59 protein-coding genes (1 of these 59 cut by a window edge) are annotated in these 54505 nt (G+C 64.1%); 30 read left to right on the top strand and 29 right to left on the bottom strand.

The window, feature by feature from the left end; all coding sequences use genetic code 11:
• Both AC1P6P_RS15795 and AC1P6P_RS15790 read right to left on the bottom strand, forming a co-directional pair.
• On the bottom strand, window positions 1-1805 hold the 5' portion of the coding sequence (locus tag AC1P6P_RS15795; RefSeq protein ID WP_481403402.1) for a glycoside hydrolase family 9 protein. The gene continues 76 nt to the left of window position 1, outside the view; 1805 of the gene's 1881 nt are visible here — the first part of the coding sequence; it begins with the start codon at window positions 1803-1805; its stop codon lies beyond the left edge, outside the window.
• 432 nt (window positions 1806-2237) lie between these two features.
• Window positions 2238-3215: an adenosine kinase gene (locus AC1P6P_RS15790; RefSeq protein WP_481403401.1), complete on the bottom strand. Its 978-nt coding sequence runs from the start codon at window positions 3213-3215 to the stop codon at window positions 2238-2240.
• A 132-nt stretch (window positions 3216-3347) separates the two neighbouring features.
• Here AC1P6P_RS15790 and AC1P6P_RS15785 point away from each other — a divergent pair, with 132 nt between their 5' ends.
• Window positions 3348-3713: a hypothetical protein gene (locus AC1P6P_RS15785; RefSeq protein ID WP_481403400.1), complete on the top strand. Its 366-nt coding sequence runs from the start codon at window positions 3348-3350 to the stop codon at window positions 3711-3713.
• Here the strand turns inward: AC1P6P_RS15785 and nth are convergent.
• On the bottom strand, window positions 3673-4377 hold the full coding sequence (nth, locus tag AC1P6P_RS15780) for an endonuclease III (protein ID WP_481403399.1): 705 nt from the start codon (window positions 4375-4377) through the stop codon (window positions 3673-3675). The two genes, AC1P6P_RS15785 and nth, sit on opposite strands and share 41 nt — an antisense overlap.
• Window positions 4378-4478: 101 nt before the next feature.
• On the opposite strand from nth, the gene AC1P6P_RS15775 reads away from it, so the two are divergent.
• Window positions 4479-5363, top strand: coding sequence for a methylated-DNA--[protein]-cysteine S-methyltransferase (locus AC1P6P_RS15775; RefSeq protein WP_481403398.1), 885 nt, complete (start codon window positions 4479-4481; stop codon window positions 5361-5363).
• Here the strand turns inward: AC1P6P_RS15775 and dapB are convergent.
• Genes dapB through hrcA form a run of 3 tightly spaced genes read right to left on the bottom strand, consistent with a single transcriptional unit; the run spans window position 5318 to window position 7766 of the window.
• Window positions 5318-6136 (bottom strand): 4-hydroxy-tetrahydrodipicolinate reductase, encoded by an 819-nt coding sequence (dapB, locus tag AC1P6P_RS15770; protein ID WP_481403397.1) that lies wholly within the window; start codon window positions 6134-6136, stop codon window positions 5318-5320. The two genes, AC1P6P_RS15775 and dapB, sit on opposite strands and share 46 nt — an antisense overlap.
• Before the next feature lies 1 nt (window position 6137).
• Window positions 6138-6698 carry a nucleotide exchange factor GrpE gene (gene grpE / locus AC1P6P_RS15765; RefSeq protein WP_481403396.1) on the bottom strand — a complete coding sequence of 187 codons (561 nt, stop codon included), beginning with the start codon at window positions 6696-6698 and terminating at the stop codon, window positions 6138-6140.
• A gap of 9 nt (window positions 6699-6707) precedes the next feature.
• Entirely contained in the window at window positions 6708-7766 is a 1059-nt protein-coding gene (gene hrcA, locus AC1P6P_RS15760; RefSeq protein WP_481403395.1) for a heat-inducible transcriptional repressor HrcA, read from the bottom strand.
• Window positions 7767-7878: 112 nt separating this feature from the next.
• Between hrcA and rph the strand changes: the two genes are divergently transcribed.
• Genes rph through hemW form a run of 3 tightly spaced genes read left to right on the top strand, consistent with a single transcriptional unit; the run spans window position 7879 to window position 10315 of the window.
• Entirely contained in the window at window positions 7879-8586 is a 708-nt protein-coding gene (gene rph / locus AC1P6P_RS15755) for a ribonuclease PH (RefSeq protein ID WP_481403394.1), read from the top strand.
• Window positions 8583-9176 carry an RdgB/HAM1 family non-canonical purine NTP pyrophosphatase gene (gene rdgB, locus AC1P6P_RS15750; protein WP_481403393.1) on the top strand — a complete coding sequence of 198 codons (594 nt, stop codon included), beginning with the start codon at window positions 8583-8585 and terminating at the stop codon, window positions 9174-9176. Before rph ends, rdgB begins: the two co-directional genes overlap by 4 nt.
• Window positions 9173-10315: a radical SAM family heme chaperone HemW gene (gene hemW / locus AC1P6P_RS15745; RefSeq protein ID WP_481403392.1), complete on the top strand. Its 1143-nt coding sequence runs from the start codon at window positions 9173-9175 to the stop codon at window positions 10313-10315. Before rdgB ends, hemW begins: the two co-directional genes overlap by 4 nt.
• On the opposite strand, the gene AC1P6P_RS15740 is transcribed toward hemW, so the two are convergent.
• Window positions 10312-11547 carry a penicillin-binding protein activator gene (locus AC1P6P_RS15740; RefSeq protein WP_481403391.1) on the bottom strand — a complete coding sequence of 412 codons (1236 nt, stop codon included), beginning with the start codon at window positions 11545-11547 and terminating at the stop codon, window positions 10312-10314. The genes hemW and AC1P6P_RS15740 overlap by 4 nt on opposite strands.
• Between AC1P6P_RS15740 and rsmI the strand changes: the two genes are divergently transcribed.
• From rsmI to gshB, 3 genes are read left to right on the top strand one after another with little or no spacing between them, the layout of a single operon-like run.
• Complete coding sequence (rsmI, locus tag AC1P6P_RS15735) at window positions 11535-12458, top strand: 16S rRNA (cytidine(1402)-2'-O)-methyltransferase (RefSeq protein WP_481403390.1); 924 nt, start codon at window positions 11535-11537, stop codon at window positions 12456-12458. The two genes, AC1P6P_RS15740 and rsmI, sit on opposite strands and share 13 nt — an antisense overlap.
• The gene (locus AC1P6P_RS15730; RefSeq protein ID WP_481403389.1) at window positions 12433-12798 is read left to right on the top strand and encodes a YraN family protein; all 366 of its coding nucleotides are present in this window, start codon (window positions 12433-12435) and stop codon (window positions 12796-12798) included. Before rsmI ends, AC1P6P_RS15730 begins: the two co-directional genes overlap by 26 nt.
• 58 nt (window positions 12799-12856) lie before the next feature.
• Window positions 12857-13804, top strand: a complete 948-nt coding sequence (gshB, locus tag AC1P6P_RS15725; protein ID WP_481403388.1) for a glutathione synthase — start codon at window positions 12857-12859, stop codon at window positions 13802-13804.
• Here gshB and olsB read toward each other — a convergent pair whose 3' ends face one another.
• From olsB to AC1P6P_RS15710, 3 genes are all read right to left on the bottom strand, one after another.
• Window positions 13805-14647: a l-ornithine N(alpha)-acyltransferase gene (gene olsB / locus AC1P6P_RS15720; RefSeq protein ID WP_481403387.1), complete on the bottom strand. Its 843-nt coding sequence runs from the start codon at window positions 14645-14647 to the stop codon at window positions 13805-13807. It abuts the gene before it with no gap.
• 90 nt (window positions 14648-14737) lie between these two features.
• On the bottom strand, window positions 14738-16042 hold the full coding sequence (locus AC1P6P_RS15715; RefSeq protein WP_481403386.1) for an AmpG family muropeptide MFS transporter: 1305 nt from the start codon (window positions 16040-16042) through the stop codon (window positions 14738-14740).
• The gene (locus AC1P6P_RS15710) at window positions 16039-18219 is read right to left on the bottom strand and encodes a PAS domain-containing hybrid sensor histidine kinase/response regulator (protein WP_481403385.1); all 2181 of its coding nucleotides are present in this window, start codon (window positions 18217-18219) and stop codon (window positions 16039-16041) included. Before AC1P6P_RS15710 ends, AC1P6P_RS15715 begins: the two co-directional genes overlap by 4 nt.
• A gap of 304 nt (window positions 18220-18523) precedes the next feature.
• Here AC1P6P_RS15710 and pstC point away from each other — a divergent pair, with 304 nt between their 5' ends.
• The 3 genes from pstC to pstB are packed head-to-tail and all read left to right on the top strand — an operon-like array spanning window position 18524 to window position 21135.
• Window positions 18524-19492, top strand: a complete 969-nt coding sequence (gene pstC / locus AC1P6P_RS15705) for a phosphate ABC transporter permease subunit PstC (protein ID WP_481403384.1) — start codon at window positions 18524-18526, stop codon at window positions 19490-19492.
• Complete coding sequence (gene pstA / locus AC1P6P_RS15700) at window positions 19489-20343, top strand: phosphate ABC transporter permease PstA (RefSeq protein WP_481403383.1); 855 nt, start codon at window positions 19489-19491, stop codon at window positions 20341-20343. Before pstC ends, pstA begins: the two co-directional genes overlap by 4 nt.
• 18 nt (window positions 20344-20361) lie before the next feature.
• Window positions 20362-21135, top strand: a complete 774-nt coding sequence (gene pstB, locus AC1P6P_RS15695) for a phosphate ABC transporter ATP-binding protein PstB (RefSeq protein WP_481403382.1) — start codon at window positions 20362-20364, stop codon at window positions 21133-21135.
• A gap of 4 nt (window positions 21136-21139) precedes the next feature.
• Here the strand turns inward: pstB and mctP are convergent, their stop codons facing one another.
• From mctP to AC1P6P_RS15675, 4 genes are all read right to left on the bottom strand, one after another.
• Window positions 21140-22690 carry a monocarboxylate uptake permease MctP gene (gene mctP / locus AC1P6P_RS15690; RefSeq protein ID WP_481403381.1) on the bottom strand — a complete coding sequence of 517 codons (1551 nt, stop codon included), beginning with the start codon at window positions 22688-22690 and terminating at the stop codon, window positions 21140-21142.
• Entirely contained in the window at window positions 22687-22869 is a 183-nt protein-coding gene (locus AC1P6P_RS15685) for a DUF3311 domain-containing protein (protein ID WP_481403380.1), read from the bottom strand. Before AC1P6P_RS15685 ends, mctP begins: the two co-directional genes overlap by 4 nt.
• Before the next feature lie 90 nt (window positions 22870-22959).
• Window positions 22960-24474 (bottom strand): YifB family Mg chelatase-like AAA ATPase, encoded by a 1515-nt coding sequence (locus AC1P6P_RS15680; RefSeq protein ID WP_481403379.1) that lies wholly within the window; start codon window positions 24472-24474, stop codon window positions 22960-22962.
• The gene (locus AC1P6P_RS15675; RefSeq protein WP_481403378.1) at window positions 24471-24863 is read right to left on the bottom strand and encodes a hypothetical protein; all 393 of its coding nucleotides are present in this window, start codon (window positions 24861-24863) and stop codon (window positions 24471-24473) included. Before AC1P6P_RS15675 ends, AC1P6P_RS15680 begins: the two co-directional genes overlap by 4 nt.
• Window positions 24864-24994: 131 nt before the next feature.
• On the opposite strand from AC1P6P_RS15675, the gene AC1P6P_RS15670 reads away from it, so the two are divergent.
• Window positions 24995-26095 carry a hypothetical protein gene (locus AC1P6P_RS15670; protein WP_481403377.1) on the top strand — a complete coding sequence of 367 codons (1101 nt, stop codon included), beginning with the start codon at window positions 24995-24997 and terminating at the stop codon, window positions 26093-26095.
• Here the strand turns inward: AC1P6P_RS15670 and AC1P6P_RS15665 are convergent, their stop codons facing one another.
• The 4 genes from AC1P6P_RS15665 to AC1P6P_RS15650 form a co-directional block, all read right to left on the bottom strand.
• Window positions 26096-26485, bottom strand: a complete 390-nt coding sequence (locus tag AC1P6P_RS15665; RefSeq protein ID WP_481403376.1) for a type II toxin-antitoxin system death-on-curing family toxin — start codon at window positions 26483-26485, stop codon at window positions 26096-26098. It lies immediately after the preceding gene.
• The gene (locus tag AC1P6P_RS15660; RefSeq protein ID WP_481403375.1) at window positions 26482-26709 is read right to left on the bottom strand and encodes an AbrB/MazE/SpoVT family DNA-binding domain-containing protein; all 228 of its coding nucleotides are present in this window, start codon (window positions 26707-26709) and stop codon (window positions 26482-26484) included. Before AC1P6P_RS15660 ends, AC1P6P_RS15665 begins: the two co-directional genes overlap by 4 nt.
• 116 nt (window positions 26710-26825) lie before the next feature.
• Entirely contained in the window at window positions 26826-27134 is a 309-nt protein-coding gene (locus AC1P6P_RS15655) for a 2Fe-2S iron-sulfur cluster-binding protein (RefSeq protein ID WP_481403374.1), read from the bottom strand.
• 67 nt (window positions 27135-27201) lie between these two features.
• Window positions 27202-28233, bottom strand: coding sequence for an NAD(P)/FAD-dependent oxidoreductase (locus tag AC1P6P_RS15650; protein WP_481403373.1), 1032 nt, complete (start codon window positions 28231-28233; stop codon window positions 27202-27204).
• Window positions 28234-28300: 67 nt separating this feature from the next.
• Between AC1P6P_RS15650 and AC1P6P_RS15645 the strand changes: the two genes are divergently transcribed.
• Window positions 28301-28732 (top strand): chorismate mutase, encoded by a 432-nt coding sequence (locus tag AC1P6P_RS15645; protein WP_481403372.1) that lies wholly within the window; start codon window positions 28301-28303, stop codon window positions 28730-28732.
• Here AC1P6P_RS15645 and AC1P6P_RS15640 read toward each other — a convergent pair.
• Complete coding sequence (locus AC1P6P_RS15640; RefSeq protein WP_481403371.1) at window positions 28717-29058, bottom strand: Hpt domain-containing protein; 342 nt, start codon at window positions 29056-29058, stop codon at window positions 28717-28719. The genes AC1P6P_RS15645 and AC1P6P_RS15640 overlap by 16 nt on opposite strands.
• Before the next feature lie 45 nt (window positions 29059-29103).
• Window positions 29104-29811 (bottom strand): NnrU family protein, encoded by a 708-nt coding sequence (locus tag AC1P6P_RS15635; RefSeq protein ID WP_481403370.1) that lies wholly within the window; start codon window positions 29809-29811, stop codon window positions 29104-29106.
• A gap of 112 nt (window positions 29812-29923) precedes the next feature.
• On the opposite strand from AC1P6P_RS15635, the gene AC1P6P_RS15630 reads away from it, so the two are divergent.
• Window positions 29924-31942: a hypothetical protein gene (locus AC1P6P_RS15630; RefSeq protein WP_481403369.1), complete on the top strand. Its 2019-nt coding sequence runs from the start codon at window positions 29924-29926 to the stop codon at window positions 31940-31942.
• Between the two features lie 7 nt (window positions 31943-31949).
• Here AC1P6P_RS15630 and AC1P6P_RS15625 read toward each other — a convergent pair whose 3' ends face one another.
• Both AC1P6P_RS15625 and htpX read right to left on the bottom strand, forming a co-directional pair.
• Complete coding sequence (locus AC1P6P_RS15625; protein WP_481403368.1) at window positions 31950-33233, bottom strand: RsmB/NOP family class I SAM-dependent RNA methyltransferase; 1284 nt, start codon at window positions 33231-33233, stop codon at window positions 31950-31952.
• Window positions 33230-34162 (bottom strand): zinc metalloprotease HtpX, encoded by a 933-nt coding sequence (gene htpX, locus AC1P6P_RS15620; protein ID WP_481403367.1) that lies wholly within the window; start codon window positions 34160-34162, stop codon window positions 33230-33232. Before htpX ends, AC1P6P_RS15625 begins: the two co-directional genes overlap by 4 nt.
• Window positions 34163-34232: 70 nt before the next feature.
• Between htpX and AC1P6P_RS15615 the strand changes: the two genes are divergently transcribed.
• The 13 genes from AC1P6P_RS15615 (at window position 34233) to AC1P6P_RS15555 (ending at window position 43801) form a co-directional block, all read left to right on the top strand.
• Window positions 34233-34439 carry a DUF1674 domain-containing protein gene (locus AC1P6P_RS15615; protein ID WP_481403366.1) on the top strand — a complete coding sequence of 69 codons (207 nt, stop codon included), beginning with the start codon at window positions 34233-34235 and terminating at the stop codon, window positions 34437-34439.
• 68 nt (window positions 34440-34507) lie between these two features.
• A complete protein-coding gene (locus AC1P6P_RS15610; RefSeq protein WP_481403365.1) occupies window positions 34508-35062 on the top strand; it encodes a NifU family protein in 555 nt (184 codons plus the stop codon).
• A gap of 32 nt (window positions 35063-35094) precedes the next feature.
• A complete protein-coding gene (locus AC1P6P_RS15605; protein ID WP_481403364.1) occupies window positions 35095-35667 on the top strand; it encodes a malonic semialdehyde reductase in 573 nt (190 codons plus the stop codon).
• Window positions 35660-36298, top strand: a complete 639-nt coding sequence (gene tsaB, locus AC1P6P_RS15600) for a tRNA (adenosine(37)-N6)-threonylcarbamoyltransferase complex dimerization subunit type 1 TsaB (protein ID WP_481403363.1) — start codon at window positions 35660-35662, stop codon at window positions 36296-36298. Before AC1P6P_RS15605 ends, tsaB begins: the two co-directional genes overlap by 8 nt.
• Window positions 36295-36768, top strand: a complete 474-nt coding sequence (locus AC1P6P_RS15595) for a GNAT family N-acetyltransferase (RefSeq protein WP_481403362.1) — start codon at window positions 36295-36297, stop codon at window positions 36766-36768. The genes tsaB and AC1P6P_RS15595 overlap by 4 nt, the downstream gene beginning before the upstream one ends.
• Window positions 36769-36800: 32 nt before the next feature.
• A complete protein-coding gene (locus AC1P6P_RS15590) occupies window positions 36801-37211 on the top strand; it encodes a Fur family transcriptional regulator (RefSeq protein WP_481403361.1) in 411 nt (136 codons plus the stop codon).
• 2 nt (window positions 37212-37213) lie between these two features.
• The gene (locus AC1P6P_RS15585; protein ID WP_481403360.1) at window positions 37214-38035 is read left to right on the top strand and encodes a lysophospholipid acyltransferase family protein; all 822 of its coding nucleotides are present in this window, start codon (window positions 37214-37216) and stop codon (window positions 38033-38035) included.
• Between the two features lie 42 nt (window positions 38036-38077).
• On the top strand, window positions 38078-39433 hold the full coding sequence (gene miaB, locus AC1P6P_RS15580; RefSeq protein WP_481403359.1) for a tRNA (N6-isopentenyl adenosine(37)-C2)-methylthiotransferase MiaB: 1356 nt from the start codon (window positions 38078-38080) through the stop codon (window positions 39431-39433).
• On the top strand, window positions 39430-40407 hold the full coding sequence (locus AC1P6P_RS15575; RefSeq protein WP_481403358.1) for a PhoH family protein: 978 nt from the start codon (window positions 39430-39432) through the stop codon (window positions 40405-40407). The genes miaB and AC1P6P_RS15575 overlap by 4 nt, the downstream gene beginning before the upstream one ends.
• Window positions 40404-40850, top strand: a complete 447-nt coding sequence (gene ybeY / locus AC1P6P_RS15570; RefSeq protein ID WP_481403357.1) for an rRNA maturation RNase YbeY — start codon at window positions 40404-40406, stop codon at window positions 40848-40850. Before AC1P6P_RS15575 ends, ybeY begins: the two co-directional genes overlap by 4 nt.
• Window positions 40847-41746 carry a hemolysin family protein gene (locus AC1P6P_RS15565; RefSeq protein ID WP_481403356.1) on the top strand — a complete coding sequence of 300 codons (900 nt, stop codon included), beginning with the start codon at window positions 40847-40849 and terminating at the stop codon, window positions 41744-41746. The genes ybeY and AC1P6P_RS15565 overlap by 4 nt, the downstream gene beginning before the upstream one ends.
• Entirely contained in the window at window positions 41739-43322 is a 1584-nt protein-coding gene (lnt, locus tag AC1P6P_RS15560) for an apolipoprotein N-acyltransferase (RefSeq protein ID WP_481403355.1), read from the top strand. Before AC1P6P_RS15565 ends, lnt begins: the two co-directional genes overlap by 8 nt.
• A gap of 65 nt (window positions 43323-43387) precedes the next feature.
• Complete coding sequence (locus AC1P6P_RS15555) at window positions 43388-43801, top strand: helix-turn-helix domain-containing protein (protein ID WP_481403354.1); 414 nt, start codon at window positions 43388-43390, stop codon at window positions 43799-43801.
• A gap of 15 nt (window positions 43802-43816) precedes the next feature.
• Here AC1P6P_RS15555 and hemC read toward each other — a convergent pair whose 3' ends face one another.
• Complete coding sequence (gene hemC, locus AC1P6P_RS15550; RefSeq protein WP_481403353.1) at window positions 43817-44740, bottom strand: hydroxymethylbilane synthase; 924 nt, start codon at window positions 44738-44740, stop codon at window positions 43817-43819.
• A gap of 109 nt (window positions 44741-44849) precedes the next feature.
• On the opposite strand from hemC, the gene tsaD reads away from it, so the two are divergent.
• From tsaD to AC1P6P_RS15535, 3 genes are read left to right on the top strand one after another with little or no spacing between them, the layout of a single operon-like run.
• On the top strand, window positions 44850-45872 hold the full coding sequence (gene tsaD, locus AC1P6P_RS15545; protein ID WP_481403415.1) for a tRNA (adenosine(37)-N6)-threonylcarbamoyltransferase complex transferase subunit TsaD: 1023 nt from the start codon (window positions 44850-44852) through the stop codon (window positions 45870-45872).
• 7 nt (window positions 45873-45879) lie between these two features.
• The gene (xth, locus tag AC1P6P_RS15540; RefSeq protein WP_481403352.1) at window positions 45880-46674 is read left to right on the top strand and encodes an exodeoxyribonuclease III; all 795 of its coding nucleotides are present in this window, start codon (window positions 45880-45882) and stop codon (window positions 46672-46674) included.
• Window positions 46674-47273, top strand: coding sequence for a histidine phosphatase family protein (locus AC1P6P_RS15535; RefSeq protein ID WP_481403351.1), 600 nt, complete (start codon window positions 46674-46676; stop codon window positions 47271-47273). The genes xth and AC1P6P_RS15535 overlap by 1 nt, the downstream gene beginning before the upstream one ends.
• Here AC1P6P_RS15535 and AC1P6P_RS15530 read toward each other — a convergent pair.
• The 6 genes from AC1P6P_RS15530 to leuS all read right to left on the bottom strand — a co-directional run.
• Window positions 47267-47578, bottom strand: a complete 312-nt coding sequence (locus AC1P6P_RS15530; RefSeq protein WP_481403350.1) for an energy transducer TonB family protein — start codon at window positions 47576-47578, stop codon at window positions 47267-47269. The two genes, AC1P6P_RS15535 and AC1P6P_RS15530, sit on opposite strands and share 7 nt — an antisense overlap.
• A gap of 229 nt (window positions 47579-47807) precedes the next feature.
• Complete coding sequence (locus tag AC1P6P_RS15525) at window positions 47808-48725, bottom strand: CHAD domain-containing protein (protein ID WP_481403349.1); 918 nt, start codon at window positions 48723-48725, stop codon at window positions 47808-47810.
• Window positions 48726-48750: 25 nt separating this feature from the next.
• Entirely contained in the window at window positions 48751-49512 is a 762-nt protein-coding gene (gene hisF / locus AC1P6P_RS15520; RefSeq protein ID WP_481403348.1) for an imidazole glycerol phosphate synthase subunit HisF, read from the bottom strand.
• A gap of 1249 nt (window positions 49513-50761) precedes the next feature.
• Window positions 50762-51787: a DNA polymerase III subunit delta gene (gene holA, locus AC1P6P_RS15515; RefSeq protein WP_481403347.1), complete on the bottom strand. Its 1026-nt coding sequence runs from the start codon at window positions 51785-51787 to the stop codon at window positions 50762-50764.
• A 196-nt stretch (window positions 51788-51983) separates the two neighbouring features.
• Entirely contained in the window at window positions 51984-52523 is a 540-nt protein-coding gene (lptE, locus tag AC1P6P_RS15510; protein WP_481403346.1) for an LPS assembly lipoprotein LptE, read from the bottom strand.
• Between the two features lie 3 nt (window positions 52524-52526).
• On the bottom strand, window positions 52527-54505 hold a 1979-nt coding region (gene leuS / locus AC1P6P_RS15505; protein WP_481403345.1), incomplete at its 5' end, for a leucine--tRNA ligase.

Raw genomic sequence — 54505 nt, 5'->3', positions numbered from 1 at the left:
TCCCAGGAATCGATCGGCCAGCCGTCGCCGAAATCGGCATAGGATTTTTGCGCCGGTTGTCCGAACGGCGGCGAAGGCGGGGCCGAACCGCACTTGGGGCTGATAGCGGGACAGGCGGCTGCCCAGTTATAGTGCGGATTGGGACCCCCGACGAGATATCCCGGCGGCGGGCCGTATTGCGAGGTCCTGACGTTCGACCACGGCGAGCCTTTGGCGAACCAGGAATGAAAGAATTCGTCGACCGAATTTTCCGCGCCAAACGCGCCCATATTGGACAGATAAACTTTGGCGAGCGGATTAACGCCGTGCAGATAATGCAGATAATCGGCGGCGTAGGCGGCGGCATCGGGCGGCACCGCCGCCATTTGGCTCGCCGTCAGGAAGAAATAGCCCTGATTGGAAACATCGCGCGTGCTGCCCCAGACCCAGGCCGGCAGATAAGCGCGATAGGGATTTTCCGTTCGTGACTGCGGTCCATAGACATCACGTACGAACCCGGCGGCAAATTTGCTGCGAATGGCCTGGCCGAGCGCGGCATCATGATTGGGCAGCGTCGTGTAATAGAGCATCGGCTCCAGCCATTGGCTCTGGAACACCGAAAGATAATCGTTCTGCATCAGGGGAAGATGCGGCGCCAAGCCGAGGAGGCGCTGGTGATAGGCGTCGTCGCCGGTCAGGGCGAAGAGATAGATCGCCGCCCGCGCCGCTGCCATCGGCCGTTCCTCTGCCGTCAACTCCTGTTCGCCGGCGGCAACCGGGTGTTTGCGGGCCGGCGGATCGTTGTTGAAATAGAGCACATCGGGATGGGTTTCGGCCCAGTGCCAGGCGCGTTCGGCGCGGCTGCGCAGCCCGGCGGCATAGGATTTGAGGGCAGGAATGCCCGCCATCACCTGGGCGCCATAGGCAAACGCGGCGGCGGCCGAATAACTCGCGCTGGTACTGGGGCCGCCATACAGGCTCGGCCGCGTGCTGGCATCGGGCGGACTCGAGCCGTCGCTGCCGACGACCGCAAGCACCGAGCCGTCCGGTTGCTGCATGCGGATCAACCAGTCCATGCCGAATTTCACTTCGTCGATGAGATCGGGAATGCCGTTGCCGGATTCAGGGATGTTGAAATCGTCGGTGAAGATCGCGGGGTTTTCGGTATAGGTCTGCAGCAGGCTGATCAGATAGCGGCTGTGCCAATTGGTGTAGCGGTTGAAATCGCCGGCATCCCACCAGCCGCCGTGCAGGTCGCGCGCGCTCGCCGCATCATCGGGTGTCAGATAAAAGCGGGCCGCCTGATCCTGACCGGGGCCGAGATGATCGGCCTTGCTGGCCCAGGCGGCCGGCGTGTACGGCGGTACCTTCGCGAAATTGGCGCGCTGGTAATAGAAAAAACGCACCGCCTGGACCAGCACCTGGCGATAGGGATTGGGCGCGATCGTGAAGCGCGCCGAGGTCTCGCCGGTATCGGCGTCGCGCACGACATACTCGCCGGGTTTGGCGACGGCGCTGAAATCGAACGTCCAGGTCCGGTCGCCGGAAGAGGCATCTGTCGCGCCGTCGCGCCATTGTGCCAGGGTGCCGGAATAGACGGTTTCGCCAGTACCGGCCTTGACGACGCTATAGCGGCGGCCGGGGTGGAAATGCTTTTGCGCATCGAATCCGATGACCGGATCGCGGACGATCGCCAGTTTCCGCATTTGCGGCGTGTAGCCGAACTGATCGACCACAATATAGGGGCTGAACGCGGCCGGCGCGGCCGCGACGGTTGGCCCAACCATCAGGATCGCCAACGCGACGCCTGCCGTGCTGATGTTCATGCCTGACCCCGCTTTGCAACGGGGCGATGCTACAAGATCTCCGGCTCCAGCCGAGGCGCGCTGGCGTCGCGCCGGATTTTCATGAAGTTCCGGATCGGCAGCGCGGCCTGACATCGTTATCGAGCCCAGCAAGGCGGCGACTTACGAGACCGTCGCCACCGTGCTCGCGATTTTCCGCGATGGACCTCATCTCGGGTTTGTCGGGCTGTCCGGGGCTTGAAAGCCGCGAGCAGGGTTCCCACATCTTCAGGGTTGTTTGATCTCGTGGGAAATGAACTGCGACGCAGTCGCGCGTGGACGACCTCACAGCTTAGAACGATTCGAATTCGATTCCGGAAGTTTGAAAAGATGGGGGGTGCCCCCCAACCATTTTTGCAATAACAATTATCGTGCCGAATGCGCGCTGACACGACAACTTCTGCATAGCTAAACTCAAGCCAAACCGGCCAGCTCGGCCAGTTTCACCTCCGGCCGGGCGCCGAAATGGCTGATCACTTCGGCGGCTGCCAGGGCGCCAAGCCGGCCGCTGTCGGCGAGGCCGTGGCCGGTGGAAAGGCCATAGAGGAAGCCGGCGGCGAACTGGTCGCCGGCTCCGGTGGTGTCGAGCACCGCCGCCGGCGGGACGGCATCCACCACATGCACCTCGCCGCCGCCGACCGCGACGCAGCCTTTGGCGCCACGGGTCAGGGCCGCAATCCCGTTCCAGGCCCGGAAGCGTTGCAGCACTTCATCGAAGCTCTCCACTTCGAACAGCGATTTGGCTTCCTCCTCGTTGGCGAAGACGATGTCGGCGGTATTGAGGAAATCGAGGAAGACCTCGCGATAGCGCCCGACGCAGAACGAATCCGACAGCGTCACGGCGATCTTGGTGCCGGTCTGTTTGGCGATCGCGGCGGCCTTGTGCGCGGCTTCGAGCGAAATCTCGGAATCGCAGAGATAGCCTTCAATGTAGACGATGCTGGAGGCCGCCACGTCGTCCGGCTTGATGTCGTCGGGCCCGAGCCAGCGGCTGGCGCCGAGATAGGTGTTCATGGCGCGCTGCGCGTCGGGCGGCACCGCGATCAGGCAGCAAGCGGTGGCCGGGCCTTCGGTCGCTGGCGTGGTGTCGAAATCGGTGCCGCCGGCGATCAGGCTGTCGGCAAAAGCGGCGCCAAGAGCATCGGCCTTGACCTTGCCGACGAACTTGCCGCGGCCGCCGAACGAGGCCAGGCCCGCCATCGAATTGGCGACCGAGCCGCCGGCGGATTCCACCTTGTCGCCGAATGCCTTGTAGAGCTGTTCGGCGCGGAATTCATCGATCAGGATCATGGCGTTCTTGACCACCTGATGGGTCAGGATGAAGTCGTCATCGACCGCGGCCAGCACATCGACAATGGCATTGCCCAGACCCAACACGTCGTACTTGGCCATAATTTGCTCCCGGCTCAAACCGGGCTCGCATAAAGGGGCGAAGGTGAGCGCGCAACCCCAAAGATTGCGCCGTGTTCACCTCCGCAAGCCGGCAGCGATGGTGTAAGACAACGCCAAAAGGAGCTGATCCCCATGAAAAGGCTGGCTGTTGCCCTGGTTTTGCTGCTCGGTGCCTGCACCAGCGCGCCGCGGGAACGCTTGCCTGGGAACCAACCCCTGCCGGCACCGCCACCGGCGGGCGAGCCTGCCGATCTGGTCGGGTTGAGCGGTCCGCAACTGCAGGCGAAGTTCGGGCAGGCGTCTTTCGCGCGTCGCGAAAACGGCTCCGAACTGTGGCGTTACGACAATTCGCAGTGCCGGGTGTTCTTCTTCCTTTACGTCGAAGGCGGCGCCATGAAAGTGCGCCATGTCGAAACCGTGCCGCGCGGGCACACCATGGCCGCCGATCCGGCCTGCCTCAGCGTTTTGCGCGCGAAACCAGCTTCCCCGGTGTCCTGACCGGCTTCGGCGGCGGCTCAACCGTCTTATCCTCGAAGCGGCAGAGCTCGCGCACGACACAGGTCGGGCATAGAGGCTTCTTGGCGACGCAGGTATAGCGCCCGTGCAGGATCAGCCAGTGGTGGGCGCCGAGGAGATATTTGTCGGGCACCACCGCCATCAGCCCGTCTTCCACCTCGCGAACGTCTTTTCCCGGCGCCAGCTTGGTGCGGTTGGAAACCCGGAATATGTGGGTATCGACGGCGATCACTTTCTCGCCGAAGGCGACGTTAAGAACGACATTGGCGCTCTTGCGGCCGACACCCGGCAAGGCTTCCAGCGCTTCGCGTTTCCGCGGCACTACGCCGCCGTGCTGTTCCACGAGCAGTTTCGACAAGGCGATGACGTTCTTGGCCTTGCCCTTATAGAGCCCGATCGTTTTCACGTAGGGGATGAGGCCCTCTTCGCCCAGTGCCGCCATTTTTTTCGGCGTGTCGGCGACCTTGAACAGCGCATCGGTCGCCTTGTTGACACCCTTGTCGGTCGCCTGGGCGCTCAACACCACCGCCACCAGCAGCGTGAACGGGTTGGTGTGGTTGAGCTCGGTCTGGGGCTCGGGGTTGGTCTTCTTGAGGGCGGCGAAGAACGCCTCCACTTCGGCTTTCGAGAACGCGGATTGGGGCATGGCGGATCGGGCGTGATTTGCGGGGCCGATTAACCCCCAACCGGTGGGCTGCCGCAAGAACCGGGTCGTCGCCGCCGGGCCGGTTGCGTCACACTGCTGGCATGACCACAATCGTCGCGATGACCCGTTTCGATGACATGCAGCGGATGGCGGAAGCGATTGCTTTCCTCACCGCGCGCTATCAGCGTCAACCAAGCCTGGAAGCGGCGGCGGCGGCGGTTGGGCTGTCGCCATTTCATTTCCAGCGCCTGTTCACCCGCCATGTTGGGGTCAGTCCCAAGGCTTTCGTCGGTCATCTCACCCTTGCCCACGCCAAGCGCGAGCTGTCGCAAGGGGCCAGCGTCTTGGCGGCGGCGCTGGAGGCCGGCTTGTCAGGCCCCTCCCGGCTGCACGATCTCTGCCTGAAATTGGAGGCGATGACCCCCGGCGAGTATGCCAAAGCGGGAGCGGGCCTTACCGTCACCTATGGCTTTTCGCCCACCCCCTTCGGGCTTGGCATTGTTGCGGCGACCGACAAAGGCGTTTGCGGCCTCGGCTTTGGCGATGATGAAACCGCGATGCTGGCCGACATCCGCGCCCGCTGGCCCAAGGCGGAGTACCGTCACAGCGATGCGCGCGCGGCCGCCCTGATCGCGAACATCTTTGCCGCCGACCGCGACAAGATGGTGCCGCTGCATTTGATGGGCACGCCGTTCCAGATCAAGGTCTGGCAAGCCCTGCTCGCGATTCCGAGCGGCACCTTTTCCAGTTATGGCGCCATCGCCGAAAGCTTGCGCAATCCCAAAGCCTGCCGGGCGGTCGGCGCCGCGGTGGGCAAAAATCCGATCTCGTGGCTGATCCCCTGCCACCGCGTGCTCGGATCAAGCGGCGCACTCACCGGCTATCATTGGGGCGTCGAACGCAAGCGCGCCATGCTGGCGGTGGAAGCGGCGAAACGCGATCAGGACAATCCCAGCACGTCGGCCATCACTTCGGCCATGCTGTAAAGCCCTTCCTTCTTGCCGTGGCCCCACAGGCAGGCCTGCACCGCACCTTGGGCGAAGATGGAGCGGTCTTCGGCGATGTGACCGAGCACGACGCGCTCGTGTTCGCCGGCCAGGATCACCTGGTGCTCGCCGACCACGGTGCCGCCGCGCAATGCGGCAAAACCGATGCTGCCGGGCTGGCGCGCTCCGGTGACGCCATCGCGCGCCCGGACCGCATTGTCGGCCAGCGAAATCCCGCGCCCCGCCGCCGCCGCTTCGCCGAGCAACAGCGCCGTGCCCGACGGCGCATCGACCTTTTTGTTGTGGTGCATTTCGACAATCTCGACGTCAAACCCGGGCAGCGACTTGGCGGCCTGCTTCACCAGGGCCGCGAGCAGATTGACGCCGCGGCTCATATTGCCGGATTTGACGATCACTGCGTGGCGCGCGGCGGCGGCGATCCTGGCATCGTCTTCGGCGGAAAATCCGGTCGAGCCGATGACGTCGACGATCCGGGCCTGGGCCGCGAGGCCGGCCAGTTCCACCGACGATTTGGCGCCGGTGAAATCGACCAGCGCGTCCGCTTTGGCGATCACCGCCAAGGCATCGTCGGTCAGCGCAACCCCCAGCTCACCGACAGCGGCCAGTGTCCCCACATCCTGGCCGATCAGCGGATGGCCCGGCCGCTCGAAGCCGCCCGCCACCACGCAGCCATCCGTTTCGGTGATGATGCGGGTAAGAGTGCGGCCCATGCGGCCGGCAGCGCCGGCGACCACGATGCGGATGTCGCTCATATCAAGCCTGCGTATCGATCTTGGGGGCGTCTTCTTTGCGCGCCACGGTGACCATGGCAGGACGCAGGAGACGGCCGTTGAGGGTGAAACCGGTCTGGATCACATGCACGATGGCGCCCGCCGGCTTGCCCTCGCCCGGCACTTCGGCGACCGCCTGGTGCAGATTGGGATCGAACTTGGCGTCGGTGGTGTCGATCACCTTGACACCGTGCTGTTCGAGGGTGGTGAGCAACTGGCGCTCGGTGACTTCCACGCCCTCGATCACGCCTTTCACTTGCGGATCGGCGGCATCGCGCAGCTCTTTCGGACAGGCGGCCAGGGCGCGTGAGAAATTGTCGGCGACCGTCAGCATGTCGCGGGCAAAACGCGTCACCGCGAATTGGCTGGCGTCCTGCTTTTCGCGCTCGGCGCGGCGCCGGGTGTTTTCGAGTTCGGCGAGGGCCCGCAGCCGCTGGTCTTTCAGCTCGGCGTTCTCGGCATTGAGCGCCTGCACCACGGCGAGCAGCTGTTCCAGCTCATCGGGCGCTGGGCCCTCGTTCGGCAATTCGGTATCGTCAGCCATATCAAAATCCTATCCCAATAATCGTCCGATGACGCGGGCCGTATGGTCCACGATCGGGATGATGCGTGCATAATTGAGGCGCGTCGGGCCCAGAACCCCGATCACGCCGACGACCTTGCCTTTGCTGTTCACGTAAGGCGCCGCCACAATGGACGAGCCCGACAGGCTGAACAGGCGATTTTCCGAACCGATGAAAATCCGAACCCCGTCACCTTCGCGCGCCAGTTCGAGCAGCCGGATGAGTTCATTCTTGCGTTCGATGTCGTCGAACAGGGTGCGGATGCGTTCAAGATCGTCCTGCGCTTCCAGCGATTCCAAGAGATGCGACTGGCCGCGGACGATGAGCACTTTCTCGTCGCCGTCGGCCGGTGTCGACAGCGTCGCCAAGCCCTCGGCGACGATCTTCGCGGTCAAGGCGTCGAGTTCGGCGCGCTCGCCTTCGAGTTCGCTGAGAATGCCGGTGCGGGCGTTGTCGAGGGTATGACCGGCCAGCCGCGCCGAAAGATAATTGGAGGCTTCGGCCAGCGCCGATACCGGCAGGCCCGGTGGGGTGTTGATCAGGCGGTTTTCCACCTGGCCGTCTTCCGACACCATGATGACGAGCGCCTTGCCTGGCGCTAGGGCGACGAACTCGACGTGCTTCAAGGGCGCGTCCTGTTTGGCGCTCACCACCAGCCCGGCGCAGCGCGACAGGCCCGACAGCATGGTCGTCGCCTGGGTCAAGAGGTCCTCCACCCCCCGGTCCGACCCCGCCAGCTTGGCCTCGATATCGTCGCGCTCGGTGGCGGCCATGTCGCCGACCTGCAACAGCCCATCGACGAACAGGCGAAGGCCGCGCTCGGTCGGCACCCGCCCAGCCGACGTGTGGGGCGCATACAGCAGGCCCATAGTCTCGAGATCGGCCATGACGTTGCGGATGGAGGCTGGGGAAAGGTTGATCGGCAGGATCTGCGACAGCGTGCGCGAACCCACCGGTTCGCCGGTGTTAAGGAAGGATTCCACCAGATGGCGAAAGACCTCGCGCTGGCGGTCAGCCAGAAGGATGGCGCTCATCATCGGCGAAGCCATTGGTTAAGTCCTTGAATCGCCTGCAAATCGCCGCAGTGACCCGGCGCGGATTGCACTTTACCGCTGCAAGTCGCTAGGTAACGGCCTGCAAGTCAAGTTTCAAGGTGTGAGCATGCGCGAACGGGCCCCCGATCAATTGCGAGACGTTACCCTGGTTCCAGGGTTTGCCAAACACGCCGAGGGGTCTTGTCTGGTCAAATGCGGCGACACCCACGTCCTGGTGACCGCCTCGCTGGAGGAGACGACGCCCTCCTTCCTGCGCGGTTCGGGCAAGGGCTGGGTCACGGCCGAATACGGCATGCTGCCGCGGGCCACCGGCACCCGCATGCGCCGCGAGGCGGCGACCGGCAAGCAATCCGGCCGCACCCAGGAAATCCAGCGCCTGATCGGCCGCTCCTTGCGGGCGGTGGTTGACCTCGCCGCTCTCGGTGAACGCCAGATCATCCTCGACTGCGACGTGCTGCAGGCCGACGGCGGCACCCGCACTGCATCGATCACCGGCGGCTATGTCGCCCTCGCCCAGTGCCTCAAATTCATGAAGGCGACCGGGGCGGTGACCAAACCGGTCTTGAAGGACCATGTCGCGGCGGTGTCATGCGGGATCGTCGCCGGCCAGCCGGTGCTCGATCTTGATTATTCCGAGGATTCGACGGCGCAGACCGACGCCAATTTTGTCATCACCGGCTCCGGCGGTCTGGTCGAAATCCAGGGCACGGCGGAAGGGGCGCCGTTCTCGGACGACGAGCTCGCCAAGCTGTTGGGCCTTGCCCGCAAAGGCATCGGTGAACTGATCGAATTGCAGAAGCAGGCATTGGCATGAAGCTGCCGCAGGGCTCCACGCTCGTCGTTGCCAGCCACAACAAGGGCAAGGTGCGCGAGATCTTCGACCTGTTGGCGCCGTTCGGGATCGCGGTGAAAGGCGCCGGCGAGCTCGGCCTGCCCGAGCCGGAAGAGACTGGCTCGACCTACGCCGCGAATGCCATCCTGAAAGCGCGCGCGGCCGCCCTCACCGCCAAGGCCTATGCTTTGGCCGATGATTCCGGACTCAGCGTGAACGCCTTGAACGGCGATCCCGGCATTTATTCAGCCCGCTGGGCCGGTGAAAGCCGCAATTTCGGCTTGGCGATGAAACGCGTGGAAGCGCTTCTTGCCGGCAAGAGCGATCGCTCGGCGAAATTCGTCTGCACTTTGGCGCTGGCCGATCCGCTCGGCTTCACCGAGGTGTTCGAAGGCGACGTGCACGGCCATCTCGAATTCCCGCCGCGGGGAACCAACGGCTTCGGCTACGATCCGATCTTCGTCGCCGACGGCATGCACGAGACCTTCGGCGAAATCGATCCGGCCTTGAAGCACGCCATCAGCCACCGCGCCAACGCCTTCAAGACGTTCGCCGCGGCCGTGCTGGCATGACGGGCTTCGGCCTCTACTTCCATTGGCCGTTCTGCGCGGCCAAGTGCCCCTATTGCGATTTCAATTCCCACGTTCGCCCGCGGATCGACGAATCCGGCTGGTGCGACGCCATTGCCGTTGAAATGGCACACGTCGCCGCGCTGCAAGGCGATTGCCGTCCGGTGGTGGAGACGATTTTCTTCGGCGGCGGCACGCCGTCGTTGATGAGTGGCTCCAGCGTCGGGCGCATCCTCAATGAAGCGCGCCGGCTGTGGCCGTGGGCGAACGATGTCGAAATCACCCTGGAAGCCAATCCGGCCAGCGCCGATGCCTCGCGCTTTGCCGACTACCACGCCGCCGGCATCAATCGCGTATCGCTCGGCGTGCAGGCGCTGAATGATGCCGATCTGAAAATGCTCGGCCGCTTGCACGATCTGGCGGAGGCCAAGGCGGCGCTGGCGTTGGCACAGAAGACGTTCGAACGTGTTTCGCTCGATCTCATTTATGCCCGCCCGGGCCAAAATGTGGCGGCGTGGGAAGCCGAGCTTGGCGAAGCGCTGGCGTTCGGCGCCTCGCATCTGTCGCTCTACCAACTCACCATCGAGCCCGCGACACGCTTCGCCACGCTTCATCGCCAGGGCAAGATCGTGACGCCCGACGACGACAAGGCGGCTGCACTGTACGAAGTTACGCAGGACATCACCGCGGCGGCGGGCGTTCCGGCCTACGAAGTCTCCAATCACGCCCGTCCGGGCGAAGAGGTGCGGCACAATCTGCTTTACTGGCGCTATGGCGATTACGCCGGCTTCGGCCCCGGCGCCCATGGCCGGTTGCAACTCGCCGCCAAACGCTTCGCCACGTCATGCGAACCGGTGCCTGAGCGCTGGATGGAGCGGGTTCGCGCGCATGGCCATGGCTTTGCCGCCTGGGACGAAATCGCTGCCGCCGACGCCGCGCGCGAACATCTTCTCATGAACCTGCGCTTGGTGGAGGGGCTCGATCTGACCGTCTACCAGGAGCGCTGGGGCACAACGCCGTCGCCCGCCCGCATCGCCGATCTGCAGGCGAACGGCCTGGTTGCGCGCGACAGTGCCCGGCTGCGCGTCACGCCCTCTGGCATGCTGGTGCTGAACGCGGTGATCGCAGCGCTGGCCGATTAGCTGCGCGGGCCGCCCTGGAACGTCGACGGTGCCGGATTGACCAGCGTGAAGCCGGTCGGTTCGACGCCGAGCACGGCGAGGCCGCGTTCGATCGAGCCGTCGGACTGGAAGCGGAAAATGCCGCTGACGCCGGCAAAGCCATTGGGATCGGTGATCGCGCGCGGGGTGAAGCGGTGATAGGGCGAGCCATTGGCGAGCAACGCCACCAGCGACACCGCATCATATGCCAGCGAGGCCAGTTGCGGCGGCTCGCTGCCGAAGGTGGCGCGGTATTTGGCGTTGAAGGTGTCGTCCAACGAGGGTTGCGGCGCGGCGAACCAAGCTCCCGACAGCAAACCTTCCTTTTGACTGGAGGGCTCATACCACAGCCCGGTGCCGAGCAGCTTCACCTTGGCCGGATCGACATTGGAATAGGCGAGCGTCTGGGCGAGCCCCTTCAACAACGAACCGCCTTGCGGCAATAGAATGGCATCGCAACCGGCCTTGGCCACGGCCGCTGCCGGATCGGTCAGAGCCCCGGCGCTGGGCGAAAACCGCGCCACCGCACAAACCGTGACATGATTTTCCTGTGCCGCGTCGCGAAACGCCTGTTCCACCACGTCGCCATAGGCGTTCTGCGGAATCAGGGCACCGATATGGGTGCGGCCCTGGGCGACAGCATAGGAAACGATCCGTTTGACCTCGTTCTGCGGCTGAAAGCTGAGGAGATAAACGCCGTCGCCCGCCACCTTGCGGTCCGTGGAAAACGCCAGCACCGGCACGCCACGGTCGCGCGCGATCGGCGCCACCGCTTCGACCGAGCCCGAGAACAACGGCCCGACGATCACCTCGGCGCCTTCGTTGAGGAGTTTGTTGGCTGCCGCTGCTGCATCGGCCGGGGTGCCGGTATCTTCGGCGGTCATCAGCACAATGTTGTGGTTGCCGGACTCATAGAGGGCCAGTTCGGCCGCCCGCATCATCGATTTGGCCAGCGCCCTGACGCTGGCGCTCGCGTTCTCGAACGGCAGGATGACACCCACCCTGACCGGGGTGACGCTGGGGGCCAGATTGGGCAGTTTGAGGAAATCCGGGGCTTCGGTCGTCAGCTGATGCGGCGCCGGAGGTGGTTCGGGGACAACCGGCGCAACCATTTTGGTCGGCTGGGTGGCGCAGGCACCTATCGTCAGGCACGCAGCAATGGCAAAAAGGCGCTTCAGCACCTTGGGCAAGGAATTCAGCGATGGCGAAGACATGGAGGGCTCCTCAACGGGGCGAGCCTAAGCATTCCGAGGCCCCCAAACAACCTGAACCGTCGCTGGCGCCCGGGCTTTACGTCGTCGCGACACCGATCGGCAACGCGCGCGATGTCACTTTGCGGGCGCTGGATGTGCTCGAAGGGGTCGATCTGATCGCCGCCGAAGACACCCGCGTCACCTCCAAGCTGCTCACCATCTTCGCGATTTCGCGCCCGCTCACCGCCTATAACGACCACAACGGCCCGCACGAACGCCCGCGCCTGCTCGCCAAATTGCGGCAAGGCGCCCGCATTGCGCTCGTCAGCGACGCCGGCACGCCGCTGGTGTCCGATCCCGGTTACAAACTGGTTCGCGAAGCGCTCGCAGAAGGCATTCCCGTTCACGCCATTCCTGGTGCCTCGGCGCCGCTGACCGGACTGGCGCTGGCGGGCCTGCCGACCGACCGCTTTTTGTTCGCCGGCTTTCTGCCGCCCAAAAGCGCCGAGCGTCGCAGCGTCATTGCCGAGCTCAAAGGCTTGCGCGCGACCCTGATCTTCTTCGAGTCGCCGCAGCGGCTGGCGCCATCGCTGGTCGATCTGGCAGCGGTTCTGGGAGACCGCCCGGCGGCGGTGACGCGCGAACTGACCAAGCTGCATGAAGAAGTACGCCGCGGTTCGCTGCAGGAATTGGCCTCCGCGTATGCGGACGAGGATCTGCCCAAAGGCGAGATCACGCTGCTGATCGGCCCTGCAGCAGAGATCGCCACCGATTTTGCGGTGGTGGAAACCGCGCTGGAAAAGGCCCTCGCCTTCATGCCGGTGCGGGCGGCGGTCGATCTGGTGTCGGACATGCTGGAGGCGCCGCGCCGCGCCGTCTACGAGCGCGCCTTGGCGATGAAGAAAGATGAACAACCGGACGATCATCCGTAAAGCCGCGGAAAAGCGTGGACGAACGGCGGAGCGGATCGCGCTGATGCTGCTGGTCTGCAAGGGCTATCGCATTCTCGGGCGCCGAGTGAAAACGCGCGTCGGCGAGATTGATCTGATCGCTCGCTCGCCGTTCGGCATCATCTGCTTTATCGAAGTGAAGGCGCGGTCCGCGGAAAGCCTCGCCACCGATGCGGTGGGCGCCCGTCAGCGCGAGCGGATTGCACGCGCGGCCTTCGTCTGGCTGGCGGGAAAGCCGGGTGAAGCGCGGTTCGACGTCATCACTGTCACTCCGGGCCGGTTGCCGCGCCATTTCAAGGACGCCTGGCGCCCCGACGATTAGCTTGTTCCCAACCGGGAGAGCCCCCATCTATACAGGACCATTGCCAAAGGACCTCGCCATGCCGCTGACCGTTGCCATCCAGATGGACCCGATCGAAACCGTGAAAATCACGGCGGATTCGACCTTCGCCCTGGCTCTGGAAGCGCAGGTCCGAGGCCAAACGCTCTACTATTACGGCCCCAAGCAGCTCACGTTCCGCGATGGGGTGGTGTCGGCGGTGGTGCGCCCGCTATCCGTGCGCCCGATCCCCGGCGATCACTTCACGCTTGGCGAGCCGCGCCGCTACGATCTTGCCGAGGCCGATGTCGTCCTGATGCGGCAGGATCCGCCGTTCGACATGGCCTATATCACCACCACCCATCTGTTGGAGCGCATCCATCCCAAGACCTTGGTCGTCAACGATCCGCGCGAGGTTCGCAACGTCCCGGAAAAGCTGTTCGTCACCACCTTCAAGGATGTGATGCCGCCGACACTGATCACCTCGGACCCGGCGGAAATCCGCGCCTTCCGCGCCGAGCATGCCGACATCATCCTGAAGCCGCTTTACGGCAACGGCGGCGCCGGCGTCTTCCGCGTCAAGCCCGACGACGAAAACCTCGGCTCGCTGTTGGAAATGTTCACCGCCTTCTATCGCGAGCCGATCATGGTGCAGCGCTACCAGCCGGAAGTGCGTCAGGGCGACAAGCGCATCATCCTGGTCGACGGCGAATTCGCCGGTGCCATCAATCGCGTGCCGGCGCAAGGCGAAGCGCGCTCCAACATGCATGTCGGCGGCCGTCCCGATCCGGTCGAGCCGACAGCGCGCGATCTCGAAATCTGCCGTATTATCGGCCCCGAATTGAAAGCGCGCGGGCTGATCTTCACCGGCATCGACGTGATCGGCGACTATCTCACCGAGATCAACGTCACCTCGCCGACCGGCATCCAGGAGATCAAGCGTTTCGGCGGCCCCGATGGCGCGGCCCTGATCTGGGATGCGATCGAATTGAGGAAAGCCGCCCGCTGATTACTGCTTCAGTTCGAACTTCGAACGATAGCGGTCGTCGATGCGCGACACCGGGAAGAAGATGAAAACGTCCGTGGTGCCGAACTGGCGGTCGACCACGGCGCCGTCGCCGATGGTGGCACCGGCCCTGACATAGCCCTTCAAGAGCGGCGGCAAGGCGCGCAATGCTTCCTTGGGATCAATTGCCTCTTTGGGCATCAAATTCATGTCGACATAGAGCGACGGGTTGGCCCGCACGCGGATTTCCGGCGGCGACAGATGGAAGTGATAGAGATAGGACAGCGGCAACGCCAAGGCGGCCGGATCGGTGGTGCCGAACGAGGCGCATCCGAACATGGCATCGACCGAGAAGCGGGCGAGGTAGACCATCACGCCGCGCCACAACAGTTGCATGGCGCCCGGGCGCGAGCGGTATTCCTTCAGCACGCAACTGCGGCCGAGCTCGAGCAGGCTGGAGCCGCGCGGCATGCCGCCCAGCAACCCGGTGATGTCGTATTCGCTGGCGGTATAGAACCCGCCGGCGCGCGCCGCATCGACATCGCGCATCAGCCGGTAGGTGCCGACCACGGTCGGCTGGCCGTCGTCGTCGATCACCGAGCGGTCGACCACCAGAAGATGGTCACAGACGTCGTCGAAATGGTCGAAATCGCGGCCCGTGGCGATCATCTGGGGCGAGGGGAGCGCCGACATTTCCTGGTAGAAGACGCGGTAGCGCAGCCGCTGCGCGGCTTCCACTTCGATGTCGGTTTCGGCCAAGCGCACTTCCAGCACCCCGGCGGCTGCCAGGACCGGCCAATGCGCGATGCGCCCTTCAAGCGGGCCGGGCTCGTAGACGTTCACCATGACGTGCGCTTCCTTGGAGGCGTCGACCCTGAAAATCGGATTTTACTTCAGGGCAGTGGCCAAGACAAACCGGGTAACTGCCTACTTGGTTTACGCCGGCCGCCGGCGGCGCTGTGACGCAAGCAGCACGAACAGCAACAAGGCCGGAATGCCTATCAAACCGGCGCCGATGAAGAACAAGGCATAGGCCTCCATCAGCCCCACATGCGCCGCGAGGCTCTCCACAACGGTTCCCGAGAACCCCTTCAAGAGCTTGCCGAATACCGTGTAGGCGGAACTTAAGAGGGCGTACTGCGTCGCGGTATAACCAATAGTAGTCAGGCTTGACATATAGGTGACAAGGGTCACCCCCGCCATGGCGATCCCAAAATTGTCCGCGGCCATGACCGTCGCAAATACCACCGGGTCGTGCGTATAGGGCAGGATCGCGTACGCGATGGTGCCAAGGATCTGGGCTGAGCCTCCGACCAGGAGTGCGCCGATCCGTCCCAGCTTGAGCACCAGGAACCCTCCGGCGGCGACTCCGGCGAACACCGCCACCAGGCCGAATGTTCCGCGCACCGCTCCGACGGTGTCCTTGCTCAGGCCGATGTCGTGATAGAGCGGATTGGTCATTGGGCCCATCACGAAATTGGGCAGCTGGAACAGGCTGATCGCCAGCAGCATCAGGGCCGCGCTGGCGCCGTGCGTCTGGAAGAAGGTGACGAACGGATTGACGATGGAATCGAGCAGCCCATTGAGCGAGCCCTTCACCAGCACCGGTGCCGACGGTTTGCCTTTTGCGACCGGCTCCGCTGCCATCAGGCAGCCGGCCAGTCCAACCGCCATCAGTGCGCCGTAGATGACATAGGACGCGTTCCAGCCGAGGCGGCTTGCCACCAGAAGGATGATCGCCTCGCTTGCCAGAAGGGCGGCGCGATAGCCGAAGGTGTAGGACGAGGTCATCACCCCGAGTTCTTCGGGATTGCGGGCGGTCTCGATCCGCCAGGCATCGATGGTGACGTCCTGGGTTGCCGATGAGAATGCCACCACCAGCGCCAATATGCCGAGGGTCACGAGACCATGGCTGAGCCCGACCGTGCCCATCGCCGCAAGGCCCAGCGCGACGACGATCTGCATCAGGATCATCCAGGACCGCCGCCGTCCCAGCCATGCCAAGACCGGAACGCTGGTGCGATCGATGATCGGCGCCCAGAGGAATTTGAAGGTGTAGGCGAACCCGACCCAGGTGATGAAGCCGATCGCCTTCAGGGACGTGCCCTCATCGCGCAGCCAATACCCGAGCGTATTGGCCACCAGCATGAACGGCAGGCCGCTCGAAAAGCCAAGGGTGAGCATGACGAGGTTCTGCCGTTCGAGATAAACGGCAAACGGTCGGCGCGGAGCTGTGCTCATGCCACCGAGCGTCCGGGGAAGCGGTCGGGGAAAAAGGCTGCGAACATGTCATCAAGCTGCGTTGGTTCGACGGGTTTGGTGAGAAAACCATCCATACCCGCCTCACGGCAAGCCCGACGTCCGGTTTCGAGCACATCGGCGGTCAGCGCGATCACCGGCGTCCGCGCCCGTCCCTCCTTGGTCTCGAAGGCGCGCACCGCCTTGGTCGCCTCGATGCCGTCCATGCCCGGCATATGAATGTCGGTGAGGACGAGGTCGAATTGCTCTTCGCGCATCGCCTGGACCACGCCCTCGCCGCTGGTGACATGGGTGAAGCTGTGGCCGCGGCGCTTGAGCAATTCCTTGGTGAGCAAGGCGTTGATCGGGTTATCTTCGGCGAGCAGGACATGGCAGCCGCTGCCGGCCAGCTCCGGCCGCGAGATGGTGGTGTTGAGGGCCGGGCGGCTGGGCGCCATCGCGATGTCGCCAACCCGCGCGATCAGGGTGATCTGGCGCACCGGTTTAACCAGGAAGCCGTCAAACCCGCGCATGCGATCCTCGGCCGAGGCGGCATGGGCGGCCGGCGACAGCATCAGATAGCTGCGGACCGACGGCATCGGCGGCGACATCGGCATCGGCTCCGGCTCGCAGCCGCCGTCGATCAACAGCACGTCGGCAATGCGCAGGCCATTTTCGGTCAGGGATACCGGCGTGGCGCCGGCCGCCTCGAGCTGGGCAATCAGACCCTCGCGCAGGATTGGATTGCGCGACAGGACGGCGACACTCTTGCCGGCCAGCGCTTGGCCGAACTGGGGCGCTGCCAGCGCGCCCACTGCCGGAATCGTGAACCAGAAGATGCTGCCGCCGGCCGGCCCGGGATCAAGCCCGATCTCGCCGCCCATCGCCGCCACCAACCGCTTGGAAATGGCCAGCCCAAGCCCGGTGCCTTCGAATTTGCGCCCATGGCTGGAATCGGCCTGGACGAATTCCTCGAAGATCTCCTTGCGCTTATGTTCCGGCACTCCGATGCCGGTATCGCGGACCTCAAATCGCAGAAAGACGCGGTCCGCCTTCTCGATGGCCGACACCCGGATGCTGACGCCGCCGCACTCGGTGAATTTGACCGCATTGCCGACCAGATTGATCAGCACCTGCCGGAGGCGCATGCGATCGGAGCGGATGGCAATCGGCACATCGGGCGCCGCTGCGGCGACGAGTTCGATGCCTTTGGCGTGACCGCGCGGCGCCAGCAGCTCTGCCACCCCTTCGATCAGGGGGCGGATCTCGGTGTCTTCCTCTTCCAGGCTGAGATTGCCGGATTCGATCTTGGAGAAATCCAGGATGTCGCCGATCAGGGTGAGGAGAGTTTCGCCCGACTGCTTGATCGCTTCGGCATAGGTGCGCTGTTCCGGCTTCAGCTCGGTTTCCAGCAGCAGCCGCGCCATGCCGAGTACGCCATTCATAGGCGTGCGGATTTCATGGCTCATGGTGGCGAGAAAGCCGGATTTGGCGCGCGAGGCCGCTTCCGCCTTGTCGCGGGCCTCAGTCAGGGCCTCTTCCAACGCCTTGCGCTCGCTGATGTCGCGCCCGACGCTTTGCACTTCCACCAGCCGTCCGAGGCTGTCGCGGATGGCATAATCCTCCCACGCCAGCCAGCGCCAGCCATAGGCGGTGCGCACATGCTGGTCATAGCGGGCGCGGGCGTGGCCGGTCTCGAGACCGCCGAAGCTGCCGAAAAACGGCGCCCGGCTCTCGGGGTGGAGTTCGGGGGCAAAGGGCTTGCCGATGGCGGTCTGGGGGTTGAGCCCGAATAGCCGGAAGAAGGCGTCGTTGCCGTAGGTCAGGGTCGAATCAGGCGCCCGGCGGAAAATGGCATCACCCTGGGCGTCGACCAGCCCCTTGTAGCGGATTTCGCTCTGGTTCAGCTGGGCATTGGCGGCGGCCGCGGTCTGCAGCGATTTGTGCAGGCGTTGGGCGTTAGCGAGAAGCTGCTGGGCCTGGCGGTCAGCGGTCTCGTTCTGGGCCCGCATCGCCGCGAAACTGTTCAGGACGTAGGCGATCAGGACCGTGATCAGAGCGGCCAGCGCCCACGGCTGGAACCATTGCGGACGGCCGTGCATGATCAAGTCGCAAAGCGATGCGACCAGCAGGGCCAGTGCGGCCAAGCCGAAGACGGTCCGGACGATGCGCAGGGCCATAAACCACTCCCCCGGAAACTAAGCCGCAGGTCCGGTTGCGAAAGCCTTAAGACCGTTCGCATCAAGCGAATTTTGAACGGCGTTCAAGGACTTGAGACCCATTTCGAGGCGACCTTCCGTAGCCGTAGCCGTTCATTTCCGCTCCTGTCACAAAAGCTTCGCAGAACTGTGATGCTGGTTGCACCAAGGCCGGACGTGATGCCTTGGGGCAGGTGAGGGGGTCGGGACCAGGGCGACCGGTCTTCGCGCGCCGCTGCTGCCAAGGACGCGCACGATGGCTGATGTCGCTTGTGAATCGAATCCAATGACCGTCTCCCAATCCAAGATTGCCGCCGTCAAACGCAGTGGCGCGGGCGATTTCCGTTTTCATCTCCTGACGTTTTCCGCCGCCGCTCTCGTAGTGGTGGTCTTCCTCGGCATGATGGTAGCCTTGACCGACGGCGCCTGGCTGTCGATCCGCACCTTTGGCTGGGGCTTTCTCACGTCCCAGAAATGGAACCCAGTGACCGAGCAGTTCGGCGCCCTGGCGTCGATTTACGGTACGGTGGTGACCTCGGTGCTGGCGATGCTGCTGGCGGTCCCGGTCGGTGTCGGTATCGCCATTTTCCTCACCGAGATCTGCCCGCGGGCGCTGCGTCGCCCGATCGGCATTGCCATCGAGCTGCTCGCCGGTATTCCCTCGATCGTCTACGGCATCTGGGGCTTGTTCGTGTTTGCCCCGTTCTTCCAGGAGCACATCCAGCCGTGGATCGTCGACGCCGTGGTCGACATTCCCATCCTGCAGACGATCTTCGAAGGCCCGCCTTATGGCATCGGTGTCGCCACCGCCGCGTTCATTCTCTCGATCATGATCCTGCCGTTCATTTCGGCGGTGACGCGCGACGTGTTCGACACCGTGCCGTCGACACTGAAGGAATCGGCTTACGCCATGGGCTGCACCACCTGGGAGGTGGTGTGGCATGTCGTGCTGCCGTTCTCCCGCGCTGGCGTTGTCGGCGGGGCGATGCTGGCCCTGGGTCGGGCGCTCGGCGAAACCATGGCGGTCACCTTCGTGATCGGCAATTCGCACCGCATCCATGCTTCGCTGTTCGCGCCGGGCACGACGATTTCGGCGACCGTCGCCAACGAGTTCACCGAGGCCGTCGGCGATGTCTATCATTCCGCGCTCATCGAGTCCGGCTTGATCCTGTTCTTCATCAGCTTTGTGGTGCTGGCATCGGCCCAGGTCATGCTGCGCCTCCTGCATAAGCGCGCCGGAGGCGTGACCGGATGACCACCGCGATCAACAAGCGCATCTACAACGGCCGCAAGCGCTCCAACGGCTTCTTCCTGACGCTGTCGGCGCTGGCGGCCGTGTTCGGCCTCATCTGGCTGGCGCTGATCCTTTACGCCCTGATCGTCAACGGCCTGTCGGGCATGAGCCTTGATGTCTTCACCAAGAACACCTCGCCGCCGGGCGAACCGGGAGGGCTTGCCAACGCCATCATCGGCAGCGTGATGATGAGTTCCATCGCGGTTGCCGCCGGCACGCCGATCGGCATTCTCGCCGGCACCTACCTCGCCGAATACGGCCGCTATTCCAAGCTGTCCGATGCGGTCCGCTTCATCAACGATATCCTGTTGTCGGCGCCCTCGATCCTGATCGGCTTGTTCGTCTATGTTTTCGTCGTCGCCCCGTTGCACAGCTTCTCGGGCTGGGCGGGTGCGGCGGCCTTGACCGTGATCGTCATCCCGGTGGTGGTGCGCACGACCGAAAACATGCTGCTGCTGGTTCCCAACGGACTGCGCGAAGCCGCCACCGCGATGGGGGCGCCTCATTCCGCCGTCATCCGGATGGTGACCTGGCGCGCGGCGCGGGCCGGCATCGTCACCGGTGTGCTGCTGGCGATCGCGCGCATCTCTGGCGAGACGGCGCCGCTGCTGCTCACCGTGCTGTCCAACCAGTTTCCCAGCTACGACCTTTCCCATCCGATCGCGAGCCTGCCGGTTATCATCTACAACTACGCGATGAATGCGTATGAGGACTGGCGCAAGCTGGCCTGGGCCGGCGCGCTCCTCATCACCATCGCAGTGCTGACGCTTTCGATCATCGCCCGCATCCTCGAGTCCTCCAGGAAGAATTAGCCCGAGAAAGTTCGCATAATGGACGCCGTCGTCACCGAAAAAGCCAAGCTCGCGGTCAACAACCTGAACTTCTATTACGGCTCCTTCCAGGGCCTGAAGAACGTGACGGTGCCGCTCTACGATCGCAAGGTCACGGCCTTCATCGGCCCGTCGGGCTGCGGAAAGTCGACGCTGCTGCGGGTCTTGAACCGCATCTACATGCTGTACCCCAACCAGCGCGCCGAGGGCGAAGTGCTGCTCGACGACGAAGACATCCTGAAAGGCAAGCAAGACCTCAACCTGTTGCGCGCCCGCGTCGGCATGGTGTTCCAGAAGCCAACCCCGTTTCCGATGACGATCTGGGACAACGTCGCCTTCGGCATCAAGCTCTACGAGCGTCTGCCGCGCTCCGAACTCGAAGGCCGGGTGGAAGATGCACTGCAGCGCGCCGCCCTCTGGGGTGAGGTCAAGGACAAGCTGAAGGAATCCGGCTTGTCGCTGTCGGGCGGCCAACAGCAGCGCCTCTGCATCGCCCGCACTGTGGCGACGCGTCCCGAGGTGATTTTGTTCGACGAACCATGTTCGGCGCTCGATCCAATCTCGACCGCGAAAATCGAAGAACTGATCGACGAACTGGTGAAGGACTACACGATCGTCATCGTCACCCACAACATGCAGCAGGCCTCGCGCACTTCGGACTACACCGCCTTCATGTATCTCGGCGAGATGATCGAGTTCGACAACACCGAAAAGGTTTTCACGGCGCCATCGAACAAGAAGACCGAGCAGTATATTACCGGCCGCTTCGGCTGATCCGTCAGGAATAGTCGTCGGCTGTCGTCCTATCGCGCAGCGGAGTCTCGGCGACCGCGTTCAGCGCCAGGCTGGCGATCACCGCGACCGCGAGATTGATCGTCAGCGCCGCCACTGCCGCATAACAGGGCGCGGTGGTGCCGAACAGGTCGAGCGGATAGACCGCCGATTTGAACCCGGATTGCGCCACCATCCAAGTACCGGTCGCGATTCCTGCCGCCCAGCCGGCGAGCAATGCCGAGGGGCGCAGTCGTCGCGTGTAAAGCCCCAGCATCACCGCCGGCAGCGTCTGGCTGATCCAAACCCCGCCGAGCAGCTGCAGCGTAATGGCGTAGGTCTGCGGCAGCAGGATGATGAAGACGAGGCCGCCGGCCTTGACCACCAGCGAGGCGATCCGCGCGGTGCGGCTTTCCTCGGTGGCACTCATGTTGGGGCGGACATATTCGCGCCAGATGTTGCGGGTGAAGAGATTGGCCGAGGCAATCGACATGATCGCGGCCGGCACCAGCGCGCCGATACCGATGGCGGCAAAGGCGACGCCGATGAGCCAGGACGGGAAGCTGTCAAGGATCAGCGCCGGCACTGCGAAATTTGGTCCGAACGCGGCAAAACCGGCGGCGTATTGCGGCATCGATTTGACGCCCGCCGCGGCCGCCATAACGCCCATCAACGCTATCGCGCCGAGCGCCAGCGAATAGACCGGCATGACGACGGCGTTACGCTTGATGACGTCGCGCCCCGAGGCGGCGAGGATGCCGGTCACCGAATGAGGATAGAGCAGCAACGCCAGCGCCGATCCCAAGGCCAAGGTGGCATACCCGGAAAATGCGCCGAGGCTGGCGTGCGGCGGTGGCGGCAGCACGGCGGTCGTTTTCACGACTGCAAAGATGTGTCCGAAGCCGCCGAGCCTGGCCGGAATGATGAGGAACACCGCAACCACGGTGCCGTAGATGAGGATGTCCTTGACTACTGCGATCATGGCCGGCGCTCGCAGGCCGCTCGAATAGGTGTAGGCGGCCAGTATCGCGAAGGCGATCAGCAGCGGCAGGTCGATCACGAACCCGCCGATATGGGTGCTCAGGTTGAGGCCGAGGGCAGCGATCACCACTTCGATGCCGACGAGCTGCAGCGCGATATAAGGCATGGTGGCGACGATGCCGGTCAGCGCTACGGCCAGCGCCAACGAGCGGTGTCCAAAGCGGGCGCGGACGAAATCGGCGGCGGTGATGAAGCCGTGGCGATGGCAGACCGACCACAGCCGCGGGAACACCGTGAACAACAGCGGCCATACCAGCACGGTGTAGGGCATGGCGAAAAAGCCGGTCGCCCCCGCCCCGAACAGAAGCGCCGGCACTGCGATGAAGGTATAGGCGGTATATAGGTCACCGCCGAGCAGGAACCAGCTGATGACGGTGCCGAACCGCCGCCCGCCAAGGCCCCATTCGTGCAGTTCGTTGAGATTGCCGCGCCGCCAGCCCGCCGCCACGAACCCCAGGACCGTGACCAGCGCGAACAGGGTCACGAATATTGTCACCGCGACCGGATCGGTCGTCATTGCCGGTCTCTCCGGTCGAGCAGATAGACGATCCCGGTCAGTGCGGCAGTGATCCCCACCCAGGCCAACTGGTACCAATAGAAAAACGGAATACCGGCAAGCGTGGGCTCAATACGATTGTAATGGGATACCCACAGCAGCAGGAGCGGCGCCAGCAGCAGCACATAGTACCAACGCATCGCGCACCCCCAAATGATCGGCGCACGGAATGATTAGGGTATTCCCGGCGTCTCGCCAAGCGGGCACGAGGCTTCCGTCGCGGCGGTTGGCTAATGCAGGTGGGTGAGCCGCCGGAAATTCAGCGCTTCGGCGATGTGGACGCGCTTGACGGTATCGTTGCCGGCAAGATCGGCAATGGTGCGGGCAACGCGCAAGACGCGGTGATAGCCGCGCGCGGTCAGCTTCATGACATCGGCGGCCCTGGTCAGGAGTTCCACACCCAGCGGCTCCGGCGTCGCGACGCGGTCCAGCAATTGGCCCTCGGCTTGGGCATTGACCCGCACGTCGCAGCTTTCATAGCGCACCCGCTGGCGGTCACGCGCGGCCGCCACCCGGGCCGCGATTTCCGTACTGCCTTCGGCCGGCGGCGGCAGTGTCAAGTCCGACGCCGAAACGCCCGGTACCTCGACGTGGATGTCGATGCGATCGAACATCGGGCCGGAAATTTTCGACTGGTACTCCTGGGCACATTTGGGCGCGCGGGCGCAGGCTTGGGCCGGATCGCTGAGATAGCCGCAGCGGCACGGATTCATCGCCGCGACGAGCTGGAAGCGAGCCGGGTAGCGCACATGTGCATTGGCGCGGGCGACGATCGCTTCGCCGGTCTCGATCGGCTGACGCAGGCTGTCGAGCACGGCACGCTGGAACTCGGGCAGTTCGTCGAGAAACAGCACCCCCAGATGCGCCAGGCTGACTTCGCCCGGTTTCACCTTCAATCCGCCACCGACAAGCGCCGCCATCGAGGCGGAATGATGCGGCGAGCGGAACGGGCGCCGCCGCGAAATCGTGCCGCCGGGAAGCTCGCCGGCGAGCGATTGGACCATCGAAATCTCAAGCGCCTCGCGGGCATCGAGGGGAGGCAGCAAGCCGGGCAGGCGTTGGGCGAGCATCGATTTGCCGGCGCCGGGGGGGCCGATCATCAGCATGTTGTGGCCGCCTGCGGCTGCGATCTCGAGCGCACGCTTGGCAGTTTCCTGACCTTTGACGTCTTTCAGGTCGGGGACCGACGGCCCGTCGTCGGCCAGCTTTGCCGTCGGACGGTTCAGCACCTGAACACCGCGCACGTGATTGACGAGCGCGATCAGTGACGGCGTTGCGATGATATCGACATCGCCGGCCCAGGCCGCTTCCGGTCCGCACGCTGCCGGGCAGATCAGGCCGCGGCTTTGCGCCGACGCCGCGATCGCCGCCGGCAGGACGCCGGTAACCGCGATCACCTGGGCATCGAGCGACAGCTCGCCGAGTGCCACATAGTGTTCCATCTCGCTCGCCGGCAACACGCCCATCGCCGCGAGCAGTCCGAGCGCGATCGGCAGATCGTAATGGCTGCCTTCCTTGGGCAAGTCGGCCGGTGCGAGATTCACCGTCACGCGCCGAAACGGCATCGACAAGCCGACCGCCGACAAGGCGACGCGGACACGCTCGCGCGATTCCGCCACCGCTTTGTCGGCGAGACCGACAATGGTGAACTGGCCACCGCCGCCATCGGAGATATGCACCTGCACGTCGACTTCGCGGGCGTCGATGCCCTGGAAGGCGACGGTGAAGATGTGCGCGACGGTCACGGCAGCAGCAACCCCGCTGCAATGCCGGCGAGACAGAGGCGCACCAGCCATGCCAGGCCGGCAGCGAATGCCAGCCACAAATCCATTTTGATGAACTGGAAGGCGGTCAGGAGGAACGCCGCCGGTGCGAAGAAGGCGAGAAGGCCGATGGCGAGACCGTGCACCACGCCATGGCCGCCGCTGAGCTGGCACAGCAGCACCACGCCGGTGGTCGCGATGAAGCCGAGCAGTACGGTCCATACCTTGGCTGGTCCGGTTTCGCGGTCTCGGATCGCCGGCCACCACACTTCGGGATAATTGCCGCGCGCTTCCCGGAACAAGACGCTCAGAAACAGCCAGTCGGCCACAACCGCCAAGCTGCCGGCGACCAGGATCGCAGCCAGCACCATGTCATCCCCTCGCTCTCGTGCCGTGCACCATATCCCGCTTCGTTCCGCCTTGCACGGCCTTGCGCGTACGCACCGCGGCGGGGAGCGACGTATTTTCTGCTAGACTTGGCCGGTCCAGGCGGGGGTGTTCGATGAGCAAGCTGATCAGGGCATTGGTGGGGGCGTTGTGGCTGGTCGGGGCCGCCCACGCCGACATGATATCGTCCAGCGATCCGGCCAAGGTGCCGCACAGCATCTGGGACGTCGCCACCGATGGGACCGTCACTCATCGCCAGTCCGAATTGGTATGTCCGGTGAGCGTCAACGGTTTCCAGCGCAACAAGATGACACTCTACGATGCGGTCGGCCTCGACGTGTCATGCGGTTACAACAGTTCGCGCGGCTGGGTCACGGTCTATCTTACCCGCCTAGGCCCGATGAACCTTGCGGCCGCGTTTGACGACGCCAAGCGGCAGTTGCTGCAGAACTCGCCCGCGGCCCAGGTGTTGCCCGATGCCGATCAAAAGACCTTCGCCGGGGCAGAGACCTATCTGCATCTCATCTACATACAAAAGAACGGCGCCGAGCGGACCGGCATCTGGATGACCGAGTTCTCGGGCTGGAAGTTCGAATTCCGCGCCACCTACGAGCCGGGCGCCGAAGCCGAGATATTCGACGAGATGGCCGAAATCGCCCGCCGGGCCGTCGCCAATGCGGGGACGCATCTGGCGTTGTGCGCAAAATCCGATGTCCCGCTGCGGGGCGGTTCGCCGCTCACCGATGAGAAAGATCGTGCCGCGGTCGGTTTGGCGGCAGGCGCGGTTTTGCTGGCGGACACGCTGCCGGAAACCCAGGACCGGCCCAAGCCCGAACAGCCCGAGGTCTGGTGCGCCGAACGCATGGTGACCGGCTTCAAGATTCCGATCCTGTTATGGCACGCGGTGACGGCCGACGGGAAAACGCAGAACTTTGACCGCGTGTCGGTTTCGACCTACGGCGACTCGCCGATGCTGGTATCGAGCGCGGGACGAGCGGGGCTGGTTTTCGACGAGATCAAGAACGACGGCACCACCCATTTCGTGGTCACGCTGCAGAATGGCGACGATTTGCTGGTGTTTGGCGCCTGGTCGGGACGTCCCAGCGGCGACGACCTCGGCCGGCTGATCCAGGACTTCTTTGACCACACCGCCAAGCCGCTGGCGGCGGTGAACATCAAGACCAAGACGATCACGATGTTTCAGGCGCCGAAATAACTAGACCGGCTTCGCATGCTGGCGGACCCAGTCGGCGAGACCATATTCGTCGAATTCGCCTTCGGCGAGCGACAGGAACGTCAACACGGCATTACTCTGTTCGGCGACCAGCTTCAGGCCATTCAGGCGTAAGAACAGGCCGCAGGCAATAAACGCGATCCGCTTGTTGCCGTCGACAAATGCGTGATTCTTGGCGAGGCCAAAAGCGTAGGCGGCGGCAAGTCGAGGAATATCATCAACATTCTCGTCCGCGTACAGATTGCGCGGTCGGGCCAACGCGGATTCGAAAAGGCCTTCATCGCGCAAGCCATCAGCTCCGCCATGCTCGGCAATGCTCTCACCATGCAGCAGCTTGAGGACATCGGCGCGAACCCAAGTTGGATCGCTCATTTGGCCAACGCTCGCAACGCATCGCGATATTCACGCATAACCTCGCGGCCCGCATCCACCTGCTTTTCCAGTTCGGGGTCATAGGGTGTCAGGCAAATGCCGTTCGGGCCCTCGGTCACGAACAGGGTGTCGCCCTTGTCCGCTTTCAGACGGGCCAGAAGTTCGCGCGGGAACACTGCGCCCACGGAATTGCCGATTGAAGTCAATTTCAATTTGACGTTCATCGCTGTTCTCACGTTTGTTATAACATCACGTTATAACATCCATTCGAACAACATAACCAAATTCTCAGCCGAGAATAGGGTTCTCGTCCGGATTTCGGCTTAACTATTTGAATTCATTACTCCGGCGCCAGCACGACCCGGATGCCGTCAAGCTCTTCCGAGCACACGAGCTGGCAGGACAGGCGGGAATTGGGCTGCACCGCCAGCGCCATATCCAGCATATCGGTTTCCATGTCGGCGGGCGGGTTCAGTTTTTCGTACCAGCCGTCTTCGACATAGACCTGACAGGTGGCGCAGGCACAGGCCCCGCCGCATTCGGCCGCAACCGGCAGGCCGGCGTCGCGCAGCATTTCCATGATCGTCCAGCCTTCGCGGCCTTCGATCTCGTGTTGTTTGCCGTCGCGGTCGGTCGCGTAGATCTTCATGATGACTTGTTCCCTGGCAGGCGGCCGCGCTTATAGCGCAAGGCGCCGCGCTGTGCCTTTGAAATCGTCAGCCGTTGACGCCGAGTTTCTTCTGCAGGTTCGACGACGACGTCGTGTACTGGAACCGCAGCTTTTCGCCCGGCCGGCAGATGTGGAATGCCGCCTGCGCCATCAGCGCCGCCTCGTGGAAGCCCGACAGGATCAGCTTCAGCTTGCCGGGATAGGTGATGATATCGCCGATGCCAAAGATGCCCGGCTGTTCACTCTCGAACTTGGCGGTATCGACCTGAATCAGGTTTTCGTGCAGGCCGATGCCAAACTCGGCGATCGGGCCGAGCTTGATGGTAAGGCCGAAGAACGGCAGGAAGGTTTCGGCGTCGATCTGCCATTCCTTCTTGTCGTGGCCTTGAAGGGTTGCGGCCATCAAGATGCCGCCGTTGCCGTGCAGCGCCTTCACCGAAGCGACGTGGAAATTGACCTTTCCGGCCGCCACCAGCTCCCGCATCTGATTGACCGAGTGCTGCTGGGCGCGGAAGCCGTCACGGTGATGGACCAGCGTCAGGCTCTTGGCGATCGGCGCCAGGTTGAGCGTCCAGTCGAGGGCGCTGTCGCCGCCGCCGGCGATCAACACATGCTTATCGCGGAACGCTTCCATCTTGCGCACGGCATAATGGACCGAGGTGCCTTCAAAGGCTTCGATGCCGGGAATGGGCGGGCGTTTGGGCACGAACGAGCCGGCGCCGGCCGCAATCACGATTACCGGGGCCAGCAGTTCCTTGCCGGCGTCGGTGGTCAGCTTCCAGCGGCCATCGGGCAATTTGGTCAGGCCGGCGGCCATCTCGCCATGATGGAAGGTGGCCCCGAACGGCTTGATTTGTTCCAGCAGCCGGTCGACCAGCTCCTGACCAGTCACCACCGGCAAGGCCGGGATGTCGTAGATCGGCTTTTCGGGATAAAGCTCGGTACACTGGCCGCCGGGACGGTCCAGGATGTCGATCAGGTGGGCCTTGAGGTCGAGAAGGCCGAGTTCAAATACGGCGAACAGGCCGGCGGGGCCGGCTCCGATGATCACGACATCGGTTTCGATGGGTCCAGACATTTGATTTTACTGACTTCCCCAGTTATTCCCTCGGCGTCACCCAGCGTATAATTGTAAAAAGTCCAACTTGCAACAACTCAACGGCTGCTGGTTAGAGTTATACCTCAAGCTGGCGCACATCCCGACACCGGAAGGTGATTTTGCCGTCCATTACCGCCACTCGCAGGACCTCATGGCAGCCCAAGATCAAAAGATAAAGTCGGCAGATCAATGCCTTAACATGACTGACCTGCGTGTTGAAATCGACCGCTTGGACCGGGCGCTGGTGGCGCTGCTGGCCGAGCGCCAGCGCTATATCGAACGGGCCGCCAAGATCAAAGCCCATCGCGATGATATCCGCGACGAAACCCGCATCGCCGATGTGCTCGCCAAGGTCACGGCCACGGCTGAGCGCGCCGGCCTCAAGGCCGAGATCGCCGTAGCGGTGTGGCGCGAACTGATGGAACGCTCCATCGCGCTCGAAATGGACCGCTTCGAAGAGCTTCAACGCTTCAAATAGGAGCGGATGAAAGTTTGCACGTCGGCGGAACTGGCGGCTAAGGTACGCACGGCGAGTGAGGCGTTGCCGCGATCGCGGATCGGATCGATCGGCTCGGCCGCCGCCGCCGCGTTGGCGAAATCGAAGGCGCCGATGCCGCGCGCGGCCCCTTTCAGGGTGTGGGTGATATCCTTCCAGCCCTTGGCATCCTGGCTGTCGAGGATGAACTGCAGTTTGCCGACCATCTCCGTGATCTGATTGTCGAACAGGTTCAGCACTTCGGCATTGAGCGTCTCGTCGCCGCCGGTGTAGCGGGACAGATGTTGCAGATCGACGGCCGGCTTCATCGGCATTTTCCCCGAAAAGACGGCCGACAGCATCGCCGATCCGGGTCAATTGCCGGTTAATGCTCCGTCGAACGGGAAGGCAGTCGCAGGAACGCTGAACAGTGCGCAGTGGAAATAGAGGACGGCCCCGAATACGGCGACGGCGACGCTCATCCGCCAGTCGACGATCTCCGGCGCCACGAACCGATTGCGCTTCGTGGCGATGGCGGCAAACGGGATCACCGACGTTTTGGCGGCAATCTTGGCCCACTGGCGCGGCTGGCGGCGTTCCACTTTGCGGTCGATGGCTCGGGTGCCGAACACCGCCAGGATCAGGAAGGTGGCAAAAAAGATCGTCGCCGCCAGCGTCCCTGTGGCGGCAAGGTGGAAGGCGGCCCATACGCTCACGCCGATCAGAAACGGGTGTCGGGTGACGCGCAGGATACCGTCGATGTGGGCCAGCTCCTGCCCGGCCGAGGTCGGATTACGGCGCAAAACGCCCGGAACCGCGAGCAGGAAAGCCGCTGCGACCAGCACCACGCCGAACATTTTCAAGGCGGGCGGCGGCACGAACAGAACAGTGTTTGCAGAGCTGATACTGGCGCCGTTGTAGGCGATGCAAAGCCAGACGATGGCGAGCAGCGACGCCATGGCGAACAGCGGAATGTAGACTTTTTTGCCGATTTTGGCGGTGATCCAGTCGCGCAGCACCGTTCCGGACACCAACAGGTGGATACCCAGGAAGCTTGCCGCCGCGGCGATCAGATTTGTCATCCCCCACTCCAACAATTTGCTCACGTTATCCCGAGGAAAACCGCAATCCTCCCCTCGCGCTACCATCGGCAGCATGGTTAAACTTAGCCCTTCCCCAGGCCGAGGAAAGTCCATGGCGACGCCGTCCGTTACTCCGCCGACCCTTGTTCAGCCCACCGAGATCCCACCAGGCGCCGAGTTCGTGCGGGAGCAGCCCAAGCACGATTTGAGCGCCATGGTTGGCCAAATTGCGGCCGCGACCCTGGCGGTATTCTGGGCCGGTACGGCGGCGGCGTTCTTCTGGGGCTGGTACGAGAAGATGTCGGCGACCGCCTTCGGTCTGCCCGAGTTCGCCATCGCCTTGTCGGTGACGGTGGTGCCGCCGTGTCTGTTCATCATCATCGCCTGGATGCTGTCGCGCGGCTATCAGTTGTCGATGAGTGCCGAACTTCTTGCCGAGGCCACCGATCGGCTGTTCACCGCCGACGAGACTGCCTCGCGCACCGCTGCCCGCTTGGGTCGCGCCGTCCGTCGCGAACTTGACGCCTTGAATGCCGGTCTCGACGGCGCCTTCACCCGGCTGCGGGCCTTGGAAAGCGTGCTCGAGAACCAGATTGCCGCCCTCGACGAAGCCGGCGCCCGGGTCGATGTCCGAGGCGAGGCGCTCGCCACCCGCCTGATGCAGGAGCGCGAACGGATCGAAGGCGTTGCCGCCAGCCTGGGCGATTCCGCCACCCGCGCCGCCGAAGCCGTGGCCGGGCGTTCGGCCCAGCTCAAAGCGACGATCGAAGCGGCTGAAACCGGCCTCAAGGCCGCCGGCCAGACCCTCGATGTCCAGGCCGCCAATTTCCGCCAGGCGGCCGGCGCCGCCGCCGATGCCCCGCACGCCGCCGCCGTCGAACTCGACAAGCAGGCAAAGCGCATTGAATCCGTCGCTGATGCCGCCATGGCGCGGGCTGAATTCGTACTCGGCCGGCAGGAACGTCATCGCGCCGCCATGACCGATCTGATGCAGCGCCTGAAAGAAGATTCGTCGGCCTTCGAACAGGCGCTTGGCAGCCAGCGCGCCACCCTCGAACAGTCGATCACCGCCTTCACCATCGAAACCAAGAAGTTCGAAACCATGACTGGCGATGCCGAGCACGATCTCGAACTGATCATGGCCGGCGCCTCGATGCGCACCGCCCAGCTGGCGCAGAGCTTCGCCAAGGAAGCCGACCGGCTGAAGGAAATCGGCGATGCCGCCAACAACACCATTGCCCATTTGATCGGCGCGCTGCAGGAAGCGGGCGTCGGCGCCCAGACCCTGATTGGTGAAACTGCCGGCCAGGCCAAGGCCGACGCCAAGGCGCTGGTGGGTGAGGCAATGGCCGAATGCGAACGGCTGCTGCGCACCGCCGGCGAGTTGTCGACGGAAACCAACGAAATCCGCAGCGCCTTGTCGGATGCCGTCACCGAAGTCGAAAAGCACCTGCTCGATCTGCCCAAGGTCGCTCAGCAGGAGGCTCAGCGCGTCCGCCAGATGGTGCGCAGCGAGACCGAGGAAATCCTCGATCTGTCGGCGCGCACCCTGGCCACAATCCATGCCCGTTCGGCGTCGCAGAACACCCCGCGCGAGCCCCAAGCCAGCGAAACGACGAGCGCCTCCGAACACGACGGCCTCAGGGGCTTGGCCCGCAAGCTGACCTCGCGCCCGGCCAAAAAAGCCGAGGAGTCGAAAGGCAAGTGGCAGATGTCGGCGTTGCTCGCCGCGGCCGATGATTCCTCGAAAAAAGATCTGCGTCCTGCGGCCGCTGCCGCCCTCGGGGCGTTGCAGGCGGCACTCAACGACATGGCGATCGATCTGGCCGCCATTTCCGCCGACGTCCAGCCGCACGAGGACGAATGGCGCCGCTATCTCGCCGGCGACCGGGCGGTGTTTGCCAGGAAGCTCGCCAACACGCTCGATGAAGACACGGTGCATCGCATCACCACGCTCTATCGCGACAATGCCCGCTTCCGCGATGCCGCCAACGTTTTCATGCAGGAATTCGAAGCGCTGCACACCCGCGCCCGCCAAGGCGATGGCGGCGGCCTGTTGGCGCCGACCATCCTGTCGTCCGACACCGGCAAGATCTATCTCACCATCGCCTACGCGCTCGGGCGCCTGTAGGCAACACTTACGATTTTTTCCGGAGACGGGCGGCATAGAATCCATCCATGCCGCCCTGTTCTTTGAGGTGGCATGGCAGGGTCCTGAGATCGCCGTCCGCGGTGACGAACTCGCTGTGACCGAACACCTCCGCCGCCGTCAGCGGCCGGCGGCAAAAAGCAGGGTTGCGCTCCAGGAATGCTTCGATCTGCTCCGGACCTTCTTCGCGTTCGAGCGAGCAGGTGGCAAACACCAGAATTCCGCCCGGCGCCGTCATTTCCGCTGCCGCATCGAGCAGCTCACCGGCGAGCTGGCTGCACAGCGTCACGTCCGCGGCGCTCTTGATCCACGGCAATTCAGGATGGCGGCGAATGGTGCCGGTGGCGCTGCAGGGCGCATCGAGCAGGACAAACGGCGCCGGCTCCTCCGGCTGCCAATCGCGGGCGTCGGCGACAACGCAGTCGGCTCTGAGCCGCAGCCGGGCGAGGTTTTCCCGCAACTGCTCCATCCGCGCCGGTTCACGCTCGATCGCGGTGACGATCGCGCCAGCCGCGGCGAGTTGAGCCGTCTTGCCGCCAGGGGCGGCGCAGAGATCGATCACCCGCGCACCTTTGATGTCGCCGAGCAACAGCGGCGGCAGAGTGGCGGCGGCATCCTGGACCCAGAACGCGCCATCGGCATAGCCGGGCAGGGCGTCGACCCGCACCGGGTCCTTCAAACGGTGCACCGGACCGAACAGCGGTTCGAGTCCGTCGATCGCGACCGTGTCCTTCACCACGATGTCGAGTGGCGGCACGCCTTGATGGGCGTCGGCGATCGCTCGCGCGGTGTCCTCGCCGTAGCCGTCGATCCAGCGTGCCAACAGCCAATCGGGCACGTTGAGCGCGGCCGCGTCCTGGGCCGCGATCGCCTGTTTGCCGTCGCGCGAAACGCGGCGCAGCACGGCGTTGATCAGCGGCTTGAAGTGCACCGCCTTGTGATCGGCCTGGGCAAGGCGGTTGGCACCATCGACCGCGGCATGGGGCGGCACATCGAGGAAGATGAGTTCGCAGGCGCCCGCGAGCAGGATTTCCGGCACCGGCCCAGCCCGATTGCGTGCCGGGGGCTTGGGCACGAACTGGCGGATCAGGTCTTCCAATTGGCCGAGGCGGCGCAAGGTCTCACTGGCAATGGCACGGGCAAAACCGGCATCGCGCGGATCGAGCCCTTCGGCGGCGCTGAGCGCCACATCGAGCGGCCGGCGCCGTCGCAGCACATCGGAGAGGATGGCGATCGCCGCCTGGCGGGCTTTGATGCCGGATTCAGTGCTCAACCCCAAGGTCCTTTGCGCGGCTTTTCGAATACGCCGGTGGACTTTATGCCGCCGGATTTGGGGGCGCCGCTCAGGACGCCACCGGCCATCGCCTGAAGCCGCGCGATGCGTTCGTCGGTCGGCGGATGGCTGGCGAACAGGCCGGCGATGCTGCCGCCGGCGAGCGGATTGATGATGAACATATGCGCTGTCGCCGGATGGGCATCGGCCTCGGGATTATGGGTGACCTCGGCGGCGTGCTCGATCTGCGACAGAGCCGAGGCGAGCCACAACGGATGACGGGAGATTTCGGCACCGGCCTTGTCGGCTTCGAACTCGCGGGTCCGGCTGACCATCGCCTGCACCAGCACCGCGGCGATCGGCGCCAGAATCGAGATCAGCAGCACCGCAACGAAGTTGCCGCCGTCGCGCCGCTCGCCGTCATTGCCGAAGCCGCCGCCGAAGAACAGGGCGAAGTTCGCCAGCATCGAAATGGCGCCGGCGATCGTCGCGGTGATCGTCATGGTAAGGGTGTCGCGGTTCCTCACATGGCCGAGTTCGTGCGCCAGAACGCCAGCGAGTTCCTCGTCATTGAGGCGATTGAGCAGGCCGGTGGTGGCGCAGACCGCGGCGTGGGCCGGATCGCGCCCGGTTGCGAAGGCATTGGGCTGATCGTTCTCGACGATGCAGACACGCGGCATCGGCAGGCCGGCAGCGCGCGAAAGCTGCTCTACCGTATGATAGAGCCGTGGCGCGCTCAGGGCGTCCACTTCCTGCGCCCCATACATGCGCAACACGACCTTGTCCGAGTTCCAATAGGCGAAGGCGTTGGTAGCGACCGCAATGGCAAACGCGATCAGCATGCCGGAAGGGCCACCGATCAGAAAACCCAAGGCGACGAACAGCCCGGTCAGGGCGGCCATCAGGATGGCGGTGCGCAGCGTGTTCACTTGGCTCTTCCAGGACTGTTGCGAGTGTGATGTATGGTGTCGCGCCAGTCAGTCAAGTGACGGAAAGAAAATGGCAAAACTGAAACGCCCGCTATCCGAGGCCGAAATTCAAGCCCGCATCGCCGAAGCCGGCCGGCGGGCGCTGGCAGAGGCCGAAGCACGCCGCCAGGCCGCCGCCGCCGCGCCGGCCCTGCCGAAAGAGGTGGGTGGACGCCAGGGTCCCGAGCCAACCCGTTACGGCGATTGGGAAAAAAAGGGTATTGTGACGGATTTCTGAGGCCCTTGAACGACGCCCCTCGAGGGTCCATGTAACAAGGGTCGCCGGCAGCGAGTTGGAACCACTCCATGTTTATCCAGACTGAATCGACGCCCAATCCGGCCACCCTGAAATTCCTGCCCGGCCGTAACGTCATGGGCGAGGGCCGGGTCGCCGACTTCGACAGCCGCGACGCCGCCGGCCGTTCGCCTTTGGCGCGAGCCTTGTTCGACATGCCGCAGGTCGGGCGCGTGTTCTTCGGCGCCGATTTCATTTCGGTGACCAAAACGGACGGCGACTGGAAGCATCTGAAGCCCGGCGTGCTTGCCGTCATCATGGAACATTTCACCCGCGAACTGCCGCTGATCGAGGCCGGCAACGAAGAAACGGAAGCGGCCGTTGAGGATGAGTCCGACGTGGTTGTGCAAATCCGCGACCTGATCGAGACGCGGGTGCGTCCGGCGGTGGCCCAGGATGGCGGCGACATTATCTATCGCGGCTTCGATGCGGCCAGCGGGGTTGTTTTCCTGCACATGCGCGGGTCCTGCGCCGGCTGTCCGTCGGCGACGATGACGCTGCGCAACGGCATCGAGAACCTGCTCAAGCACTACATTCCCGAAGTCAGCGCCGTCGAAGCGGTTTAGACTTCCGCGCCGAAGCCTGACCGGGACATACCGTGGCGATCAACGACCAAGACTTGGACGCGATCTTCCGTGCCGCGCGCACGCATCGTAGCTGGCTCGACAAGCCGGTACCGCCGGCGATCCTGATGGCGATCTACGATCTGATGCGGTGGGGACCGACCTCGGCCAACACCTCGCCGGCGCGCATCGTGTTCGTCGTCTCGCCGGAAGCCAAGGCGCGTCTCAAGCCCCATCTCGATACCGGCAATGTCGCCAAGACCATGACCGCGCCGGCGACCGCGATCATCGGCTACGATCTCGACTTCGCACGCTTCATGCCCAAGCTCAATCCGCGCGCTGGCGCCTTCGACAACGCCGCTGCCAATCAGGTGACGGCGTTCCGCAACGGCTCGCTGCAAGGGGCGTATTTCATCATTGCGGCGCGGGCGTTGGGGCTCGATTGCGGACCGATGTCGGGATTCGACAATGCCGGCGTCGATGGTGAATTCTTCGCCGGAACCGCGGTGAAATCGAACTTCTTGTGCAATATCGGCTACGGCGATCCGGCCAAGCTCTTTCCGCGGGCGGAACGGCTCTCATTCGATGAGGCCTGTCAGCTTGTCTGAGCGCATCCTCGCCGCCGATACCACGTTCGGCGCTTGCTCGGTGGCACTGCTCGAGCACGGCACCGTGATTGCGCGCCAGTTCACCGAAATGCAGCGCGGCCATGCCGAAGCGCTGGCGCCGATGGCCGATGCGGTGATGCGGGAAGCCGGGCTTGGCTTCGCGGCGATCGACCGGCTTGCCGTCACCACCGGCCCTGGCTCGTTCACCGGCCAGCGCGTCGGGCTCGCCTTCATGCGGGGATTGCGCGTCGCGCTCGGAAAGCCGCTCGTCGGCGTCACCAGCCTGGCGGCAATGGCGGCAGCGGCGCTAACCGAAACCGGCTGTGAGGTTGCCGCCGCCGTGCACGATGCCAAACGCGGTGAGGTCTATCTCGAAACCACCGCCGGCGATCCGGCTGCAGTGATGACCATTGCCGACGCGCAAGCGTTGCTGTCTTCATTCACGTCTTTGGCTTTGGCAGGCACCGGCGCCGGATTGATGGCGCTGCCGGCGGCGCGGGTCACCACGATTCTAGCACCCGATGCTGTTTGGGTGGCACGGCTGGCCGCGACAATGCCGGCTACCGGCTCGGCGCCGCGGCCGCTTTATCTGCGGGCGCCCGATGCCAAGCTTCCGGCGGCGGTGCGATGACGGTCCGCATCGCTACGGCAGCTGAGGTCCAGGCGCTCGCTGCAATCCATTCGCAGAGCTTTGCGACTGAGATCTGGGACGCAGTCGCGATTTCGGGGCTCATGGTGACGCCGGGTACTTTTGCTCTGGTGGACTGCGATGTGACTGGTTTCATCCTGGTGCGGGCCGCTGGAGGCGAGGCGGAAGTGCTCACCCTGGCTGTTGCCCCTGCGGCGCGACGACGCGGCACCGCTTCAGCCCTGGTCGTCGCGGCCTCCGAACGGGCCGCAGAAGCTGGCGCCGAGATCATGTTTTTGGAGGTGAATGCGTCGAATTATCCTGCGATAGCACTGTATAAGCAGATCGGCTTCAGCGAAGTAGGTCGGCGGAAAGCCTACTACGCTGGGCCACACGGCATGCGCGAAGATGCCCTAGTGTTTAAGGGTGCAATTCCACTTCTCCGGGTGGGCTTTTCGCTGCAACTCGGTTAGAGTCGCACATATTGAGGGAGCAGGGGAAAGCTATGACGCGGATCGAAAAACTCTGCGTTGATAAGGGTCTGCGGATGACCGAGCAACGCCGGGTCATCGCGCGCGTATTATCGGACGCAGCGGATCATCCGGACGCCGAGGAGTTGTACCGGCGCGCTTCGGCACTGGATCCGCACATCTCTATTGCGACTGTCTATCGGACCGTGAAGCTGTTCGAGGATGCAGGCATCCTGGAGCGTCACGATTTCCGTGACGGCCGTTCGCGCTACGAGGAAATGCCGGAATCGCATCACGATCACTTGATCGACGTGCAGTCCGGCAGCGTGATCGAGTTCCGCAATGAGGAAATCGAACGGCTGCAGCGTCGCATTGCCGAAGAACTCGGTTTCGAATTGGTCGATCACCGGCTAGAGCTTTACGGCGTTCCCAAGAAGCCCCGTTAAGCATGCCGACCCTCAGAGCGTTTTGCCTGGCCTTCGCGTTTTTCGGCCTGACGGCTCTGAGTGCGCCCGTCCAGTGGATTTCCATCCGCCTCGGCTGGAAGCTGCAGGCAAGCTATCCGCATGCCTATCACAAGTTTCTCTGCCGTCTGTTCGGCATCCGCCTGCATGTAATCGGCGCGCCGGTCCAGGATCGCGGCGTCCTGATGGTCGGCAATCACACTGGCTACTTCGACATCCTGATCATGTCGGCCGCCGCCAAGGTGTCATTCGTGGCCAAGGCGGAAGTGGCCGGATGGCCGCTGTTCGGCCTGATGGCGAGGCTGCAGCGCTCGGTTTTTGTTGACCGCCGCCGCCGTGCCGCAACGGCGGAATCGGCCAAAGTGATCCGCGACCGCTTGCGCCGCGGCGATACCCTGGTGCTGTTCCCCGAAGGAACCTCCACCGACGGCAACCATGTCATCCCCTTCAAGAGCGCCTTGATGGGGGCGGTGGAATCTAACATCGGCAGCGATGACAAGCCGGAATACGTGCCGGTGCAACCGGTGTCGATTTCCTACGTCGGCTTTCACGGCATTCCACTCGGGCGCGAGAATCGCCCGCTCTATGCCTGGTACGGCGACATGGAACTGATGCCGCACGTCTGGGAGGCGTTCAAAACCGGTCCGCTCGATGTCGTGGTGGAATTTCATGCTCCGTTGCAGGTCGGCCCCGGTTTCGGGCGCAAACACCTGGCGATCGTGGCGGAACGGGTCGTCCGCGAAGGCCAAGTGCGGGCCCTCCAGGGCAACTGGGGCGAGCAGCCGGCACTGGCCGCGGCGAGCTGACGGTTTCTTGTGTTCCCGGCGCCTATCGAACATAAACCGGCCATGAAGCGGCTTTTCATCAAGACCTACGGCTGCCAGATGAACGTCTACGATTCCGCCCGCATGGCGGACGTGTTGGCGCCGCTCGGCTTTGCCGCGACCGATACGGCCGAAGACGCCGACATGGTGATCCTGAACACCTGTCACATTCGCGAGAAGGCGGCGGAAAAAGTCTATTCCGAACTCGGCAAGCTGAAACGCCTGAAGGAGATGCGGGCGCGCGCGGGTGGGCGCATGATCGTTGCCGTCGCCGGTTGCGTTGCCCAGGCCGAAGGCGAAGAGATCATCGCGCGCCAGCCGGCGGTTGATATCGTGGTCGGGCCGCAATCCTATCAGCGCCTGCCGGAGATGATCGCGCGGGTCAGCCGTGGCACCGGCCATGCGCTCGAAACCGAATTCCCGGCCGAAGACAAATTCGACACCTTGCCGGCGCCGACTGCAAACGGTGCCCCCACCGCGTTCCTGACGGTGCAGGAAGGCTGCGACAAGTTCTGTACGTTCTGCGTCGTGCCCTATACCCGCGGCGCCGAATTCTCGCGACCGGTGGATCAGATTTTGGCCGAGGCGAGGGGCCTCGTGAACAGCGGCGCGCGCGAAATCACGCTGCTAGGCCAGAACGTCAACGCCTATTGCGGCACGGGTCCCGACGGCGCGGTGTGGTCATTGGCGAAATTGATCGAGGCGCTGGCCAAAATCGACCGGCTGCAGCGGCTGCGCTTCGTCACCTCGCATCCGCGCGACATGACCGACGAACTGATCGCCGCCCATCGCGATATCCCCCAACTGATGCCGTACTTGCATCTGCCGGTGCAAGCAGGGTCCGATGCGATCCTTACCGCCATGAATCGCGGCCACAGCGCGGCGCACTATTTGAAACTGGTGGAACGCATCCGCGATGCGCGTCCTGACATAGCTCTGTCAGGCGATTTTATCGTCGGCTTTCCCGGCGAGAGCGATGCCGATTTCCAGGCGACGCTCGATCTGGTGCGCACGGTGAACTACGCCCAGGCGTATTCGTTCAAATACAGTGCCCGTCCCGGCACGCCGGCCGCCGCCATCGCCAAGCAGGTGCCGGAGGATGTGAAGGACGCTCGCCTCGCCGAATTGCAGGCGCTGCTGACGGCGCAGCAGAAGGCCTTCAATGCTTCATGTGCCGGCCGCACCTTGCCGGTGCTGTTCGAACATCCCGGTCGCAAGGAAAATCAGGCGGTCGGCCGCTCGCCATATCTGCAGCCGGTCCATGTCGAAGGCGCCGCGCCGCTAATCGGCACGATCGCCGATGTGCGGATCGCGGCCGTCCTGCCCAACAGCCTGAAAGGCGTGCTCGTAACAGGTTCCCCCGAAAAGGCATCGCATTGAGCGCAAAAAAGTCGTCCAAGCTGACGCTGGAATTTCCCGACAACGCCCTGTTGCTGGAATTGTCAGGCCCGCACCTGAAACACTTCGTGCGCCTCGAACATAAACTAGCGGTGAAGGTGGGCCAGCGCGGCAACATCGTGTCCATCGAAGGCGCCGAGCGCGACAAGGCCGCCCAAGTATTACGGGCGCTCTACGCCCGACTGGAATCCGGTGAAACCGTCGGCGCCGCGGAAATCGATTCCGAAATCCGCTTCAGCGCCGAGCGCAATGGCGCCCCCGGCGGCGGACCGACCATCGCCACCTGGACTGGCCGTACTTTGCGGGCGCGCTCCGCGGCGCAAGTGGCCTATCTCGACATGATGCGGACCCACCCGCTGGTGTTCGGTGTCGGGCCAGCCGGCACCGGTAAGACCTATCTTGCTGCCGCATTCGGCGCCTATCTGTTGCATAAGCGGCAGGTGGAACGGCTGATCCTGTCGCGGCCGGCGCTGGAGGCGGGCGAGCGGCTCGGCTTTCTGCCCGGTGACCTCAAGGAGAAGATTGATCCCTATCTGCGCCCGCTCTACGACGCGCTGTTCGACGTCATCGGCGAACCGTGCCTGAAATTGATCGAGCAGGGCGTGATCGAAGTGGCACCGCTCGCCTTCATGCGCGGGCGCACCCTGACGCGGGCCTTCGTCATTCTCGACGAAGCGCAGAACACCACGGCAATGCAAATGAAGATGTTTCTCACCCGCTTGGGCGAGGATTCGCGCATGGTGGTGACCGGCGATCTCTCGCAAAGCGATCTGCCGGGCGGGCGCGCCGAAGGCTTGATCCAGGCGCTCGACATCCTGACGGGCATCGAGGGAGCGGCGGTCGCACGGTTTTCCGAGCATGACGTCGTCCGCCACGCCCTCGTCACGCGGATCGTCGCCGCCTATAATGCCGCCGAGGAGGAGCGCGCCGTGACCGCGCGCAAGAACCGCGATTGAGCCTCACGCTCGAAATTGAAGACGGTCGCTGGCGCCGCACCCGCGCCCTTCCGGCTCGCCTGAAAAAGGCCGTCCGCGCCGCGCTTGCCGAGGCCGGTGCTGATCCCAACCTCGATCTGACTGTGTTGCTGACCAGCGACAAGCGGGTTCAGGCGCTCAACCACGATTTTCGCGGCAGGAACAAGCCGACCAATGTGCTGTCGTTTCCCAGTGGAGCAGAAGGGTACATCGGTGATATCGCCATCGCCTGGGGCGTCACCGCCAAAGAAGCCAAAGCCGAAGGCAAGGCGCTGATCGACCATGCCACCCATCTCGCCGTTCACGGTGTGTTGCATCTTCTTGGGTATGATCACACTTCGTCCCGTCTCGCCAAAGTGATGGAGCCGATGGAAACGCGCATTCTGGCGACCCTCAAGATCGCCAATCCTTACGAGGCGAAATGACCAGCGCCGCCGAAACCGACGACGACAAGCCGCCATCACTTTTGCGACGACTGGCGCAATTGTTGCGCGGTGACGATGCGGCGGCTTCGATCCGCGAGACCCTGGAAGAGGCGATCGAGGAGGCCGACCGGCAAAGCCCGGGCCTGTCCGATCAGGAACGCATCATGCTCGCCAACCTGCTCAAGTTCGGCGAGCTCCGGGTCAAGGACGTGATGGTGCCGCGCGCCGACATCGTCGCCGTGGAAGAATCGACACCGCTCGCCGAGCTGATCATGCATTTCCGCGAAGCACAGCATTCGCGCCTGCCGGTCTATCGCGAGACCCTCGATGACCCAATCGGGTTCGTCCACTTCAAGAGTGTGCTCGAACAGCTCGAAGTCGGCGACGACGGCACATTCTGTGTTCGCGAGGTGGCGATTTCGGCAATCCGCCACGACATCCTGTTTGCGCCACCGTCGATGCCGGTGCTCGATCTGTTGCTGAAAATGCAGACCACGCACATTCATCTCGCCCTCGTCATCGACGAATACGGCGGCACCGACGGACTGGTGTCGATCGAGGACATCATCGAGGAAATCGTCGGTGACATCGCCGACGAACACGACGAAGAACAGCCCGGCGCACGGCCACTGCCGTCCGGCGGCTTTGTCGCCGATGCCCGCGTCGATCTCGATAATTTCCGCAGCGAGACCGGCATCGCGTTTCCCCGCGACGAGGACAGCGAGATCGACACGCTCGGCGGTCTGGTCGTGTCGCTGATCGGGCGGGTGCCGCAGCGCGGCGAGATCATCGCCGATCCCAATGGCGTCGAATTCGAAGTGCTCGAAGCCGATCCGCGCCGCGTCAAACGCCTGTTGATCCGCCCGCCCAAGGAAAGACCGCCCGGACATGATTGAATCGCTCACCGGCCATCTGGTGCGGACCGGTAATTTCGTCCGCGCCTTGTCGGGCTGGCCACGTTTTGGATTTGCCTTCGGCGCCGGCGTGGTTTCGGCGTTCAGCTTTGTTCCCTTCGACGTTTTCCCGGCCCTGCTGCTCGGCTTTGCCGCCCTGGTTCTGCTGCTCGACAACGCCGCCGCCGGACCCAAACCCATCCTCGCCAGTGCCCAACTCGCCTGGGCCTTCGGTTTCGGCCAGTTCCTGTTCGGGCTGCACTGGATTGCCTATTCCTTCCTGGTTTTCCCCGGCGCGCACGAATGGCAGATGCCGATCCTGCTGTTCTTCTTCGCCGGCCTCGCCCTGTTCCAGACGGCCGTCGGCGCTGTCGCGGGCCGGCTATGGCGGCCGGGACCAGCGCGCTTGTTCCTGTTCGCGGCGCTTTACGGGGTCGCCGAATGGCTCCGCGGCCACATCTTCACCGGCTTCCCCTGGAATCTTCCGGCCTATGGCTGGGGCGCCTCGCTCGCCGTGCTACAGTCCGCCGCCATGTTCGGGGCCTATGCCCTGTCGCTTCTGACCATACTGTTCGGCGCGGCGCTGGCGGAGTTGTTCGCGCCCCAACCGCGCTGGAAGGCGCCGGCCGCGCTCGCCGCGCTGTTCACATTATTCTGGGTTGGCGGTGCGGTGCGGCTGGCGGCGGCGCCGGAAACGACCGTTCCGGGCGTCACGCTGCGGCTGGTGCAGCCCAATGTACCTCAGGCCGAAAAATACCAGCGCCGCTACGTGCTGAGGAACTGGCGCCGGCTGGTCGACCTGTCACGCGGCCCCGGCAATCCTTCCATCATCGTCTGGCCCGAGGCGGCGCCGCCGTTCCTGCTCGACGAGCAGCCCTTGGCGCTGGATCAGATCGCCCAGTTGGTGGCGGGCCGCCAAGGCCTCGTCACCGGCGCGCTACGCCGCGAAGTTCAGCCCACGGACGACGTCCGCTACTTCAACAGCCTGTTTGTGTTCGGCAAGGACGGCACGCTTGTTACGACTTACGACAAGTTTCACCTGGTACCGTTCGGCGAATATCTGCCGTTCGAAAAGAGCTTGGATGCACTCGGGCTTCAGAAACTGACCGGAATCGACGGCAGTTTCGTGCCCGGTGATGGCATCAAAACGGTGCGTCTGGCCGGAGCCGGTACGCTCACGCCGTTGATATGTTACGAAATTTTGTTTCCCGGTGAAGTCGTGGATGGTCCGCGCCCGGATTGGTTCGTGAATGTCACCGACGATTCCTGGTTCGGCCCGTGGGCCGGCCCGCGCCAGCACCTTTTGGTCGCACGGGTGCGCGCCATCGAAGAAGGCCTTCCGGTGGCGCGCGCGGCGAACACCGGCATCTCCGCAATCATCGATCCTTTCGGGCGAATCACCCGACATCTGGGATTGGGCAAAACCGGTGTGGTCGACGGACCGCTTCCCGCTGCGATTGCGTCCACCCCCTATTCGCGCTTCGGCGACTGGCTGTTTGCAATGATGGTATGCGCAAACGTCGCTTTGACTTGGGTTTTTTCCAAAAGGAAAATGAGGCCTCACTGCGTCGGGCGGTGAATTCGTCTTTGCGATGTGCTACCCCGGCTCCTAGATTTTCATCTCCAACCCATAAGTTTACGACCTTGCCAAAAAAACAAGCCAATCCGATCGACGGTCAGGTAGGCAATAGGCTTCGCCTGCGCCGGATGATGATCGGCATGAGTCAGGAAAGATTGGGCGAGTTGCTCGGTCTGACGTTCCAACAAGTGCAGAAGTACGAGAAGGGCGTGAACCGCATCGGAGCGGGCCGTCTTTTTGAGATCGCACGCATTCTCGGCGTTCCGATCCAGTACTTCTACGAGAGTGTGACCGAGCAGCTCGCGAGCGCACCGGGTTTCGCCGAACGCGATTCCCAGCCCGTGCTCGAATTCGTTTCGAGCGGCGACGGTTTGCAGCTCTCGCTCGCCTATATGCGCATCAAGGATCCCAAGGTGCGCAAGCGGGTGCTTGATCTCGTCAAGTCCCTGGCCGAAGACAGCTCGGAAAACGCGCAGTAGCGCGGTTTTCTGGAACTAGACGGCGAGCCATCCAGTCGCTCGCGGTTTCAATTTGTTTCCTGCCTCCCGCCCTGCGCGTGCAGCCTCGTTTTTCCCGCATCTGATGTGATCGACGGAAAAAGCGGTCGCGACATGGTCGCTGCCGTCAGGTGCCAGCACCTCTCCCCTGAATGACAAGACACCGTGGTCGAGTGTCGCCAAGCCGGCGATCGGGGTCCGGCATGAACCGTCGAGCGCTGCCTGAAAGGCGCGTTCGCAGGCCAGTGCGATTGCCGTCGGCGCATGATCGAGCGGCACGATGGCTGCCGCGGTGCGCGCATCGTCGTCACGGATCTCGATGCCCACCGCCCCCTGGGCCAGCGACGGCAGCCAATCGTCCGTAGACAGAATTTCCGTCACCCGCGCCGCCAATCCGAGGCGTTTCAGCCCGGCCAACGCCAAAATGATCGCCTCCATTCCGCCCTCGTCGAGCTTTCTCAGCCGGGTATCGATGTTGCCGCGCAACAGGACGGGAACGAGATCGGGGCGGGCTCTTTTGAGCTGGGCGGCGCGGCGCACCGAACTGGTCCCCACCCGGGCGCCGCGGGACAGCGCTGTCAGGGACGGCGCGTGCGGCGACAGGAAAACATCGGGCACATCCTCGCGTTCGAGGATGGCGGCAATGCCGAGCCCAGGCGGCAGTGCGACCGGCACATCCTTCATCGAATGTACGGCGAGGTCGATGGTGCCGCCGAGAAGCGCCTCTTCCAACTCCTTGGTAAACAGGCCTTTACCGCCGGCGTCGGCGAGTGGGCGATCGAGAATACGGTCGCCGCTGGTCTTGATGACGACAATCTCTGGAGGGGTGCCGGCGGCGGCGAGGGCGCGCGCCACCATCTCCGCCTGGACGAGGGCCAGTCGCGAGCCGCGAGTTCCGATACGAAGAGCGCTTTCCGCCATTATTTTTTTCGATTACAGCCTCGCGGCAGGTTAGTGTGCTTTGCCGCCGCTGGGTATCCCGGTTTTCGGCCGAAAGCGCGATAAAACAAAGGACTGGACCGTGCGTCCCCTGACCGTCCTCGGGATCGAGACAAGCTGCGACGAGACCGCCGCCGCGGTGGTGCGCGGGGCTCCTCCCGGTCCGGGCGAAATCCTGTCCGATGTTGTCTTCAGCCAACTCGAGGAGCACCGCCCCTATGGCGGCGTCGTGCCGGAAATTGCCGCCCGCGCCCATGTCGAGCTGATCGACGCTATCGTCGAACAGGCGCTGGCCGAGGCCGGCGTGCGCCTGGCCGATGTCGATGCCGTGGCTGCGACCGCGGGGCCTGGGCTGATCGGCGGGGTGATGGTCGGCCTGCTCACCGCCAAAGCCCTGGCGGTTGCTGCCGGAAAGCCGCTCGTTGCCGTCAATCACCTGGAGGGCCATGGCTTTTCCGCCCGTCTGGCGGACGGTGTTGCGACGCCCTACCTGTTGCTGCTGGTCTCCGGCGGCCATTGCCAGCTGCTCGGGGTTGAAGGTCCAGGGCGGTTCAAGCTTTATGGCACCACCATCGATGATGCCGCCGGCGAGGCGTTTGACAAAACCGCCAAGCTGCTCGGCTTGCCCTATCCGGGCGGGCCGCGGATTGAACTGCTGGCGCGCGAGGGCCGTCCCACCTATGTCCTGCCGCGGCCGATGCGTGGGCGCGCCGGCGCCGACTTTTCCTTTTCCGGCCTGAAGACCGCGGTGCGCCAGTTGGTTCAGACCGGCAGCACCGTACCCGCCGACGTCGCCGCCTCGTTCCAGGCTGCGGTAGTCGACATCCTGAAGGACCGTACGGCCGCTGCGATGGCGATGTTCCGCGCCGACTTTCCCGCGGCAGAGACGGCATCCTTGGTGGTGGCGGGCGGCGTGGCGGCCAATGGGGCGATCCGCACCGCGCTGGCGACTCTCGCGGCCGAACACGGTTTCGGCTTCAGCGTGCCGCCGGTGCGGCTCTGTACCGACAACGCTGCGATGATCGCCTGGGCCGGCATCGAGAACGCGGCGCTCGGCCGCTTTGATCCGCTCGAGGCGCCGGCGCTTGCCCGCTGGCCGCTGCACCAAGGCTGAGGACGCCATGAAGATCGCGACCTGGAACGTCAACTCGGTGCGGCTGCGGATGCCGCTGGTGGCGCGGCTGTTGCGCGATCAGGCGCCCGACGTGCTGGCGCTGCAGGAGATCAAGTGCACCAACGACCAGTTCCCGGCCAAGGAATTCGCCAAGCTCGGTTATGTCCATCAGGCGGTGAGCGGCCAGAAAGCCAATCATGGCGTCGCGGTGGTATCGCGCCTGCCGATCAAGCGGCACAGGGTCGACGATTACTGCCGCGAAGGCCACAGCCGCCATCTGCGGGTGACGTTCGAGAACGGGCTCGAACTGCATGATTTCTATGTGCCGGCGGGCGGCGACATTCCCGATCCGGCGCTCAACAAGAAATTCGATCACAAACTCGATTTCCTCGCCCGCATGGAGAAGCTGTTCAAGACCCGTAAGGATGGCTCCACGACGCCGGTGATCCTGGTCGGCGATCTCAACGTCGCCCCGCTCGAGAACGATGTCTGGAACCACAAACAGCTGTTGAAGGTGGTCAGCCACACCCCAATCGAAACCAGTCTGCTCAACACGGCGCGCGCGGCCTACAATTGGATCGACGTCACCCGCCTGTTCGTACCCCCGGCCAAGAAAGTCTATTCGTGGTGGAGCTATCGGGCGAGCGATTGGGACTCCTCCGACCGCGGCCGTCGCCTTGATCATATCTGGGTCAGCCCGGCACTGCGCGAGTGCGTCAAGACCCATCACATCGTGCGCAAGATGCGCGGCTGGGAAAAGGCGTCCGATCATGTGCCGGTCATCGCCGAGATCGATCTGTGATGCGTCTCGCCTTACTCCGCCATGGGCCGACCGACTGGAACGGGCAGGGGCGCGTCCAGGGCTCGATCGATACGCCGCTTTCGGAAGAGGGCAAGGCGCGGATGCGGGCGCTGTTGCCGCCGGCGGGCTTTGATGAGGCGGTCGTCTATTGCAGTCCCAAGCTCCGGGCGCGCCAGACCGCGGCCTGTCTGGGGCTGAAGACCTTGCATCTCGACGACCGGCTGGCCGAGCAGAACTGGGGTGACTGGGAAGGCCTGACGCGGGCCGAGATGCTGGCGCGCGATGGCGACGACGCCTTCGAACGGGCCGGTGGACGCGGGCTCTCGTTCCGCCCGCCACACGGCGAATCCACCGGCGAACTGCACGCCCGCCTGACGGCGTTCTTCCAAGCCGTTGCGGCGCGTGGTCACGACGCCATCGCCGTCAGCCATATGGGCGTGCTGCGCGCCGCCTACGTTCTGGCGACCGGCTGGGAGATGTCGGCGCCGATGCCGCCCGAGCTCGACCTCAAGGCGGCGCTGATCCTGGCGCTTGCCGCCGACGGCACGCCGAGCCTGTCACAGCTCAACGCGCCGCTCAGGCCTCGCGCAGCTCAATAATGGCTGCCGGTAAACTTGATCGGGAACTTGATTGTTCCGGTCTTGCTGCCGATCGGCAGAGCATCCGCCACGCACAGCGCCGCCTTGTCGAAGCCGTCGGCCGGTGACGGCGCTTCGACGATCTTGCAGCCGCTGACTTTGCCGTCGGCCGCCACACATTCGAGCGTCACCGTCGCATCCTTGGTCGACTTGCCGTACTGCGTGAGGCACTTCTTGAACACGTCGTTCAAATCGCCGGCCACAGCCGGCGCGGCCAGCGCGGCCGCAACAACAACACAAAAACCCAATTTCAAACCGAAACGCATTGCACCCACCATGTTGATCTTCGACCGGTCTCAGGGCCGGATGGGCAACGCTAGCGGCGCATCGCTTAAGCGAAGGTTTCGGGGCTGCAGCTTGGTGCGGATTTGCGTTTGCTGCGACGATGCAACGCTGAAATACGACGGAGTGATGACAAAGAAAACCGCGTCCCATCAGCATTATATGCATCGTTCGCACAAAGACGATGCAATCGCATAAAAACCGAGCAGCACCTCACGCCCAGAACGGTGTCGTGGCGCGGAACCTTTTCCAGCGTTTGCCGGTTTTTTCGGCAATCGTTTCGGCGCGGGCCTGATGCAAGCCTTGCAGCAAGCCGGCGGCATAGCTCAAATCAGCCTGCACGCCGGCACTTTCGGCTTCTTCCAGCATCAATCGGCCGACAACGCCACGCACTTGTGCGACGTCATTGAGGTGCCCGAGCAGGTCCTGCAATTCCTTCAGCGGCTTCAGCCAGTGCTTCACCGTCTTGCCCGGATAGAGGGGCGCGAAAAACTCGCTGGCATAGCGCAGGTTTTTGAGCGCGATGCGCAAACGGTGGCGCGACGGCGGATCGAGGCGCTTGAAATGACGGCCGCGCCGCTCGGCCCGCCGGACCGCGTGATCGAGCAGGCTTGGTGCCAGCGCGGTGATGGGGCGATCCTTCTCCCAGACGGCCGCGCGCGCCGCTGCTGTGACCTCGTCCTCAAAAGCGCGGAACGATGGCGCGGTGATCGTCGCGATCGCGTTCCGCCACGCCTCGCGGCGCAAGCGCTCGGCCCGGCTCGCCAGAATATCGAAGCCGCGGCGCGGTCCCAGTTCCACCACCGCCGGCTGGAACAGCTCCGCGACAAAGACATCGAGATCGCGCGCCTGTCCGATGGTGGCGATGAGGATTTTTGCGCGCGCATCAAGATCAGCGAACGCTTTCGTTATCTTCATCGCGGTGCGCAAGCGGCGCAAGGCGACGCGCATCTGGTGCAGGGCTTCGCCGTTTTCGGCCTGCACCGCCGCCGGCACATTGGCGTCGAGCTGAGCGAGGGCGTCGAGCAGGATCAGGCGCAGCGCCTCGTCAGCGCCGAGACTGCCGTCGATCCGCGGCGCCTGCGCAAAAACCGGCACCAGGACTGGGCGCGGCCGCTGCGGCTCGCTCATCGTTTCCCACCAACACCTGTTATTTTCAGGTATTGCGGACCGGAATCCCTGCCGATGCAAGGGCATTCTTGGCGTCGGCGATAGACCATTGACCGAAATGGAAAATCGAGGCGGCCAGTACGGCATTGGCGCCGCCGTCGCGGACCCCTTCCACCAGGTGCTCGAGGGTTCCGACCCCCCCCGAAGCGATCACCGGCACCGACACCGCATCGGAAATGGCGCGGGTCAAGGGGATGTTGTAGCCGATCTTGGTGCCGTCGCGATCCATCGAGGTGAGCAGGATTTCGCCGGCGCCATATTCCACCAGCCGGATCGCGTGGCGCACCGCATCGATGCCGGTCGGGTTGCGGCCGCCATGGGTGAAGACTTCGAACTTGCCCGGCGCCACCTGTTTGGCATCGATCGCCGCAACGATGCACTGGCTGCCGAACTTCTCGGCGCCTTCGCGCACGAACTCGGGCCGCTTCACCGCTTCGGTGTTGATCGACACCTTGTCGGCACCGGCCAGGAGCAGGCTGCGGATATCGTCCAAGGTGCGCACGCCTCCGCCCACGGTCAGCGGCATGAAGCAGACATCGGCGGTGCGGCGGACCACATCCAGCATGATGGCGCGCTTCTCGTTCGAGGCGGTGATGTCGAGAAAGCAGAGTTCGTCGGCGCCCATGCGGTCGTAGAGCATGGCCTGCTCCACCGGATCGCCGGCATCGCGAAGATCGACGAAGTTGACGCCCTTGACGACGCGCCCGTCCTTCACGTCGAGACAGGGGATGATGCGGATCTTCAGCATGGGGAGCCTGCGCGAATGGCGCATAGCGAATAGCGAATGGGGCGGGAGGAGTCCAGTTTGCCGGGGCCGCGCGGCGGTTGGCGCCGATGTGCACGCGGACGCAAACCCGCCTGACGGCGCCGTTCACCTGGTAAATGTGGCAATAGCGGTAGTGCGGCGGCTGGGCGGCGGCGATCACAGATTTGGCAAGGGCGAGGGCGCGCTTCAGCCGTGCGAGACAGCGTTTGGCCTCGGCGTCGGCGGCGCGCCATTCGGCCAGACCGGGTTTGACCGCATTGCGATTGCCCGCCCTCGCTCCGGGCTTCGCGACGCGACGCCGGACAGGCTGCCGTGGCAAACCCGCTTCGGCAACATAATTGTTATTGGGGTTTTGCGAGCGGGGAGGGGGTGCTGACTCGTTACGCGCCCGTTCACCATGAATCGGCCTGCGGCGCGCGGTCCGTTGCATCGCTTCCACGACAAGCGACGGCAGTTGCAGCAAGGCGAGCGCGTCTTCCATCCGAGCAACGACGAGACTTCAGACGAGATGTGGGAACCGAACCCACGTCCTTCAAGATCGTTAGGGATGTAACACTTATCACGATTTTCGAAGGCTGAGACGCAGGCGCAGGGGGAGAGTGAAGCTGCGATCGTGGTACTGGTCCGCGATGCGTCAGAACTTGCGTTTGGGCCGCCCCTGATCCAGCATTACTCTTGTCACAAACGGACCTCGGGGTTCGGCTATGAACCATCTTATCCGTCTCGCAAAGGCAATCATAATTGCGGCGATTGTCCTTGATTGTAGCGTACTAGCGGTCGTGATCTATCAATGGTTCATGTTCGCAAGCGCACCGGGCGTACAAACATGGAGCAGCTTGGCAGCGCTCACTGTCTTCATTGCCTATGCCTTGATCCGACGGCACGACATCTCGGCGTGAACGTGTGTGCTCACACCATCTGCCCCCGCGGGCGACACGGTTTGACTCTCTGGCATGATGACTGTGGGGGAAGTGGTTCGGCGCGGAGCGGCGAACCGAAGGGGGCTTAACGTCAGGACGAGCGGTGAAAGCCCCCTTCGGCTGTCGCACCGCTGCGCGTTCCGACAGCCACTTCCCCCACGCTCTACGTGCCGGTGAAGAGGGCGTCTCGCGCGTGGGGGCAGAAAGCGCATCTCGCGTCATTTCATGGAATGGACGCGGCCAGCGTGGGAATTATTTAAAGTGTCCCGTAAATTTGGTCGCGCTGCGGCGCTGGCTCCGCCGGGGAGGCATCATCGCCCCCGCGCCATCGCGGCGACGTTGAAGAGGGCTCGTCCGAGCGCGGCCTCGGCGGGGACGGCGGTGGTTTTGCACAAGGCTTCGGCTTCGAACAACAGGTCGAGGGCGTTGCCGAGGCGATCTTCGTTCCACTTCTGCAGCTGCAGCTTGAAGGCGTTGGCGCGGGAAAAGTGTAGCGGCGGGCGCAGTTTCTTGAGCGCGAATTCGATGTTGTCGCCGCGGGCGGCATCGACCGAGACCAGCAAGAGGCGCTGGAAATGGCCCATCGCCTGGCGCACCACGGCGATCGGCGAAATGTCGGAGGCCCACAGCCGTTCGAGCGCGAGGTCCAGCCGCTTCAAGTCGCCGAGACCGGCGGCATCGCAGGCTTCGTCGGCGCGCGCTTCGGCTTCGTCGCCCATCGCAGCGCGCACGTCGTCGAGGCTGACCTCTTTCTGGCCGCGGCAGTAGAGCGCCAGCTTTTCCAGTTCGCGCCGGGTGACGCCGCGGTCCGAGCCCAGCCGCGATACCGCATCGGCGAGCGCATCGGCGGTGATCGAAAGGCCTTCGATGCGCAAGCTGTCGCGCACCACGTCGGGCAAATCGCGGGCGGTGTCGGGATAACAGGCAAACGCCGCGGCGTTGTCGGCGTCTTCGAACAGCTTGCGCAAGGCGCCGCCCTTGGCGAGATCGCCGGCCTCCACCACCACCAGGGCATCGCCCTTGGGATCGTCGAGAAAGGCCTCGAACACTTTCGCCAGCGCATTGGTGGCGCCGCGCACCCGCACGACGCGCCGTCCGCCCAGCATCGACATCGCCGCGGCTTCGTCCGCGAGGCGCGCCGGATCGGCGGCCAGCGTTGCCTCATCGAGATCGGCGACGCGGAAGGGATCGCTGAGGTCGCCGACCACCGTTTTCAGCAGCGTTTCGGCGCGCTCGCGGGCCAGCCCGGCGTCAGGCCCGAAGACGAGGGCCGCCAGCATCGATTTGGGCGGGTTCTTCGCAGTGCGCTCGGCTTCGAAGGGGCGGATGACGGTCATGGACGCTCTTTCTGCCCCCGCGTGCGGAAAACTCTCGTCACGGGCACACAGAGCGCGGGGGAAGTGGTCGCGACGCGACCAAAGGGGGCTTGTAAACCAATGTAAGCCCCCTTCCCACGCTGCGCGTGGCCTTCCCCCGCGTTCTCAGTGCGGGTCGCGGCAGCCTTGCGCCCGCGGGGGCAGAAAAGGACTGCCGTCACTTCTTCGCCTGCTGGGCGAAGTACACCGCGAGGTCGATGCGGATACGGTCGGCGATGTCCTCCGCCGCGCGGCGGTCGGCGTCCTGCTGCACGGCGAGCGTCGCATAGGGCGAGTTGAGGACGTTGTAGGCCGACAGACCGGTTTCGATGCCTCTGGTGATCACCGCGCCGCTGCGCGCATCGACGAGTTCGTACTCGCAGTGCAGCGTGTCGTTGTAGCGGGTGATCGCGGTCTGGGTGATGCCGCCGGTGGTGGTCTGGCTCTGCACGCCGATGGCTTCGCTCTTGGTGGTAATCGTCAGCTTCAGATGATAGCGCGCGCCTGCCGCCTCACTCTGGGCATCAAGCGAGTCGATCAGTTTGTTGCGCAACTGATAGCCGAGCCGCTCCGGCACCTCCTCGACGTAGACCGCGCGCAGCGTCGCCTGCATGGTGCCGCCGGGCGTATTGGGCACGGCATACAGCGGATGAAAGCCGCAGCCGGCGAGGAGGGGAGCCACGAAAAGCCCGACAAGAAGGACGGCTGCGTTTTTCATGCGTCACACCACGATGTTGACGATCCGGTTCGGCACCACGATGATTTTCTTCGCCGGCTTGCCGTTCATAGCCTTCTGCACGGTGTCGAGCGCCAAAGCTGCCGCTTCCGCCACCGCCTTGTCGGCATTGGGCGCGACCTCGATGGTGCCGCGCAGCTTGCCGGCGACCTGCACCGCCATTTTCACGGTGTCGGCGGCCGTCAGTTCGGCCTTGGCCTGCGGCCACGGCGCGGTGGCGAGGAAGGGCTGGTGCCCCAACGCGTCCCAGCAGCTTTCGGCCAGATGCGGCATCATCGGTCCGATCAGTTTGACCAGGGTCTCGAGCGCTTCGCGGCGTTCGGGGCCCGGTGCGGTCTGGGCGGCAGTTATAGCATTGGCGAGCGCGTAAATCTGCGCCACGGCGCGATTGAAGCGCAGCGCCGCCAGATCCTCGGTCACCGCCTGGGTGGCGCGATGGACGGCGCGGCGCAAATCCGACGTGCCCTCAACCGGGGTGCCGGGCGGCGGAAGGTTTTCCGCCTCGCTGACCAGCCGCCAGACGCGCTGGACGAACTTCCAGCAGGCATCGGCGCCTTCGTCGGTCCATTCGATGTCGCGCTCGGGCGGGGTGTCCGACAGCATGAACCAGCGGATGGTGTCGGCACCGAAGATATCGATGATGGCCTCAGGCGCCACCACGTTTTTCTTCGATTTCGACATTTTTTCCGACGGACCGACGGTGACCTTCTCGCCGCTGTCCTTGATGAAGACGCCGTCGGCGCGCTTTTCGATCTGGTCGGGCGACAGCCAGGCGCCGGCGGGGTCCTTATAAGTCTCGTGGCAGACCATGCCTTGGGTGAAGAGCCCTGCGAACGGCTCGTCGATCTTGACGTAGCCGGCTTTCTTCATCGCCCGCAGGAAGAAGCGGGCATAGAGCAGGTGCAAAATCGCGTGCTCGATGCCGCCGATGTACTGATCGACCGGCAGCCAGTAATCGACTGCTTCCTGGCTCACCGGGCCGGCCGCCGTGGTGTCGGTGAAGCGGGCGTAATACCACGAGGAATCGACGAAGGTGTCGAGGGTGTCGGTATCGCGCACCGCCTCGCCGCCGCACGCCGGGCATTTCACATGCTTCCAGGTCGGATGGGCGTCGAGCGGATTGCCTTTGACATTGTAGGCGAGATCGTCGGGCACTTTGACCGGCAGATCGGCCGCCGGCACCACGCCGCAATGGGCGCAGTGGATCATAGGAATCGGGCAGCCCCACGGGCGCTGGCGGCTGACCAGCCAGTCGCGCAGGCGATACTGCACCGTGCGGGCCGCAATGCCGCGCGCTTCGAGGCGGCCGGCGACTTCGTTCTTGGCGGTATCGACATCGAGGCCGTTGAGGAAGTCGGAATTCTCCAGGCGGCCGGGGCCGACATAGGCTTCATTGCCGACATCGAAGGTTTTCGGATCGGCGCCCTCGGGGATCACCACCGCCTGAACCCGCAAGCCGTATTTGCGGGCGAAATCGAGGTCGCGCTGGTCGTGCGCCGGGCAGCCGAAAATGGCGCCGGTGCCGTAGCCCATCAGCACGAAATTGGCGACATAGACCGGCAGCTTCCAGCTCGGATCGAACGGGTGGGTAACGGTGAGGCCGGTGTCGTAGCCGAGCTTCTCGGCCTTCTCGATGGTCTCTTCGGCGGTGCCGATGCGCCGGCATTCGGCCTGAAAACGGGCCAGCGCGCCGTCGTTCCTGGCGAGTTCTTCGGTCAGCGGATGATCGGCGCTGAGGGCGACGAAACTGGCGCCGAACAAGGTGTCGGGGCGCGTCGTGAAGACTTCGAGCTGGCCGCCAGTAGACAGGTCGAATTTGAATTTGAGGCCTTCCGAGCGGCCGATCCAGTTCTTCTGCATCAGCCGGACCTTTTCCGGCCAGCGCTCCAGCCCATCGAGGCCGCTCAACAGCTCGTCGGAATAGGCGGTGATCTTCAAGAACCACTGCGACAGCTTCTTGCGTT

The sequence above is a fragment of the Rhizomicrobium sp. genome (genome assembly GCF_056722145.1).
This window is presented reverse-complemented; position numbering and strand designations above follow the sequence as displayed.

Excerpts from the sequence above, each read along its gene's own strand:
- AC1P6P_RS15790 (WP_481403401.1), bottom strand. The coding sequence starts at position 3,215 with ATGGCCAAGTACGACGTGTTGGGTCTGGGCAATGCCATTGTCGATGTG.
- AC1P6P_RS15785 (WP_481403400.1), top strand. The coding sequence starts at position 3,348 with ATGAAAAGGCTGGCTGTTGCCCTGGTTTTGCTGCTCGGTGCCTGCACC.
- nth (WP_481403399.1), bottom strand. The coding sequence starts at position 4,377 with ATGCCCCAATCCGCGTTCTCGAAAGCCGAAGTGGAGGCGTTCTTCGCC.
- AC1P6P_RS15775 (WP_481403398.1), top strand. The coding sequence starts at position 4,479 with ATGACCACAATCGTCGCGATGACCCGTTTCGATGACATGCAGCGGATG.
- dapB (WP_481403397.1), bottom strand. The coding sequence starts at position 6,136 with ATGAGCGACATCCGCATCGTGGTCGCCGGCGCTGCCGGCCGCATGGGC.
- grpE (WP_481403396.1), bottom strand. The coding sequence starts at position 6,698 with ATGGCTGACGATACCGAATTGCCGAACGAGGGCCCAGCGCCCGATGAG.
- hrcA (WP_481403395.1), bottom strand. The coding sequence starts at position 7,766 with ATGGCTTCGCCGATGATGAGCGCCATCCTTCTGGCTGACCGCCAGCGC.
- rph (WP_481403394.1), top strand. The coding sequence starts at position 7,879 with ATGCGCGAACGGGCCCCCGATCAATTGCGAGACGTTACCCTGGTTCCA.
- rdgB (WP_481403393.1), top strand. The coding sequence starts at position 8,583 with ATGAAGCTGCCGCAGGGCTCCACGCTCGTCGTTGCCAGCCACAACAAG.
- hemW (WP_481403392.1), top strand. The coding sequence starts at position 9,173 with ATGACGGGCTTCGGCCTCTACTTCCATTGGCCGTTCTGCGCGGCCAAG.
- rsmI (WP_481403390.1), top strand. The coding sequence starts at position 11,535 with ATGGCGAAGACATGGAGGGCTCCTCAACGGGGCGAGCCTAAGCATTCC.
- AC1P6P_RS15740 (WP_481403391.1), bottom strand. The coding sequence starts at position 11,547 with ATGTCTTCGCCATCGCTGAATTCCTTGCCCAAGGTGCTGAAGCGCCTT.
- AC1P6P_RS15730 (WP_481403389.1), top strand. The coding sequence starts at position 12,433 with ATGAACAACCGGACGATCATCCGTAAAGCCGCGGAAAAGCGTGGACGA.
- gshB (WP_481403388.1), top strand. The coding sequence starts at position 12,857 with ATGCCGCTGACCGTTGCCATCCAGATGGACCCGATCGAAACCGTGAAA.
- olsB (WP_481403387.1), bottom strand. The coding sequence starts at position 14,647 with ATGGTGAACGTCTACGAGCCCGGCCCGCTTGAAGGGCGCATCGCGCAT.
- AC1P6P_RS15715 (WP_481403386.1), bottom strand. The coding sequence starts at position 16,042 with ATGAGCACAGCTCCGCGCCGACCGTTTGCCGTTTATCTCGAACGGCAG.
- AC1P6P_RS15710 (WP_481403385.1), bottom strand. The coding sequence starts at position 18,219 with ATGGCCCTGCGCATCGTCCGGACCGTCTTCGGCTTGGCCGCACTGGCC.
- pstC (WP_481403384.1), top strand. The coding sequence starts at position 18,524 with ATGACCGTCTCCCAATCCAAGATTGCCGCCGTCAAACGCAGTGGCGCG.
- pstA (WP_481403383.1), top strand. The coding sequence starts at position 19,489 with ATGACCACCGCGATCAACAAGCGCATCTACAACGGCCGCAAGCGCTCC.
- pstB (WP_481403382.1), top strand. The coding sequence starts at position 20,362 with ATGGACGCCGTCGTCACCGAAAAAGCCAAGCTCGCGGTCAACAACCTG.
- mctP (WP_481403381.1), bottom strand. The coding sequence starts at position 22,690 with ATGACGACCGATCCGGTCGCGGTGACAATATTCGTGACCCTGTTCGCG.
- AC1P6P_RS15685 (WP_481403380.1), bottom strand. The coding sequence starts at position 22,869 with ATGCGTTGGTACTATGTGCTGCTGCTGGCGCCGCTCCTGCTGCTGTGG.
- AC1P6P_RS15675 (WP_481403378.1), bottom strand. The coding sequence starts at position 24,863 with ATGGTGCTGGCTGCGATCCTGGTCGCCGGCAGCTTGGCGGTTGTGGCC.
- AC1P6P_RS15670 (WP_481403377.1), top strand. The coding sequence starts at position 24,995 with ATGAGCAAGCTGATCAGGGCATTGGTGGGGGCGTTGTGGCTGGTCGGG.
- AC1P6P_RS15665 (WP_481403376.1), bottom strand. The coding sequence starts at position 26,485 with ATGAGCGATCCAACTTGGGTTCGCGCCGATGTCCTCAAGCTGCTGCAT.
- AC1P6P_RS15660 (WP_481403375.1), bottom strand. The coding sequence starts at position 26,709 with ATGAACGTCAAATTGAAATTGACTTCAATCGGCAATTCCGTGGGCGCA.
- AC1P6P_RS15655 (WP_481403374.1), bottom strand. The coding sequence starts at position 27,134 with ATGAAGATCTACGCGACCGACCGCGACGGCAAACAACACGAGATCGAA.
- AC1P6P_RS15650 (WP_481403373.1), bottom strand. The coding sequence starts at position 28,233 with ATGTCTGGACCCATCGAAACCGATGTCGTGATCATCGGAGCCGGCCCC.
- AC1P6P_RS15640 (WP_481403371.1), bottom strand. The coding sequence starts at position 29,058 with ATGAAGCCGGCCGTCGATCTGCAACATCTGTCCCGCTACACCGGCGGC.
- AC1P6P_RS15635 (WP_481403370.1), bottom strand. The coding sequence starts at position 29,811 with ATGACAAATCTGATCGCCGCGGCGGCAAGCTTCCTGGGTATCCACCTG.
- AC1P6P_RS15630 (WP_481403369.1), top strand. The coding sequence starts at position 29,924 with ATGGCGACGCCGTCCGTTACTCCGCCGACCCTTGTTCAGCCCACCGAG.
- AC1P6P_RS15615 (WP_481403366.1), top strand. The coding sequence starts at position 34,233 with ATGGCAAAACTGAAACGCCCGCTATCCGAGGCCGAAATTCAAGCCCGC.
- AC1P6P_RS15610 (WP_481403365.1), top strand. The coding sequence starts at position 34,508 with ATGTTTATCCAGACTGAATCGACGCCCAATCCGGCCACCCTGAAATTC.
- AC1P6P_RS15595 (WP_481403362.1), top strand. The coding sequence starts at position 36,295 with ATGACGGTCCGCATCGCTACGGCAGCTGAGGTCCAGGCGCTCGCTGCA.
- AC1P6P_RS15590 (WP_481403361.1), top strand. The coding sequence starts at position 36,801 with ATGACGCGGATCGAAAAACTCTGCGTTGATAAGGGTCTGCGGATGACC.
- AC1P6P_RS15585 (WP_481403360.1), top strand. The coding sequence starts at position 37,214 with ATGCCGACCCTCAGAGCGTTTTGCCTGGCCTTCGCGTTTTTCGGCCTG.
- miaB (WP_481403359.1), top strand. The coding sequence starts at position 38,078 with ATGAAGCGGCTTTTCATCAAGACCTACGGCTGCCAGATGAACGTCTAC.
- AC1P6P_RS15565 (WP_481403356.1), top strand. The coding sequence starts at position 40,847 with ATGACCAGCGCCGCCGAAACCGACGACGACAAGCCGCCATCACTTTTG.
- lnt (WP_481403355.1), top strand. The coding sequence starts at position 41,739 with ATGATTGAATCGCTCACCGGCCATCTGGTGCGGACCGGTAATTTCGTC.
- hemC (WP_481403353.1), bottom strand. The coding sequence starts at position 44,740 with ATGGCGGAAAGCGCTCTTCGTATCGGAACTCGCGGCTCGCGACTGGCC.
- xth (WP_481403352.1), top strand. The coding sequence starts at position 45,880 with ATGAAGATCGCGACCTGGAACGTCAACTCGGTGCGGCTGCGGATGCCG.
- AC1P6P_RS15535 (WP_481403351.1), top strand. The coding sequence starts at position 46,674 with ATGCGTCTCGCCTTACTCCGCCATGGGCCGACCGACTGGAACGGGCAG.
- AC1P6P_RS15530 (WP_481403350.1), bottom strand. The coding sequence starts at position 47,578 with ATGCGTTTCGGTTTGAAATTGGGTTTTTGTGTTGTTGTTGCGGCCGCG.
- AC1P6P_RS15525 (WP_481403349.1), bottom strand. The coding sequence starts at position 48,725 with ATGAGCGAGCCGCAGCGGCCGCGCCCAGTCCTGGTGCCGGTTTTTGCG.
- hisF (WP_481403348.1), bottom strand. The coding sequence starts at position 49,512 with ATGCTGAAGATCCGCATCATCCCCTGTCTCGACGTGAAGGACGGGCGC.
- holA (WP_481403347.1), bottom strand. The coding sequence starts at position 51,787 with ATGACCGTCATCCGCCCCTTCGAAGCCGAGCGCACTGCGAAGAACCCG.
- lptE (WP_481403346.1), bottom strand. The coding sequence starts at position 52,523 with ATGAAAAACGCAGCCGTCCTTCTTGTCGGGCTTTTCGTGGCTCCCCTC.